Annotated in this window: 46 protein-coding genes, 1 pseudogene and 2 riboswitches (1 of these 49 running past the window's edge); of the genes and pseudogenes, 19 read left to right on the forward strand and 28 right to left on the reverse strand. The window is 69.7% G+C overall.

Features of this window, described 5'->3' with window-relative positions; translation table 11 throughout:
- From RMP09_RS00160 to RMP09_RS00180, 5 genes are all read left to right on the forward strand, one after another.
- On the forward strand, positions 1-887 hold an 887-nt coding region (locus tag RMP09_RS00160; RefSeq protein ID WP_310563981.1), incomplete at its 5' end, for a 1-phosphofructokinase family hexose kinase.
- A gap of 163 nt (positions 888-1,050) precedes the next feature.
- A complete protein-coding gene (locus tag RMP09_RS00165; RefSeq protein WP_310563982.1) occupies positions 1,051-2,232 on the forward strand; it encodes an imelysin family protein in 1,182 nt (393 codons plus the stop codon).
- A 136-nt stretch (positions 2,233-2,368) separates the two neighbouring features.
- Entirely contained in the window at positions 2,369-3,874 is a 1,506-nt protein-coding gene (locus tag RMP09_RS00170; protein ID WP_310563983.1) for a di-heme oxidoredictase family protein, read from the forward strand.
- 10 nt (positions 3,875-3,884) lie between these two features.
- Positions 3,885-4,952, forward strand: coding sequence for an imelysin family protein (locus tag RMP09_RS00175; RefSeq protein ID WP_310563984.1), 1,068 nt, complete (start codon positions 3,885-3,887; stop codon positions 4,950-4,952).
- Between the two features lies 1 nt (position 4,953).
- Positions 4,954-6,075, forward strand: coding sequence for a DUF1513 domain-containing protein (locus RMP09_RS00180; RefSeq protein WP_310563985.1), 1,122 nt, complete (start codon positions 4,954-4,956; stop codon positions 6,073-6,075).
- Between the two features lie 142 nt (positions 6,076-6,217).
- Here RMP09_RS00180 and RMP09_RS00185 read toward each other — a convergent pair whose 3' ends face one another.
- Positions 6,218-6,637 carry a hypothetical protein gene (locus RMP09_RS00185; protein WP_310563986.1) on the reverse strand — a complete coding sequence of 140 codons (420 nt, stop codon included), beginning with the start codon at positions 6,635-6,637 and terminating at the stop codon, positions 6,218-6,220.
- A 229-nt stretch (positions 6,638-6,866) separates the two neighbouring features.
- The gene (locus RMP09_RS00190) at positions 6,867-7,178 is read right to left on the reverse strand and encodes a hypothetical protein (RefSeq protein WP_310563987.1); all 312 of its coding nucleotides are present in this window, start codon (positions 7,176-7,178) and stop codon (positions 6,867-6,869) included.
- Between the two features lie 334 nt (positions 7,179-7,512).
- Between RMP09_RS00190 and bfr the strand changes: the two genes are divergently transcribed.
- The 5 genes and pseudogenes from bfr to RMP09_RS00215 form a co-directional block, all read left to right on the forward strand.
- Positions 7,513-7,989 (forward strand): bacterioferritin, encoded by a 477-nt coding sequence (gene bfr / locus RMP09_RS00195; RefSeq protein ID WP_310563988.1) that lies wholly within the window; start codon positions 7,513-7,515, stop codon positions 7,987-7,989.
- Positions 7,990-8,108: 119 nt separating this feature from the next.
- Positions 8,109-8,336: a bacterioferritin-associated ferredoxin gene (locus RMP09_RS00200; RefSeq protein ID WP_310563989.1), complete on the forward strand. Its 228-nt coding sequence runs from the start codon at positions 8,109-8,111 to the stop codon at positions 8,334-8,336.
- A gap of 204 nt (positions 8,337-8,540) precedes the next feature.
- A complete protein-coding gene (locus RMP09_RS00205; RefSeq protein WP_310563990.1) occupies positions 8,541-10,844 on the forward strand; it encodes an NADP-dependent malic enzyme in 2,304 nt (767 codons plus the stop codon).
- Between the two features lie 197 nt (positions 10,845-11,041).
- Entirely contained in the window at positions 11,042-11,476 is a 435-nt protein-coding gene (locus RMP09_RS00210; RefSeq protein WP_310563991.1) for a ribonuclease domain-containing protein, read from the forward strand.
- A gap of 51 nt (positions 11,477-11,527) precedes the next feature.
- Positions 11,528-11,923 (forward strand): annotated as a pseudogene (locus RMP09_RS00215) (barstar family protein); the annotation flags it as partial.
- Between the two features lie 294 nt (positions 11,924-12,217).
- Here RMP09_RS00215 and rsmA read toward each other — a convergent pair.
- Genes rsmA through RMP09_RS00230 form a run of 3 tightly spaced genes read right to left on the reverse strand, consistent with a single transcriptional unit; the run spans position 12,218 to position 16,893 of the window.
- The gene (rsmA, locus tag RMP09_RS00220; RefSeq protein WP_310563992.1) at positions 12,218-13,024 is read right to left on the reverse strand and encodes a 16S rRNA (adenine(1518)-N(6)/adenine(1519)-N(6))-dimethyltransferase RsmA; all 807 of its coding nucleotides are present in this window, start codon (positions 13,022-13,024) and stop codon (positions 12,218-12,220) included.
- Positions 13,025-13,052: 28 nt separating this feature from the next.
- Positions 13,053-14,435 carry a peptidylprolyl isomerase gene (locus RMP09_RS00225; protein WP_310563993.1) on the reverse strand — a complete coding sequence of 461 codons (1,383 nt, stop codon included), beginning with the start codon at positions 14,433-14,435 and terminating at the stop codon, positions 13,053-13,055.
- Complete coding sequence (locus RMP09_RS00230) at positions 14,428-16,893, reverse strand: LPS-assembly protein LptD (protein WP_310563994.1); 2,466 nt, start codon at positions 16,891-16,893, stop codon at positions 14,428-14,430. The genes RMP09_RS00225 and RMP09_RS00230 overlap by 8 nt, the downstream gene beginning before the upstream one ends.
- A gap of 168 nt (positions 16,894-17,061) precedes the next feature.
- On the opposite strand from RMP09_RS00230, the gene RMP09_RS00235 reads away from it, so the two are divergent.
- Together RMP09_RS00235 and RMP09_RS00240 are read left to right on the forward strand one after the other, a co-directional pair.
- Entirely contained in the window at positions 17,062-18,153 is a 1,092-nt protein-coding gene (locus RMP09_RS00235) for a phosphotransferase (RefSeq protein WP_310563995.1), read from the forward strand.
- A gap of 10 nt (positions 18,154-18,163) precedes the next feature.
- Positions 18,164-18,886, forward strand: a complete 723-nt coding sequence (locus RMP09_RS00240) for a 16S rRNA (uracil(1498)-N(3))-methyltransferase (protein ID WP_310563996.1) — start codon at positions 18,164-18,166, stop codon at positions 18,884-18,886.
- 9 nt (positions 18,887-18,895) lie between these two features.
- On the opposite strand, the gene RMP09_RS00245 is transcribed toward RMP09_RS00240, so the two are convergent.
- Positions 18,896-19,825 carry an alpha/beta hydrolase family esterase gene (locus tag RMP09_RS00245; RefSeq protein WP_310563997.1) on the reverse strand — a complete coding sequence of 310 codons (930 nt, stop codon included), beginning with the start codon at positions 19,823-19,825 and terminating at the stop codon, positions 18,896-18,898.
- 76 nt (positions 19,826-19,901) lie between these two features.
- Positions 19,902-21,458: a methyl-accepting chemotaxis protein gene (locus RMP09_RS00250; protein ID WP_310563998.1), complete on the reverse strand. Its 1,557-nt coding sequence runs from the start codon at positions 21,456-21,458 to the stop codon at positions 19,902-19,904.
- A gap of 236 nt (positions 21,459-21,694) precedes the next feature.
- On the opposite strand from RMP09_RS00250, the gene RMP09_RS00255 reads away from it, so the two are divergent.
- The gene (locus RMP09_RS00255; protein WP_310563999.1) at positions 21,695-22,870 is read left to right on the forward strand and encodes an MFS transporter; all 1,176 of its coding nucleotides are present in this window, start codon (positions 21,695-21,697) and stop codon (positions 22,868-22,870) included.
- 12 nt (positions 22,871-22,882) lie between these two features.
- On the forward strand, positions 22,883-23,398 hold the full coding sequence (locus RMP09_RS00260) for a YidB family protein (protein WP_409559662.1): 516 nt from the start codon (positions 22,883-22,885) through the stop codon (positions 23,396-23,398).
- An 88-nt stretch (positions 23,399-23,486) separates the two neighbouring features.
- Here RMP09_RS00260 and RMP09_RS00265 read toward each other — a convergent pair whose 3' ends face one another.
- The 17 genes from RMP09_RS00265 to RMP09_RS00345 form a co-directional block, all read right to left on the reverse strand.
- Positions 23,487-24,341, reverse strand: coding sequence for an alpha/beta hydrolase (locus tag RMP09_RS00265; protein ID WP_310564001.1), 855 nt, complete (start codon positions 24,339-24,341; stop codon positions 23,487-23,489).
- Positions 24,342-24,346: 5 nt separating this feature from the next.
- Entirely contained in the window at positions 24,347-25,849 is a 1,503-nt protein-coding gene (locus tag RMP09_RS00270) for a M20 family metallopeptidase (RefSeq protein WP_310564002.1), read from the reverse strand.
- 239 nt (positions 25,850-26,088) lie between these two features.
- Complete coding sequence (locus RMP09_RS00275; protein ID WP_310564003.1) at positions 26,089-27,657, reverse strand: methyl-accepting chemotaxis protein; 1,569 nt, start codon at positions 27,655-27,657, stop codon at positions 26,089-26,091.
- A gap of 37 nt (positions 27,658-27,694) precedes the next feature.
- A complete protein-coding gene (locus RMP09_RS00280; protein WP_310564004.1) occupies positions 27,695-29,128 on the reverse strand; it encodes a methyl-accepting chemotaxis protein in 1,434 nt (477 codons plus the stop codon).
- A 29-nt stretch (positions 29,129-29,157) separates the two neighbouring features.
- A complete protein-coding gene (locus RMP09_RS00285) occupies positions 29,158-30,996 on the reverse strand; it encodes a methyl-accepting chemotaxis protein (protein ID WP_310564005.1) in 1,839 nt (612 codons plus the stop codon).
- 97 nt (positions 30,997-31,093) lie between these two features.
- Positions 31,094-33,319: a Cache 3/Cache 2 fusion domain-containing protein gene (locus tag RMP09_RS00290; RefSeq protein WP_310564006.1), complete on the reverse strand. Its 2,226-nt coding sequence runs from the start codon at positions 33,317-33,319 to the stop codon at positions 31,094-31,096.
- 65 nt (positions 33,320-33,384) lie between these two features.
- Positions 33,385-33,900, reverse strand: coding sequence for a chemotaxis protein CheW (locus tag RMP09_RS00295; protein WP_310564135.1), 516 nt, complete (start codon positions 33,898-33,900; stop codon positions 33,385-33,387).
- A 267-nt stretch (positions 33,901-34,167) separates the two neighbouring features.
- Complete coding sequence (locus RMP09_RS00300) at positions 34,168-35,697, reverse strand: methyl-accepting chemotaxis protein (protein WP_310564007.1); 1,530 nt, start codon at positions 35,695-35,697, stop codon at positions 34,168-34,170.
- A gap of 76 nt (positions 35,698-35,773) precedes the next feature.
- Complete coding sequence (locus RMP09_RS00305) at positions 35,774-36,232, reverse strand: cache domain-containing protein (protein ID WP_310564008.1); 459 nt, start codon at positions 36,230-36,232, stop codon at positions 35,774-35,776.
- 67 nt (positions 36,233-36,299) lie between these two features.
- Entirely contained in the window at positions 36,300-37,862 is a 1,563-nt protein-coding gene (locus RMP09_RS00310) for a methyl-accepting chemotaxis protein (protein ID WP_310564009.1), read from the reverse strand.
- A gap of 194 nt (positions 37,863-38,056) precedes the next feature.
- Positions 38,057-39,988, reverse strand: coding sequence for a methyl-accepting chemotaxis protein (locus tag RMP09_RS00315; protein ID WP_310564010.1), 1,932 nt, complete (start codon positions 39,986-39,988; stop codon positions 38,057-38,059).
- 69 nt (positions 39,989-40,057) lie between these two features.
- Complete coding sequence (locus tag RMP09_RS00320; RefSeq protein ID WP_310564136.1) at positions 40,058-40,573, reverse strand: chemotaxis protein CheW; 516 nt, start codon at positions 40,571-40,573, stop codon at positions 40,058-40,060.
- A 52-nt stretch (positions 40,574-40,625) separates the two neighbouring features.
- Positions 40,626-42,401: a methyl-accepting chemotaxis protein gene (locus RMP09_RS00325; RefSeq protein WP_310564011.1), complete on the reverse strand. Its 1,776-nt coding sequence runs from the start codon at positions 42,399-42,401 to the stop codon at positions 40,626-40,628.
- A gap of 47 nt (positions 42,402-42,448) precedes the next feature.
- Positions 42,449-44,014: a methyl-accepting chemotaxis protein gene (locus tag RMP09_RS00330; RefSeq protein WP_310564012.1), complete on the reverse strand. Its 1,566-nt coding sequence runs from the start codon at positions 44,012-44,014 to the stop codon at positions 42,449-42,451.
- A gap of 280 nt (positions 44,015-44,294) precedes the next feature.
- Positions 44,295-44,870 carry a TMEM165/GDT1 family protein gene (locus tag RMP09_RS00335; protein ID WP_310564013.1) on the reverse strand — a complete coding sequence of 192 codons (576 nt, stop codon included), beginning with the start codon at positions 44,868-44,870 and terminating at the stop codon, positions 44,295-44,297.
- Positions 44,871-44,883: 13 nt separating this feature from the next.
- Positions 44,884-45,066, reverse strand: a riboswitch (yybP-ykoY riboswitch).
- A gap of 53 nt (positions 45,067-45,119) precedes the next feature.
- The gene (gene metW, locus RMP09_RS00340) at positions 45,120-45,701 is read right to left on the reverse strand and encodes a methionine biosynthesis protein MetW (protein ID WP_310564014.1); all 582 of its coding nucleotides are present in this window, start codon (positions 45,699-45,701) and stop codon (positions 45,120-45,122) included.
- Positions 45,694-46,881: a homoserine O-acetyltransferase gene (locus RMP09_RS00345; protein ID WP_310564015.1), complete on the reverse strand. Its 1,188-nt coding sequence runs from the start codon at positions 46,879-46,881 to the stop codon at positions 45,694-45,696. Before RMP09_RS00345 ends, metW begins: the two co-directional genes overlap by 8 nt.
- Positions 46,882-46,933: 52 nt before the next feature.
- Positions 46,934-47,009: riboswitch (SAM riboswitch) on the reverse strand.
- A gap of 193 nt (positions 47,010-47,202) precedes the next feature.
- On the opposite strand from RMP09_RS00345, the gene RMP09_RS00350 reads away from it, so the two are divergent.
- The 3 genes from RMP09_RS00350 (at position 47,203) to RMP09_RS00360 (ending at position 51,800) form a co-directional block, all read left to right on the forward strand.
- On the forward strand, positions 47,203-48,024 hold the full coding sequence (locus RMP09_RS00350; protein WP_310564016.1) for a formate/nitrite transporter family protein: 822 nt from the start codon (positions 47,203-47,205) through the stop codon (positions 48,022-48,024).
- Between the two features lie 108 nt (positions 48,025-48,132).
- Positions 48,133-51,096: a hypothetical protein gene (locus tag RMP09_RS00355; RefSeq protein ID WP_310564017.1), complete on the forward strand. Its 2,964-nt coding sequence runs from the start codon at positions 48,133-48,135 to the stop codon at positions 51,094-51,096.
- 305 nt (positions 51,097-51,401) lie between these two features.
- Positions 51,402-51,800, forward strand: coding sequence for an RNA-binding protein (locus RMP09_RS00360; RefSeq protein ID WP_310564018.1), 399 nt, complete (start codon positions 51,402-51,404; stop codon positions 51,798-51,800).
- 174 nt (positions 51,801-51,974) lie between these two features.
- Here RMP09_RS00360 and RMP09_RS00365 read toward each other — a convergent pair whose 3' ends face one another.
- The 4 genes from RMP09_RS00365 to RMP09_RS00380 form a co-directional block, all read right to left on the reverse strand.
- Entirely contained in the window at positions 51,975-52,769 is a 795-nt protein-coding gene (locus tag RMP09_RS00365) for an SDR family oxidoreductase (RefSeq protein ID WP_310564019.1), read from the reverse strand.
- Positions 52,770-52,780: 11 nt separating this feature from the next.
- The gene (lptC, locus tag RMP09_RS00370; RefSeq protein ID WP_310564020.1) at positions 52,781-53,440 is read right to left on the reverse strand and encodes an LPS export ABC transporter periplasmic protein LptC; all 660 of its coding nucleotides are present in this window, start codon (positions 53,438-53,440) and stop codon (positions 52,781-52,783) included.
- Complete coding sequence (locus RMP09_RS00375; RefSeq protein ID WP_310564021.1) at positions 53,437-54,015, reverse strand: HAD hydrolase family protein; 579 nt, start codon at positions 54,013-54,015, stop codon at positions 53,437-53,439. The genes lptC and RMP09_RS00375 overlap by 4 nt, the downstream gene beginning before the upstream one ends.
- A gap of 113 nt (positions 54,016-54,128) precedes the next feature.
- Positions 54,129-55,127, reverse strand: a complete 999-nt coding sequence (locus tag RMP09_RS00380; RefSeq protein WP_310564022.1) for a KpsF/GutQ family sugar-phosphate isomerase — start codon at positions 55,125-55,127, stop codon at positions 54,129-54,131.
- Between the two features lie 71 nt (positions 55,128-55,198).
- On the opposite strand from RMP09_RS00380, the gene RMP09_RS00385 reads away from it, so the two are divergent.
- Together RMP09_RS00385 and RMP09_RS00390 are read left to right on the forward strand one after the other, a co-directional pair.
- Positions 55,199-57,190 (forward strand): cation:proton antiporter, encoded by a 1,992-nt coding sequence (locus RMP09_RS00385; protein ID WP_310564023.1) that lies wholly within the window; start codon positions 55,199-55,201, stop codon positions 57,188-57,190.
- Positions 57,191-57,296: 106 nt separating this feature from the next.
- Positions 57,297-57,671, forward strand: partial view of an adenine phosphoribosyltransferase gene (locus tag RMP09_RS00390; RefSeq protein ID WP_310564024.1) — the 5' portion only. The gene runs 171 nt beyond the window's last position; 375 of the gene's 546 nt are visible here — the first part of the coding sequence; it begins with the start codon at positions 57,297-57,299; the stop codon falls past the right edge of the window.

The raw sequence follows: 57,671 nt of genomic DNA on the forward strand, positions 1-57,671 counted from the left end.
CCGAGCGCGTGGTGCCCACGCACAAGCTGCGCTGCGGCGACACGCTGCACGACGCCGGCGGCGGCGGCGTGAACGTGGCGCGGGTGCTGACCCGGCTGGGCGGCCGCTGCACCGCCGTCTGCCCCACCGGTGGCCCCTCGGGCCACTGGCTGGAGCAGCGCATGCGCGACGAGGGGCTGGACAGCGTGTTCCTGCCGATCGCCGACGAAACCCGCGTGAGCTTCACCGTGCACGAACACAGCAGCGGCGCCGAATTCCGCTTCGTGATGCCCGGGCCGCACCTGAGCGAGGCCGAGTGGACCGGCTGCCTGGCCCACCTCGAAGGCCTGGCCGATTTCCCCGAACTGGTGGTCGCCAGCGGCAGCCTGCCGCCGGGCGTGCCGACCGACTTTTATGCGCGCGTGGCCCGGCTGTGCCGCCAGCGCGGCGCCAAACTGGTGGTCGACGCCTCGGGGCCGGCGCTCTCGGCCGCCCTGGTCGAGGGCGTGTTCCTGTTCAAGCCCAACCTCAAGGAGCTGGGGGAGCTGACGGGCGAGACGCTGGAAACGCCCGCGCAGTGGCAGGCCGGCGCGCGGCGCCTGGTGAACGAAGGCAAGGCCGAGATCGTTGCCCTGACCCTGGGCCACCAGGGCGCGCTGCTGGTGACGCGCGACGCGATGTGGTTCGCGCCGCCGCTGGACATGCCGGTGGCCAGCGCGGTCGGCGCGGGCGACAGCTTCGTGGGTGGACTGGTCTGGGCCTGGCAGCAGGGCCTGGCGCTGGACCAGGCCTTCGCCTGGGGCGTGGCGGCCGGCTCGGCCGCGCTGCTGAACGCCGGCACCGGCCTGGCCCACCCGCAGGACATGCAGCGCCTGTTCGCCCAGGTGCAGGTGCGGCCCGTGGCCTGAAGCGCCGGCCAGCGGTGCACGGCGCCGCGGCGCGCCTTCTCTGCCCCCCATCCGGTCCGGGCGGCCGGCTGGAACCGGGACGGCACAGCCCGCTTGGGCCCTCGACACATCGCCGTATAGAATTGGAATCGTTCTCATTTGTCTTTTTAGGAACGCATCCACCATGAAACTGCACCCCGTCGCCGCCGCCGTGCTGGCCCTCGCTTCCCTGACCGCCGCCTGCCTGCCGGCCCATGCCCAGACGGCGGCCACCGCAGCGGTCGCCGCCGTGGACCACAAGGCCGTGGCCCAGCACTACGCCGCCCTGGTGCACGCCAGCTACGCCGACACCCTGGCCGCCGCCCAGGACCTGCAGGCGGCCATCGCCGCGTTCACCAAAGCCCCGTCGGCCGACGGCCTGAACAAGGCCCGCCAGGCCTGGCTGGACGCCCGCGAGTTCTACGGCCAGACCGAGGCCTTCCGCTTCTACGGCGGCCCGATCGACGACGCCAAGGGCCCCGAAGGCCAAATCAACGCCTGGCCGCTGGACGAGGCCTATGTGGACTACGTGACCGGCAAGCCCAAGGCCGGCATGGTCAACAACGCCAAGTTCAAGATCACCAAGGCCGCCCTGACCAAGGCCAACGAGCGCGGCGGCGAAGAGAACATCAGCGCCGGCTGGCACGCGGTCGAGTTCCTGCTCTGGGGCCAGGACCAGAGCGAGACCGGCCCGGGCAACCGCTCGTTTGAGGACTACGTGGTGGGCAAAGGCGCCAACGCCGAGCGCCGCGCCCAGTACCTGACCGTGGCCACCGGGCTGCTGGTGGACGATCTGTCGGCCATGGTCGCCGCCTGGGAACCCGGCAAGAAGAACTACCGCGCCAAATTCGAGCAGGGCGGCAAGGAGTCGGTGCGCAAGATCATCGTCGGCCTGGGTTCGCTCTCGCGCGGCGAACTCTCGGGCGAGCGCATGGAAGTGGCCCTGAACTCGCAGGACCAGGAAGACGAACATTCCTGCTTCTCGGACAACACGCACCGCGATGTGGCGACCAACGCCAAGGGCATCCAGAACGTCTGGCTGGGCGAATTCAAGCGCCGCGACGGCAGCCTGCTCAAGGGCCCGGGCCTGCGCGACCTGGTCGCCGTGAAGAACCCGGCCCTGGCCGAGAAGACCACCGCCCAGATCGCCGCTTCGGTGCAGGGCGCCGAAGCGATCCCCGCACCCTTCGATCGCGCCATCGTCAAGGGCTCGGCCGGCCGGCCGGTGATCGAGAAGACGGTCGCCAGCCTGGTGTCGCAGTCCAAGCTGCTGGTGGAATCCGCGTCCGCCGTCGGCATCGCCAAGCTCACGCTCGTCGAGCCCTGAGACAAGGCCCACGCCTGCGCCGCGCCGCACGTGCGGCGCGTCACCCCCTCAAGGGGGCGATGCCTGTGGCCCGGCCAAGCCGGTTCCACGGCATCCCCGACCGAGTCCGCCTCTCTTCCCAAACCGGCCTTTCACCATGTTCACTCGTCCCACAGCCACGCGCCTCGCGCCAGCCATGGGGGCCGTCGCCTTCGGGGTGGCGGCGCTCCTGCTGATCGGCCACGCCGCCGCCGACACCGACCCGGACCCGCTGGGTGAGAAGACCGGCGGCAGCACCACCGTCTACGCCACCGGCCGCAACGCCTTCTCGTTCCCGCTGGCCAACCTGGACGACGCTGAGCGCACGCGCTTTGCCATCGGCAACTCCTTCTTCAAACGCAACTGGGTCGAAGCCCCCGCCTCGACCACCGCGCGCGACGGCCTGGGGCCGCACTTCATAGCCCGCTCCTGCGCCGGCTGCCATGTGATGGACGGCCGCGGCGCACCGCCCGACTGGCGGCGCACGCTCGGCCCCGAGCCCGACAACACGGTCGCGCTGCTGTTCCGCCTCTCGGTGCCCGGCACGCCCGCGCCGCACGACGGCGTGGTGCCCGAACCGACCTATGGCGACCAGTTCAACAACGCCGGCATCCAGGGCGTGAAGGCCGAAGGCACGGTGCGCATCCGCAGCACGCCGGTGCACGGCCGCTTCGCCGACGGCACGCGTTTCGTGCTGAACAAGCCCGGGTACACATTCACCAACCTCGGCTACGGCCCCATAGCCAAGGACGTCATGGTCAGCCCGCGCATCGCGCCGCACATGGCCGGCCTGGGCCTGATCGAAGCCATCCCCGAGGCCGAGATCCTGGCCAACGCGCGCGACCAGGCGGCCGCGCCCGGCCCGATCAAGGGCCAGCCCAACCGGGTCTGGGACGCCTTCGCGCAGCAGCAGGTGATCGGCCGCTTCGGCTGGAAGGCCAACACCGGCAGCCTGGCGCACCAGAGCGCGGGCGCCTTCAACGGCGACATGGGCATCACCAGCAGCGTGAACGGGCGCGAGGGCTGCACGCCGGTGCAGACCGACTGCCTGGCCGCGCCGCACGGCGGTGGCCAGCGCAGCGGCCACGACGGGCTGATGCCCTCGTCGCAGGCCAGCGCGCAGGTGCCCGAGATCGACGACCAGACCCTGGGCGATGTGGTGTTCTACGCCGCCACCCTGGCCCCGGCCGCACGCCGCCAGCCCGACGACCCGCAGGTGCTTCGCGGCCAGGCGCTGTTTGCGCAGGCCCAGTGCGCCGCCTGCCACCGCCCGGCCTACCTGACGGGCGAGCCGCGCTTCCCGCGCCTGACCAGCCACCAGGTGGTCGGTCAGCGCATCTGGCCCTACACCGACCTGCTGCTGCACGACATGGGCGAGGGCCTGGCCGACGGCCGGCCCGACTTCCTGGCCAGCGGCCGGCAGTGGAAGACGCCGCCGCTGTGGGGCGTGGGCCTGTTCCAGGACGTGAACGGCCACCAGCGCCTGCTGCACGACGGCCGCGCCAACGGCGTGCTCGAAGCCGTGCTGTGGCACGGTGGCGAAGCACAGGGCGCGAAAGACCAGGTGCTGAAGTTCTCGAAGCAGGACCGCGACGCGCTGGTCGCCTTCGTCAACTCCTTGTGAGGACCGGGACATGATCACCCGCCGACACACCCTGGCCGGCCTGCTGGCCGTCGCGGCCCTGCCCGCCACGGGTCTGCACGCGCAGACCGGTGGCGCGCTCGCCTTCCCCTACTACAGCGGCGAGGACGCGCTGCAGGGCCTGTACGCCCAACACCTGCCGCCGCTGGCGCGCGACTTCGAGGCCCAGGCCCAGGCCCTGACGGCCGCGGCGCGGCAGCACTGCGCGTCGTCCACCGCAACGTCTACCGCATTGAAAGACGCCTGGCGCCGGGCCCTGCTGTCCTGGCAGGCGCTGTCCAGCCCCGCGCTGGGACCGGTGATCGAACGCCGTTCGCAACGCCAGATCGACTTCTGGCCCACACGACCGGCGCTGCTGGTCAAGGCGCTGGCGCGCGCGCCCCAGACGCTGGCCGACATGGAATCCATCGGCACGCCGGCCAAGGGATTTCCGGCCTTCGAGCAGCTGCAGGCCGCGAAGCCGTCGCCCGCCCACTGCCCCTACCTGGTGCTGCTGGCCGAAGGCATCGCGGCCGAGGCCACGGCCTTGCGCACCGGCTTCGACGCGCTCGCCGCACGCGACTGGACCAGCGATGAAGACGCCGCCCGCGCCGCCTTCGCCGAATGGATCAACCAGTGGCTCGGCGGCCTGGAGCGCCTGCGCTGGGCCCACATCGAGCAGCCGGTGCAGAAGGCCCGCACCGCCGGCCCGGGCCACGCGCCCGCGTTCGCGCGCCGGTCCCCGGCCGACAACGCGGCCGAATGGCGCGCGCAGTGGAAGGCCCTGCTGGTGCAGGCGCGCCTGAGCCCCGCGCAGCGCACCCAGCCGCCACAGCCCGGCCAGGGCCTGATCCCCATCGAAGCGCTGCTCATGGGCAAGGGCCAGATCGCGCTGGCACAGCGCTGGGGCCAGGCGCTGGACCGCGCCGACGCCGCCATCGCGGCCCTGCCCGCGAAGGCGGGCGACCAGGACCTGATGGCGCTGTCGAAAACGCTCAAGGGCGTGACCACGCTGTTCCAGACCGAGGTGGCCGCCGCACTCGACGTGCCGCTGGGCTTCTCCGACGCCGACGGGGACTGACGTGACGCCACTCAGCCGCCGCCAACTGCTGGCACTGCTCGCGTCGGGCGCAGCCCTCCCGCCCAGCGCCTGGGCCGGCACCGACCACCGCGCGACGCTGCTGGCCGCCTGGCAGAACGGGGCGGAGCAGCACATCGGCCTGCTGTCGGTCGGCGGCGCGCAGTGGTCGGTGCAGCGCGCGCTCGCGGTGCCCACACGGGCGCATGGGCTGTGGGCCGAATCGGGCGGATCGGTGCTCGCCGTGGCGCGCCGGCCCGGCGACTGGCTGCTGCGCTGGCACCCGGCCCGCGGCCTCACGCAGTGGCACTGGATCGGCGAGGACCGGCGCTTCAACGGCCATGTGATCGCCCACGGCGACGGCGCCACGCTCTGGACCACCGAAACCGATCTCGACACCGCACAGGGCCGCATCGGCGTGCGCGAGGCGAAGTCGCTGGAGAAGACCACCGAGTGGGCGACCCACGGCATGGACCCGCACCAGCTGCTGGCGCTGCCGCAGGCGGTGGGCGCGCTGCCCGCGGGCACGCTGATGGTGGCCAACGGCGGCATCCCGACCCTGCCCGAGACCGGGCGCAGCAAACGCGCGCTGGGGCACATGGACGCGTCGCTGGTGGCGCTGGACCCGGGCAGCGGAGCGCTGCGGGGCCAGTGGCGGCTGGACGACCCGTACCTGAGCATCCGCCACCTGGCCTTCGACCCCGTGTCGGGCACGCTGGGCATCGCGCTGCAGGCCGAACACCCGGCCCCCGCGGACAGGTCAGCGGCGCCGGTGCTCGCGCTGTGGGACGGCCGTGCCCTGCGCGCCGCCGACGACCAGCCGCCGCTGGCCGGCTACGGCGGCGACATCTGCGCCCTGCCCGGAGGGGGTTTCGCGGTCAGCTGCCCGCGCGTGAACCGGCTGGCGCTGTTCCGCGCGTCGGGGCGTTGGCAGGGCGCCATCGAACATCCCGAGGCCTGCGCCCTCGCCGCCGGCCGCGCGCAGTGGTGGCTGGCCAGCACCCGCGCACAGATTGGGCTGCTGCACGGCGACGCCAAGCCCTACACGCCCCAGGCTGTGCGGGCAGCCGACCACAACGCGCTGGCTCTGCAGCTCGACAACCACTGGCTGCTGCTCGAGGGTTGAGGGGGCGGGGTGGCCTCGGGCCCGCTCATCCCGGCGCATAGCACCGCCATCGCTCGGGCGTTCGCGCGCATGTGCAACGAACAGGGGCGTGTCCTTCGCGCCAGACGCGGGCGTGTCGGGTGTCGGGTGGGTGTACCCCTGCTCAGCGCACCGCCGCGCCCGGGTCCACCCGCTCGCAGGCCTGGCCACTGCGCCGGCACTGGCCGTCGGCCTCCAGCCAGGGGTGGGCGTGGCCCACGCAGCCGGTCTGGCAGATCACGGCCTGGGCCTCCCGCGCGCCGGCGTCCACCGCTGGTGGGCGGGCGGCGACAGGGCGGCGCAGCACCGTGGCCGCGCCCAGGCCCCAGAACACGCTGGTGCGCAGCAGCACCAGCTCGGCGCGCAGCCGCAGGTTCTCGGCCACCAGTGCGGTCTCGCGGGCGCTGGAAGCCCGCAGGAGTTCGCTGCTGCGCCGTTGCAGGCCACCGATCTGGCGCATCAGCACGCCGTGTTCGGCCACCAGTTCGTGGGAGGGCGCCGCCGCGCGGGGCTGGAGGGTTCGGGTGGTGGGTCGGGTGTGCATCGGGGCTCCCTTAAGCGGTGTGTGAACGGTCGGTGGCGCCGGTCCGGCGCGCCGGTGGGTGCGGCCGGCCGCCGCCAGCGGCTTGCGCTGGTGGGGACAGGCCCGGTGACGAGCGGGACCCACGCCGTCGACCGCAGGCCGCCGGGACACGCCGGTGCGGGCGGCGATGGGGTGGGCTTCGCCGGCGCGCAGACCGCAGGCGCCCGGCGTTCGCGTGCGTCGACCGCGCTCATTGCACGGCCTCTGGTGCCCCGTGCCACAACGCCCGCGGCGCGCTGGCGTGCAACGCGGGCCCGTCCTTCTCCACCTCCAGCTGCCAGCGCGTGCGCAGGTTGCCGAGCAGGGTCTGCATGGGCGCCGAAAGTTGCGGATGGGCCGCGAGGAAGAAGAGGTTGGACACCACCTTCCTGGCCATCAGCGGCCGGTGCGCGCAGTCGGGCGCCGACTGTGCATAGCCCGTGAGCAGGGCCAGGGTGCCGGCCATCAGGGCTTCCACCGACGGCAGGGTGTATTCCTCATCGGCGCAGGGGGCGGTGTGCATGGGGGTTCTCCGGTGGATGACGGGCGCGGCGGCCTCGGACACGAGGGCCAGCGCCATGCGATGGCGACAGGAAGGCGGCAGCCCCAGAGGCAACGCCGCGGCCCGGACAACGGGGCACGGGTTCGGGCCTGGCCACCACCCAGGGTGGATCGGATCGGCTGGCGGGGCACAGGCGCCGCGCGAGGCGGACCGGTGCTGGCTGGCGGTGAAAACGGTGTCGACCTCATCATATGCGAATGATTCGCATTTGTGAAGGATGGAGCAAACACCCCGCAAATCCGCGGGTGATCGCTGCACAATGCCGGCATCACCAACACCCAGGAAGGAGCCTCCCATGAAAGGCGACCCGCAAGCCATTGCCCACCTGCAGGCCCAGCTCAAGAACGAGCTCACGGCCATCAACCAGTACTTCGTGCACTACCGCATGCTCAAGCACTGGGGCCTGGACAAGCTGGCCAAGAAGGAATACGAGGAATCCATCGGCGAGATGAAACACGCCGACTGGCTGATGGACCGCATCTTCATGCTCGACGGCCTGCCCAACCTGCAGGACCTGGGCAAGCTGAACATCGCCGAGGACGTGCCCGAGATGCTGCAGAGCGACCTGGCGCTGGAGCGCGCTGCGCAGGCCACCATCAAGGACGGCGTGGCGTACTGCGAAGCGGTGCGCGACTTCGTCTCGCGCGACCTGCTGATGAAGATCCTGGACGACACCGAGGAACACATCGACTTCCTCGAAACCCAGCTCGAACTGCTGGACAAGGTGGGCCTGCAGAACTACCTGCAGAGCCAGATGGCCGACGAACACTGATCGACGCGGGGATTAGGCCGACCTTTCGTCGGCCCAATCCCCTGACCGGTGTACGGCCTTTGGGTTTTATGAATGAGATCAATTATCATTTGATCCAACAACCCACATTCCGTACCGCCATGATCGTCTGTGTTTGCCGCCGCGTGAACGACAAAGCCATTGCCCAGGCCGCCCGCTGCGGCGCGAGCTTTGACGACATCCAGATCGACATGGGCGTGGCCACACAGTGCGGCCAGTGCGAATCCAGCGCCCGGGCGGTCTGGGCCCAGTGCCGCCCCCTTCAGCCCCTGGCCCTGCTGCAGAAACAGGGCACCGAACCGGCCGGTCGCGCACCCGCGCTGGTTTAAATCCACACGCTCCGCCCCAAAGCCGCCCCCGAGGCGGCTTTTTTTGCTGTGGAAAACCGAGCTTGTCAGGCGCCGATTGCGGCTCAAAATGTCATGAGCCTTCGCACCTTTCTTCAGAAAAAAACGATGGGCACGGAAACTCTCAACATCTAGAATGCGCAATTGCATTCCACATTGCAGAATTAGCGACCAGGAGACCGCCACATGAGCACCCCCCAAGCCCAGGACAACAAACGCGCCGAACTGCGCCTTGCCGCGCTCGAATACCACGAGTTCCCCACCCCCGGGAAGGTGGCGATCGCGGCCACCAAGCAGCTGGTGAACCAGCGCGATCTGGCGCTGGCCTACTCGCCCGGTGTGGCGGCTCCCTGCGAAGAAATCGTCGCCGACCCCAACAACGCCTTCAAGTACACCAGCCGCGGCAACCTGGTGGCCGTCATCACCAACGGCACCGCCGTGCTCGGCCTGGGCGACATCGGCCCGCTGGCCGCCAAGCCGGTGATGGAAGGCAAGGGCGTGCTGTTCAAGAAGTTCTCGGGCATCGATGTGTTCGACATCGAGATCAACGAGAAGGACCCGGACAAGCTGGTCGAGATCATCGCCTCGCTCGAACCCACCTTCGGCGGCATCAACCTCGAAGACATCAAGGCGCCCGACTGCTTCTACGTCGAGCGCAAGCTGCGCGAACGCATGAAGATCCCGGTCTTCCACGACGACCAGCACGGCACCGCCATCGTGGTCGGCGCGGCCATCTTCAACGGTCTGAAAGTGGCCGGCAAAGATCCGAAAAAGATCAAGCTCGTGACCTCGGGCGCCGGCGCCGCAGCCCTGGCCTGCCTGGGCCTGCTGGTCAAGCTGGGCATCCCGCGCGAAAACATCTGGGTGACCGACCTGGCCGGCGTGGTCTACGAGGGCCGCACCGAGCTGATGGACGAAGACAAGATCCAGTTCGCGCAGAAGACCGACCAGCGCACGCTGAGTGAGGCGATCGCTGGTGCCGACGTGTTCCTGGGGCTTTCGGCCGGTGGCGTGCTCAAGAAAGACATGGTGGCCAAGATGGCGGCCAAGCCACTGGTCTTCGCGCTGGCGAACCCGAACCCCGAGATCACGCCCGAAGACGTGAAAGCGGTGCGCGACGACGCCATCATGGCGACAGGCCGCTCCGACTACCCGAACCAGGTCAACAACGTCCTGTGTTTCCCCTATATCTTCCGTGGCGCGCTGGACGCCGGCGCATCGACCATCACCGACGAGATGGAGATCGCCGCGGTGCACGCCATCGCCGAGCTGGCCCAGGCCGAGCAAAGCGATGTCGTCGCGGCGGCCTATGCGGGTGAAAAGCTGGCCTTCGGCCCCGAATACCTGATTCCGAAACCGTTCGACCCGCGCCTGATGATGAAGATCGCGCCGGCCGTGGCCCAGGCCGCCGCCGACAGCGGCGTGGCGCTGCGCCCGATCACCGACATGGACGCCTACAAGCAGCGCTTGCAGAGCTTCGTGTTCGCTTCCGGCACGATCATGAAACCGATCTACGCCGCCGCCAAGATGGCGCTGAAAAAGCGTGTGGCCTACGCCGAGGGCGAAGAAGAGCGCGTGCTGCGCGCCGCCCAGATCGTGGTGGACGAAGGTCTGGCGCGCCCGACGCTGATCGGCCGCCCGACCGTCATCGCCGAGCGCATCGAGAAGTTCGGCCTGCGCCTGAAGGAAGAGCTGGATTACGACGTGGTCAACGTCGAGCAGGACGCGCGCTACCGCGAACTCTGGACCACCTACCACCAGCTCATGGAGCGCCGCGGCGTGACCGAGCAGCTGGCCAAGATCGAGATGCGCCGGCGCCTGACCCTCATCAGCTCCATGCTGCTGCGCCGCGGCGACGTGGACGGCCTGATCTGCGGCACCTGGGGCAACACCCAGCTGCACCTGGACTACATCGACCAGGTGATCGGCAAGCGCGAGGGCGCCACCTGCTACGCCGCCATGAACGCGCTGATGCTGCCGGGCCGCCAAGTGTTCCTGGTGGACACCCACATCAACTACGACCCGACCGCGCAGCAGCTGGCCGAGATCACCAAGATGGCCGCGCGCAAGATGCTGCGCTTTGGCATCACGCCCAAAGCCGCGCTGCTCTCGCACAGCAACTTCGGTTCCAGCAACCAGCCCAGCGCACTCAAGATGCGCGAGACCCTGGCCATTCTGCAAACGAATGCACCATGGCTGGAGGTGGACGGCGAGATGCACGGCGATGTGGCACTGGACGCCGATGCACGCCAATCGATCATGCCGCGCTCGGCCCTCAAGGGCGACGCCAACCTGCTGGTGTGCCCCAACATCGACGCCGCCAACATCGCCTACAACCTGCTCAAGACGGCCGCCGGCGGCAACATCGCCATCGGCCCCATGCTGCTGGGCGTGGCCAAACCGGCCCACATCCTCACCGCCAGCGCCACCGTGCGCCGCATCGTCAACATGACAGCCCTGACGGTGGCCGAAGCCAACGTGCAGCGCTGAGCGCTTCAGAAAAAGCAAGCACTAACTTTTTGTCACCCTTGCCCCCAAGGTAATTGCCTATTTATTCAGCAATCGCTTGCTTTTTTGCAACACCTGGGGCACACTCTGCGGCTTGAAACACAGGGTTAACCCGCTCAAAACACCCCCCTCATCCGGGGTCTTGAAAGCGGGTTGATGTATCAGGAGCAGGGATTTTCATGGGTCTGAAGCGGATCCGGGTGGGTCGATGGGGCATACACAGATCCGGTGCTGCGGCGCTGGTGGTGGCCCTGACAGCAACGGTTGGCACCTTTTTGGTGCAAGCCCGCACCCCCGCTCCCACACCGTTGCCGGGTTCGGCGGTCGCCTCCGTGGCGTACACCGGTTTGCCTGTGCAAGGTCGGGAGGTGATGGAGCAGATTCGCCAGGGCGGCCCTTACCGCTACGAGAAAGACGGCACGGTGTTTGGCAACCGCGAGCGCGTGTTGCCGGCGCAGAAACGAGGGTATTACCGTGAGTACACGGTGCCCACCCCGGGACTGAGCCACCGGGGTGCGCGCCGGATCGTGTGTGGTGGCCAGAAGCCCCGTGTCCCGGATGCCTGTTATTACACCGAAGACCACTACAGCAGCTTCCGGCTGATCGTGCAGTGACCCGGTGAGCGCGACGGATTTTTAACTTTGACCTTCGAAAGAGACGCGGAGATGGACACGCCACTTCGTAACGTACGTACCAACATCGTTCAGTCGATCCGCGCCTATGGCGTGAAAGACCTCGAGGCCGCTGCCGAGCAGTTGGGCCACCATTTCCTGTACGCCAACCTGGCCAAGGCCCAGAGCAAGCAGGACGTGCTGGACCTGATCGCCGCGCAGTACACGCTGCCCGCCCACTTCGGCAAGAACTTCGATGCGCTCTACGACTGCATGACCGACCTGGTGCACAAGTCGGGCCCGCAGACCGGCTTCATCGTCGTGCTCGAGCACATCCCGGCCAACAGCAAGTTCGACAAGGAAGCGCGCGAGCAACTGCTGGACATCTTCCGCGACGTGGCCGACTACTGGTCCGACCGCAAGATCCCGTTCCGCTGCTTCTATTCGTTCTCGGTCGCCCGCGCGCCCAAGGGTGAAGAGGCTGCTGAAGCCGAAAACGAAGAGCCCATGCCCACCGACAAGCTCCTGGACGTGAGCCCGATGGCGCTGCGCATGAGCAGCCCGTTCAACGCCGGCTACTGGTTGACTGCGGCCTGAACTGGACCACCCCCGCGCCGCCTGCGGCGTCACCCCCTCAAGGGGGCGGCACTGGTGGCCCGGCGAAGCCGGTTCCGCGGTGCCCTTGGAAAGAAAAAAGCCGCTGCACTTGCAGCGGCTTTTTTGTTGCGTGCGCGTGGGCTATGACTAAACGGCCTGCGCGAGCGCCACGTATTCGGCCACGGGCACTTCTTCGGCGCGGCGCTGCAGGTCGAAGTCGCCAGTGAAGCCCCGCGCTTCCAGCCATTTGCCCAGCGTGTTGCGCAGGATCTTGCGGCGCTGGCTGAAGGCGGTCTGCACCAGCTCGCCGTACAGCCGCAGGTCGATCTGCGGCGGCTGCGCCAGCGGCACCATGCGCACCACGGCGCTGTCCACACGCGGCGGCGGATCGAAGCTCTCGGGCGGCACGAACAGCACGTTCTCCATCGCGTAGCGCCACTGCAGCATGACGGACAGGCGGCTGTAATCGCCCGAACCGGGCGCAGCCACCATGCGGTCGATCACTTCCTTCTGCAGCATGAAGTGCTGGTCCTGCACCACCGCCACGTGGTCGAGCAGGTGGAACAGGATGGGGCTGGAGATGTTGTAGGGCAGGTTGCCCACGACACGGAGCCTGGTCCCCACGCCCCGCCGCGGCCCGGCGGCGATGTCGGGTTCGGGGGCAGCTGGGCACAGGCGCCCGGCCAGCGCGGTGAAGTCCACCTTGAGCACGTCGGACTCGACCACGTCCAGCTGCCCGTGGCCACGCAGGCGGGCGGCGAGGTCGCGGTCGAGTTCCACCACCGTCAGGTGGCCCAGTCGCTCGACCAGCGGCTGCGTGAGCGCGGCCAGGCCTGGGCCGATTTCCACCATGGGATCGCCCGGCTGCGGCGCGATGGCGGCCACGATGGCGTCGATGATGCCGTGGTCGCTCAGGAAGTGCTGGCCGAAGCGTTTGCGCGCGATGTGTTTCATGCGCGGGGACCCCGTTGCTGGCCCGCCCTCATGGCTGCGGCGCTTCGCGGTATTCCACGTAGGCGCGCGACCGCAGGTCCTGCGCCCAGCTTTCGAGTGCGTCCGCGGCTTTCTTCTCGCGCACCAGACCGCGCACGATCTCGCGCTGCTCCCGGTCGCTGAGTTTCATCTGCCGGCGCTCGTCCACACGGATCAGGTGCACGCCGAAACGCGACACCACCGGGAAGGACATCGCCCCCGGGCGCAGGCCGTTCATGGCTTCTTCGAACTCGGGCACGAACTGGCCCGGGCTGGCCCAGCCCAGGTCGCCGCCGGCGCTGGCCGAACCGTCCTGGCTGTGCTCGCGGGCCAGGGCCTCGAAGGTCGCTTTGCCGCCGACGATCTGCTCGCGGTACTGCGTCAGGCGCGTCACGGCGTCGTTCTGGCTCAGCTGCGGGCCCGGGCGCAGCAGGATGTGGCGCGCATGGGTCTGGGTGACGTTGACGTCGGGCAGGCCGGCCTGGCGCTTTTCCACCAGCTTGAGCACGTGAAAGCCCGCCGGGCTGCGCACCGGGCCGACGATCTCGCCTGCGCGCAGCTCGCGCGTGGCCGTGACGAAGACCTCGGGCAGCCGATCGGCCGAGCGCATGCCGAACTGGCCCCCGTTGGCGCCCTCGGGCGCGTCGGAATACTCGCGCGCCAGCGTGCCGAAGTCATCGCCCTTGCGGGCGCGGTCGGCGGCGCGCTGGGCACGCGCTTCCAACCCCTTGACCTGCTCGGGCGTGGCGCTTTCGGGCACCCGCACCAGGATGTGCGAGAGGTTGAGCTCCAGGCTGCCGAGGTCGTTGCTGGTCTTCTGTTCGCGCACGAAGTCGTCGATGTCGTTTTCGCTCACGCGCACGCGGGCCTCGACCTCGCGCTCGCGCAGTTGCTGCAGCAGGATCTGGTTGCGCAGTTCGTTGCGCAGGAAGTTGATGTCCATGCCGTCGGCGGCCACGCGGCGGCGGAACTCCTCCACGCTCAGCTGGTTCTGCGAGGCGATGGACTGCTCGGCACGGGCCAGCGTGGCTTCGTCCACGCGCAGGCCTTGTTCGCTGGCCTGCTGCAGCTGGGCACGCTCGTTGACCAGCTGCTCCATCACCTGGCGCGCCAGTTCGGCCCGCGCGGGCAGCGCCGCGCCCTGCTGGGTCAGCTGTTGCTCCACGCGCAGCAGCCGCGCACGCACCTCGTTGTTGGTCACGGGTTCGGAATTGACCAGGGCGACGATGTAGTCCACCGTGCGCGGGCCTTGCGCGGCCGGCAGGCCCCGCAGCGGGCTGAGCTGGGTCGAAGGGCGCAGCGATTGCGCCTGGGCCGCGCCAGCGCAAGCCAGGCAGGCACTCAGCGCCAGAGCCGTCCAGCGGCGGGAAACGAGGGAACGGCGATCAGTCATATTGTTGGAACCGGCTCGGCGGGTTGATGTCTTCACGCAGGTATTGGTAGCGGGGCACATTGTCTTTGAGCGTCTGCAGCGGGTTGGAGCCAATGCGCGAGAAGCCGGAGAATTCGATCTGGAACAGCACGCGTTGGTTCGCGCTGGTGGTGCCAGTCGTCAGGCGCTCGACCACCACACGGCCGATCCAGCAGCCGGCATCGTACTCAAAGCCCGCCACCAGATCGACGATCTTGCGGTCGGGCACGCTGTAGTTGATGCGGCCCACGCTGTACCACTGGCCCGGCCCCAGGCCGCGACCGGCGCTGGGGGTGGCGGGCTTGTCGGCCCACAGGTCCGACAGCGGCCACTGCCAGCCGATGTCCAGCTGCTCGCTGCTGCCGCGCTGCAGGCGGTAGGCGGCGCTGAGCACGCGGTAGTTGCTGGGCGTGTAGCGGCCGCTGAGCGTGGTGCGCACCGACTCGCGCTCCTGCGGGCTGTACTGCACATTGGCGTCGGTGGACCAGCGCGGGCTCCATTGCACGCGCGCGCCCAGCAGCACGTCGCTCAGGCGGTTGGTCACCGGCGTGCAGCCGGACGCGTCGCTGCTGCCGCAGCTCTGAGGGGGCAGCACCACGCGCTGGTCGCGCAGCAGGTAGCGCTGGGCCAGGCCCAGGCGCACCACCTCGGCGCCGGTGGCCGGGTCCAGCAGGCGCGAGCTGGCGCCCACGGTGAGCGCACGCAGGTCGGCAAGGCGGTCGTTGCCGCCGAAGGTGTTCTCGGCGTAGATCGACGCGAAATTGAAGTCGTTGGCGGCCGAGTCGTAATTGGGCAGGGCGCTCTGGTCGCGGTAGGGCGTCCAGGTGAAGAAGGCGCGCGGCTCCAGCGTCTGGTTGAAGCGGCGGCCAAAGTAGCTGGTCTCGCGCTCGAACACCAGACCGCTGTCGACGCTGAAGGTGGGCACGCTGCGGCTGGCGCTGCGCGCGCCACTGACCACGCCATCGAAACGGTAGCTGGCGTGGTGCAGTTGCAGGCTGGGGGCCAGGTAGCCGCCGGCCTTGTCCCAGCGGTGGCCGATGCGTGCGATGGCCAGCGACCGCGAGCCGTTGACCTGCCCGGTGAGCGACGGGTCGGAATGGAAGCGCGTGTAGTCGGTCTGCAGCGACCATTCCCAGCCGCTCAGGCCGGCCCAGCGCTGGTGGTCCTGCGCGAACCGCAGCGCCACCGACGGCAGCCGGTCGTAGGGGGGGATGATCTTCGCGTCGACATCGTCCGTCGCCTGAAGGGTCTGCCAGCGGTAGGCGCCAGCGCTCAGCGCCCAGGGCCCCTGGTTCCAGTTGAGCACCGCTTCGTTGGCCAGCAGGCGCGAGGTCAGCGAGGTGCTGCTGCGCGGAAAGTCGCGCCAGTAGTTGTCGTCGCTCACGCGGTTGAGGTTCAGGCGCAGGCCCAGCGGGCTGTGCAGGCCGAGCCCGCCCAGCGTGGCGCCGGGGGACACGCTGTGCTGGTGCTGCAGGGCGTAGCCCCAGCGGTCGCTGTTGCGCAGCGTGTCGTTGGGCATGTAGGCCGCGCGCAACCGGCCGTTGTAGCCGGGCTGCAGATAGCGGAACTCGCCGCCCAGGTCCAGGCCGCGCCGGCTCATGAGCGTCGGGTAGAGCGTGGCGTCGAACTCGGGCGCGAGGTTCAGGTAGTAGGGCAGCGTCAGTTCGAGCCCGCTGACGTTGTCGAGGTTGATGGTCGGCGGCAGCACGCCGCTCTTGCGCTTGTCGGTCAGCGGAAAGCTCAGGTAGGGCGCTCCCAGGATGGGCACGCCCTTGAACTCCATCACGCCGCCGTGGGCCGTGCCCACTTCTTCGGCGTTGTCCAGCTCGATGCGGTCGGCGCGCACCAGCCAGTCGGGCATCCATTTCGCCCCCGGCGTGCGCGGACAGGTGGAATAGCGCGCGTCGGTCGCCTCGACCTTGTCCTGCCCCAGAAAGTCCACCCGCTTCGCGTCGCCGTGCCCGTCGCTCTGCAGCAGCGAAAACGCCGGCTGCTCGAAGTGACCGCGGCTGGTGTCCACGTTGAGTTGCAGCGCCGGGCCTTCGAAACGGTTGCCGCCGCGGTTGATGAGCACGTGGCCCTCGGCCTTGGCCTCGCTGCTGGTCTGGTCGTATTCGAGCCGGTCGGCCTTGATCACCGTGCCGTGGCGGCGCAGCTCGGCGGCGCCTTCGATCACCACCACGCCGTCGGTCTGGCCGTGCAGACGCTCGCCCGACACGAAGCTGGGCACGCTGCCCTGCACCGCTTCGGGCAGGGTCTCCAGCAGGGTGGCGCTGGGCTGCAAGACCACAGGGGCCGCGGCCCCACTGGCCTGCGCGAACGCCAGCCCGGGCGCCCCGAAGGCGATCAGCGCCAGCAGCGCACGCACGCCGCGCCCCACGGGCGAAGGCGTGAACAGGGGCCGGGCAGCGGTCGGCGGACAGACGGGGCGACGGTTCAAGGTGTGACGGGAGTGGAGGCGGTCCGCTGCCCCGGGTGGGCACAGGGCGCGTGCACCGGCCAGGCGCCGGACACGCGGGTTCTAAAATCTCAGGCGATTATCCACTGCCCACCACCCGGTCGCGCCCCTGCCGGGCGTGCCTTCTGCGGCCTCCAGGGCCCTGCTCCCATGACCCCGAACACCCCAGCCGTCACCTGGTCCGACGCCGCGCGCGAAGCCGCCTTCCACACCTGGCTGCACGGCCTGGCCGCCGCCCAGGGCCTGCGCCCCGAGACGCTGCGCCCGGCCTCGGCCGACGCGAGCTTCCGCCGCTACCTGCGCGTGGACACCACCGACGGCGCCAGCCGCATCGTCATGGACGCGCCGCCCGAGAAGGAAAACTGCCAGCCCTTCGTGCATGTGGCCGGCCTGATGAAAGCCGCCGGCCTGCTGGTGCCCGACATCCTGGCCTGGGACGAGCCGCAGGGTTTCATGTTGTTGCCCGATCTGGGCACGCAGACCATGATGGAGCAGATCGACGCCACGAACCCGCAGGCCAACCACGCGCGTTACCTGCAGGCGGTGGACACGCTGCTGGCCTGGCAACTGTCGTCAAAGCCCGGCGTGCTGCCGGCCTACGACGAGCCGCTGCTGCGCCGCGAGCTGCAGCTCTTCCCCGACTGGTACCTGGCCCAGCACCGCCAGACCACGCTGGAAGGCAAGGACGCCGAGACCCTGAGCAAGGCCTTCGACAGCATCGTCAAACGCTGCCTGGCCGCGCCCACGGTCTACGTGCACCGCGACTTCATGCCGCGCAACCTGATGATTCCCGGCCAGCCCGGCACTACGCCCGCGCAGCAGCTGGGCGTGCTCGACTTCCAGGACGCGGTGCACGGCCCCATCACCTACGACGTGGCCAGCCTGATGCGCGACGCCTTCCTCACCTGGGACGAGGATTTCGTCATCGATATCACCATCCGTTACTGGGAAAAGGCGCGCAAGGCCGGGTTGATGGATTTCGAGGACTGGCACAGCGACTTCGGCGCCTTCTACCGTGCCGTCGAATGGATGGGCCTGCAGCGCCACCTGAAGGTGGCCGGCATCTTCGCGCGCCTCACGCTGCGCGACGGCAAGCCCAAATACCTGGCCGACACGCCGCGCTTCATCGCCTACATCCGGGCCACCACCCACCGCTACCGCGAGCTGGGCCCGCTGCTGCAGCTCATCGACAAGGTCGAAGGCCTGGAAGCCGCGTCGGGCTACGCCTTCGGCCGCGTCTGAACGTCATCACATGCCGCGCTTTCACTGCCCCGTTCCCCTGACCGCCGGCGCCGAGCTGGACCTGCCCCCCGCCGCCGCGCGCCATGTGCAGGTGCTGCGCCACCAGCCGGGCGACGCCATCACGCTGTTCAACGGCGAGGGCGGGCAGTGGCAGGCCACCGTGCTGCGCATGGGCCGCAGCGACGTCGCTGTGCGCGTGGACACGTTCGAAGCGGTCGAGCGCGAGCCGCAACGCCGCGTGCACCTGGCCCTGGGCATGCCGGCCAACGAGCGCATGGACTGGCTGGTGGAAAAGGCCGCCGAACTCGGCGTGGCCAGCGTGCAGCCGCTGCACACCGCGCACAGCGTGCTGCGCCTCACCGGCGAACGCGCGACCAAGAAACAGGCGCACTGGCAGCAGGTGGCCGTGGCCGCCTGCGAACAGTGCGGCGGCAACCGCGTGCCGCTGGTGCAGCCCGTGGCCGACTTCCCGGCCTGGCTGCGCGAGAGCGCGGGCACGGCCCCGCTGCGCTGCGTGCTCTCGCTGGCCGACGGCTCGCGGCCGCTGGCCGAGGTGCTGCGCGCTCAACCGGCCGATGCGCCGGTGCTCTTTCTCAGCGGTCCGGAGGGCGGCCTCTCCCCCAGCGAAGACGCCCACGCCCGCGCCGCCGGCTTCGTGCCCGTCACCCTCGGCCCGCGCGTGCTGCGCGCCGAAACCGCGGCGCTGGCCGCGCTGGTGCAGGCCCTGGCCTGATCGCCGGATTCACTGGCGCGCGAAGAAGGCCCAGATCTCGGCCGTCGCGTCCAGCGCCGTCGACCCCTGTCCCCCCAGGGGCTTGCGCCCGCCGGGCCAGGCGTGGCCCCCGGTGTCGGTGACGCACAGACGCACTTCGGCGCCATCCGCGCAGCCGCTGCGCACTTCGCACACCACACCGGGCCGCTCCAGCACGCGCTGCGCCGGGCCGGGGCAGGCGTTGAGCCGCGCCCAGCGGTCCACCGTCGCGGGGACCGAAACGAAGTCGGCGTGCGTGTCCGACGCGCTGCCCGAGCCGCCGTTGAACAGCACCCGGTCGTCGTCCTTCGCATGGATGTGAAACACCGGCACCGGCCGCCCGGGCCGGCAGTCCGCCATGCCGTCGGTGCCGGCCACCGCGGCCACGGCGCGGAACACGTCGGACGCTTCGCAGGCCAGGCGGTAACCCATCATCCCGCCGTTGGACATGCCGGTGGCGAAGACGCGCTGCGGGTCGATGGCCAGGCGCTGCTGCACCTGCGCCACCACGGCGCGCAGGAAGCCCACGTCGTCGCTGCCGCTGTCGCGCGCGGCGCCGCAGCAAAGGCCGGCGTTCCAGGTCGCGAGCTTGCCGCCCAGGCGGCTGAACCCGTTGGGAAACACCACGATCCAGCCACTGGCCTCCGACTGCGACACCAGGCCATACAGCCGGTCGCGTGCCATCACCTGCATGCTGCCGCCACCGCCGTGCAGGGCCAGCACCAGCGGCACCGGCCGGTCGGCCCGGTACGCCTGGGGCACATGCACGATGAAGCCGCGCTCGCGGCCCGCATGGCGCAGCGACAGTTCGTGTGAACCGGCGGCCAGCGGCGCGCCCGCGGCATGGACGGATGAGGCCAGCAGCAGCCAGCCCGCCAGCCGCGCGCACAGGCCGAGCAGGAAATGCAAGCAAGGTGTCATGCCCCGCATTGCAACACCGCGGTGCGCCGCGCTGGCCGCGCGGCCGACGAATGGACGGCCGCCCCGGGACAGCGGTTCAGGCCGGCAGGCGGAACACCGCGACCGCCTGGCCCAGGCGCTGCGCGCTGTCGCGCAGCGTGCCGGCGGCCGCGGCGCTTTCTTCCACCAGCGCGGCGTTCTGCTGCGTCATCTGGTCCAGCCGCGTGACCGCCGCGTTGACCTGGCCGAGGCCGCTGGCCTGCTCGCCACTGGCCGCGGTGATCTCGCCAATGATGTCGGCCACGCGCTGCGCGTTGGCCACCACCTCGCCGATGGTGCTGCCCGCCTCGGCCACCAGGCGCGTGCCGGCTTCCACCTTGTCCACGCTGGTGCCGATCAGGCCCTTGATCTCTTTGGCCGCCTCGGCGCTGCGCTGCGCCAGGTTGCGCACTTCGCTGGCCACCACCGCAAAGCCCCGGCCCTGCTCGCCGGCGCGCGCGGCTTCCACCGCGGCGTTGAGCGCCAGGATGTTGGTCTGGAACGCGATGCCGTCGATCACGCCGATGATGTCGTTGATCTTTTTGCTGCTGTGGTGGATCTCGTCCATGGTGCTCACCACCTGCTGCACCACCGCGCCACCGCGTGCGGCGGCTTCGGCATTGGCCATGGCCAGCCGGCTGGCGTTGCGCGCCGCCTCGGCGCCGTGTTGCAGGGTGCCGTGTATCGCCTCCATGCTCGCGGCCGTCTGCTGCAGGTTCGAGGCCGCTGCCTCGGTGCGGCTGGACAGGTCCTGGTTGCCGGCCGCGATTTCCTGGCTGGCGTGCACCACGGTGGCCACGCTCTGGTGGATCTGCCCGACCACCCGCACCAGCGCGGCCTGCATGACATCGATGCCCTGCATCACGCGTGCGATCTCGTCGCGCCCCAGGACCTGGACGCGCCCGGTCAGGTCGCCCTGCGCCACCCGTTCGACGGCGCGCGCCGCCTGCTGCAGCGGCCCCGTGACCGCGCGCGCGATGCGCCAGCCGAGCCAGACGACGCCGCCCAGCATGCCCAGCGCCACCAACAGCGTGCGCTGCACCACCTGGTGTTCCAGCGCGGCCAGGGCCTGCGCGGTGCCGTCCACGCGCTGCCCGATCGACCGGCCGATCGCGCTCAGCGCCTGGTCGGCCGCGCGGATTTCGCCCTTGGCTGGCTCCAGCGCCTTGTTGGCGGCCCAGGGGTCGTTGATCTCGCCGATCTCGATGCGCCGCACGATGGCCTGCACCGCCTGCTGGTAACGCCCCAGCGCCGCCGTCATCTCGCGCGCCGCCGCCCGCTGCGGCCCATCGAGCAGGGGTTCCATCTTGGCCAGGGTCGCGCGCAGCTGGTCGAGCTCCGCGACCCAGGCCTTGTGGTAGTCCGCGAGCCTGTCCTCTTCGGCCAGGTTCAGGAACATGTCTTTTTCGAAACGGCGCGCATGGCCCACCGCCGAACGCGTGTCGCCCAGCCACTGCACGACCCGCAACTCCCGGTCCACCATCGAACGGCTGGCCGACACCGCCTGGTTCAGGCCCCAGAAACTCAGACCGACCACCAGCGCCATGCCGATGGAAAACACAGCGACCAGCAGGCCCAGCTTGGCGTGCACGGACAGACGGGAAAGCCAGGACATGGCGGCACCTCGAAAAAGGGGTTGGGACGGCGGCAAACCGCCACGGCCTGCCCTGAGGAAGTTTTCGGTCGGAACCGCCCGCCCTTGAGTACAGCAATGGTTCCAGACAGCATGCAATCTTGCTGTGCAGCTACTGATTTAGGAGCATTTGTGTCAGAGCCATGACAGCCAAAAGGCCCCAACACCCCCCTGACCGGGCAGCGGCGCCGGCCAGACCCCGGTATAAACAACGACTTATGAACAAAAACCTCTGGCTGCTGGCCGCCGCGCAAGGCCTGTTTCTGACCAACAACGTGGTCTTCATCGCCATCAACGGCCTGGTGGGTCTGTCGCTCGCGCCGCTGGGCTGGATGGCGACGCTGCCGGTGATGGGTTATGTGGTGGGGGGCGCGCTGTCCACGCCGCTGGTGGCGCGCACGCAAAGCGCGTTCGGCCGCAAAGGCTCTTTCCAGATCGGCCTGCTGGTCGCGCTCGGCTCGGCCCTGCTGTGCTACTGGGCGGCCATGCAGCACAACTTCTGGCTGCTGGTGAGCGCCACGGTGATCGCCGGTTACTACAGCGCCAATGGCCAGCTCTACCGCTTCGCCGCGGCCGAGCTGGCGGCGCCGGAGTTCCGCGAGAAAGCCGTGTCGCTGGTGCTGGCCGGCGGCCTGGTGGGCGCGGTGCTCGGCCCCAACCTGGCCAGCCGCACCCGCAACCTGCTGGACGTGCCGTTCGCCGGCGCCTACCTGTCGCTGGCGGTGGTGGCGCTGCTGTCCATGGCCATCATGGCGTTCATGAAGTTCCCGCCGCTGCCGCCCAGGAAGGCCGGCGCCGACACCGGGCGGCCGCTGTCGGTGATCGTGCGCCAGCCGGTGTTCATGGTCGCGGCCATCGGCGCCGCGCTGGGCTACGGTGTGATGAACCTGCTGATGGCCGCCACGCCGCTGGCCATGCAGGTCTGCGGCTTCGAGTTCAGCGACGCCGCCCTGGTGCTGGAATGGCACGTGATCGGCATGTTCGCGCCGGGCTTCTTCACCGGCCACCTGATCAAGCGCTTTGGCGTGCTGCCCATCATGGGCGTGGGCGTGGCGCTGAACGCGCTGTGCATCGCCATTGCCCTGACGGGTGTGGAGCTGCAGCAGTTCCTGGTCGCCCTGTTCCTGCTGGGCGTGGGCTGGAACTTCCTGTTCACCGGCAGCACCACACTGTCGCTGCAGGCCTACAGACCTGAGGAAAAAGACCGCGCACAGGCGGCCATCAATTTCTTTGTGTTCGCCACCATGGCGGTGACCTCGTTCGCCTCTGGCGCCCTCGTGACCACCCAGGGCTGGGCCCTGCTGAACCTGGGCTCCCTGTTGCCCGTGGCCCTCACCGGCCTGGCCCTGCTGTGGCTTGCCGCCGTCCGCCGGCACGCCCACAATCCGGCCTGAACCGGCGCCGCCGTGGCGCCGGGCACCGCAACCTCACACGGGAGAAATCACATGGGTCTATTGGATTCGGTACTGGGCGCAGCCCTCGGTGGCCAGCAAGGCGGTCAGGCGCAGGGTGGCGCGGGCGGCATCGACCCGCAGATGCTCGTGGGCATCGTCGGCGCGCTGATGAACAACGCCGGCGGCCTCTCGGGCATTCTGGGCAAGCTGCAGCAGGGTGGCCTGGGTGACGCGGCCGCCTCGTGGGTGGGCACGGGTGCGAACCAGCCGGTCTCGGCCGACGCCCTGGGCGGCGCCCTGGGCCCGGACCTGATGGGCATGATCGCCAAGCAGCTGGGCGGCAATCAGCAACAGGCCGCCGGCACCATGGCCGATCTGCTGCCCGGTCTGATCGACAAGCTCACGCCGCAAGGCCAGGTGCCGGCCGACAACGGCATGGGCGCGCTGGGTTCGCTGCTGGGTGGTGGCGACGGCCAGCTGGACGCCGGCGATCTGGTGGGCATGCTGGGCGGCTTGATGAAGCGATGACCGGCCCGGGCCCCTGACAAGGCCCAAACACCAAAAAGCCGCTGCGCGATGGCTTCGCGCAGCGGCTTTTCTTTTGTGCGCCGGCGGTTCAGGCCGGTGCGAGCTGGTCCAGCCAGACCCTGAGCGCCGCGTACGACAACGACGGATCGGCCTCGTTGAAGATTTCGTGGAACTGGCCTTCCAGGCACTGGCTGGTGACCACCTCGCGCGGCGCCACGGCGGCAAAGGCGCGGCTGCCATCGGGCCGCACCAGGCGGTCGGCGCCGGCGTACAGCAGCAGGGTCGGCACGGTCCAGCCGGGGGCGGCCGCCACCACGGCCGGGCCGTTGGCGTCGATGAAGCGCGCCAGCCGCGCCGAGATGCGGTCGTGCACCCGCTTGTCCTTCTGGTAAGCGGCCACCACGGCCGGGTCGTGCGAGAGCTGGCGCGGGTCCAGCCCGTTGGACAGGGTGAGGTTGGGGACCCAGCGGAGCAGCAGCGCGATCAGGCGCTTGTGCAGGGGGCCGATGCCCGCGTCCAGCGCGGGCGAGGACAGCACCAGCGCGTCCACCGGCAGGGACCCGCGCAGCACCCAGGTGGCCGCCACCAGACCGCCCATGCTGTGGCCCATCAGGATCAGCGGGCAGGCCCAGGGCTCGGCGATGTGGCGCCGCGTGTCTTCCAGCACCTCGCACAGGTCGTCGAGCAGGGCGTCGTCGTCGGGCAGCACACCGCGCTGCCCGCCCGAATCGCCGTGGCCGCGCTGGTCGTAGGCGCGCACCGCAAAACCCCATTCGTTCAGACGCTGCGCCAGCGGGTCGTAGCGCCAGGCGTGTTCGCCCAGGCCGTGCACGATCAGCACCACCCCGCGCGGGCGGCGGCGGCTGGGCAGCGGCCAGTCGAACAGCGCGATGTTCAGACCATCGCGCAGCGTGAACGGGGCTTCGGTGGTGTCGTCGCCCATGGCGGTCAGGGCATGCGGGCGATGACCTGCGCGACCGACGCGGTCAGGCGGCGCGCGTAGTCCAGGTGCAGGAATTCGTTGGGGCCGTGCGCGTTGCTGCGCGGGCCCAGCACGCCGCAGACCATCATCTGCGCGGTCGGGAAGCCCTGGCTGAGCATGTTCATCAGCGGGATGGTGCCCCCCTGGCCGATGGTGGCGCAGGCGGCGCCGTAGTGGGCCTGCGAGGCCGCCTGCAGCGCCGACTCGAACCAGGGCGCGGTGCTCGGCGCGTTCCAGCCGGTGGCCGAACTCAGGCCTTCGAAGGTGACCCTGGCCTGGTAGGGCGCGTTGTCTTCCAGCAGCGTCTTGAGCTGCTGCACCGCGCCGGCCGCGTCCACCAGGGGTGGCAGGCGCAGGCTGAGCTTGAACGCCGTGTAGGGCCGCAGCACGTTGCCGGCGTTGGCGATGTCGGGGAAGCCTTCGGCGCCGGTGACCGAGAGGGTGGGCCGCCAGGTGCGGGCCAGCAGGGCTTCGACCGGGTCGGTGGTGGTCGGCAGGGCCGAGACGGTGGCGCCGCCGCAGTCGTGGTGGGCCCAGGGGAAGCGTTTGAACAGCTCGTCGCCCAGGATGGCGGCCGTGGCTTGCGCCTGCGCCAGCCGCTCGCCCGGCACCTGGCAATGGAACGCCGCGGGCAGCAGGTGGCCGGTGCCGCTGTCTTCCAGCCGGTCCAGCACCTGCCGCATGATGCGAAAGCTCGACGGCACCAGGCCCGAGGCGTCGCCCGAGTGGATGCCCTCGGTGAGGATCTCGACCTTGAGCACGCCGCTGGCCATGCCGCGCAGGCTGGTGGTCAGCCAGAGCTGGTCGTAGTTGCCGGCGCCGCTGTCCAGGCAGACCACCAGGCCCACATCGCCCAGGCGGGGGCGCAGCGCGTCCACATAGGGCAGCAGGTCGGCCGAGCCGCTTTCTTCGCAGGTTTCGATCAGGCCGACGATGCGCGGGTGCGCCACGCCCTGCGCCTGCAGCGCCTGGATGGCCGTGATGCTGGCGTAGATGGCGTAACCGTCGTCGGCGCCGCCGCGGCCGTAGAGCTTGCCGTCGTCGATCACCGGGGTCCACGGCCCCAGGTCGCTGCGCCAGCCGTTGAATTCGGGTTGTTTGTCCAGGTGGCCGTACATCAGCACGGTCTGGGCACTGGCCGGGGCCGGTGTGCCGTCTTTTCCGGCGCTGGCCGGCAGTTCAAAAAACAGCACCGGCGTGCGTGATCGGCCCTGGGCGTCGTTCAGGCGAACGATCTCCAACCGCAAGCCCGGCACCTGCTGGGCGCGCACCCAGTCGGCGGCGTTCTGCAACACCCGTTCGAGCAGGCCGTGCGCCGCCCAGTCGGGGTCGAACATGGGCGACTTGGCCGGCACCGCGATGTAGCGTTGCAGCTCGGGCACGATGGTGGAGCGCCAGGCGGCGTCCACCTGGGTTTGCAGGGTCTGGGCGTCCAGCGGGACGGCGGCGGCGGGCAGTCGGGCATTCATGGCGGGCCTTTCCGGTCGGTCGGCAACGAGGCGGCCAGTATAGGCAGGCCAGCGTGCGCGCGCACACCCTTGCGCAACCGGCCACCCGGGCACCGGGCGTGGCCGGTCGGCAGGCGTCGGCGAACGCCGGACCCCCGTGCAGCACGGCGCTCGACGCCCTCACGGTCCCGCAACCACAGCGGCAACGCGTGCGGCGGACAGGAGCGCGCGGTCACACGGATGGCGGACGGGTGTGCCGCTCAGGCGCGGCTGAGCTGGAAGGTGGCCACCACGGCGGCCAGCCTGCCCGCCTGGTCGCGCAGGTTCTCGGCGGCGGCCGCGCTCTGTTCCACCAGCGCCGCGTTCTGCTGCGTCATCTGGTCGAGCTGGCCGACCGCGCTGTTGACCTGGCCGATGCCCTGGCTCTGGTCGTTGGCAGCGGTGGTGATGTCGTTGATGAAGACCGAGATCTTCTGCGCGTGCGTGACGATCTCGCCGATCGTCTGGCCCGCCTCGGCCACCAGGTGGGTGCCGGCCTCGACCTTGTCCACGCTGGCCCCGATCAGCAGCTTGATCTCCTGCGCCGCCTCGGCGCTGCGGCGCGCGAGGTTGCGCACCTCGCCGGCCACCACCGCGAACCCGCGCCCGGAATCACCGGCGCGTGCGGCTTCCACCGCCGCGTTGAGCGCCAGGATGTTGGTCTGGAACGCGATGCCGTCGATCACGCCGATGATGTCGCTGATCTTCTTGCTGCTGTGGTTGATCTCGTCCATCGTGGCCACCACCTGGCTGACCACCTGGCCGCCGCGCGCGGCCACGTCGGCGTTGGTCGCGGCCATGGCGCTGGCCTGGCGCGCGCTCTCCACGCTGTGGCTCACCATGCCGTTGATCTGTTCCAGGCTGCTGGCGGCCTGCTGCAGGCTGCTGGCGGCCAGTTCGGTGCGGTTGGACAGGTCCTGGTTGCCCGAGGCGATTTCCACACTCGCGCTGCCGATGCTGTCGGTGCTGTTGCGCACCTCGCCCACGATGCGCGCCAGCGACGCCTGCATCATGCCCAGCGCGTGCATCAGCGCGGTCAGCTCGTCCTTGCCCTGGGTCTGCACCGGCTGCGTCAGGTCGCCCTTGGCAATGGACGCCGCCAGGTTCTGCGCCACGTTCAGCGGCTGGCAGATGCTCTGCATGTTGGCCAGCGTGGTCGGCACCACCACGAACATGGCCAGGCCCACGGCCACGGCAAAGCCGATCAGGGTGGTGCGCGCCGTCGCGGCCTCCTGGGCCTGCAGGGCCGAGGCCTCGGCGGTGATGAGGGCCTCGATCTTCTTCATGTCCGCCTCCAGCGCCGCATAGCTCTGGTGCGCACGTTCGAGCATGCGGTTGGCCACGGTGGCGCTGTCGTAGCCGCCGCTCTGCATGTTGTTGACCACCGGGTCCACGGCGGCCTCGTAGGCGGCCAGGTTTTTCTCCAGGCTGTGCAGCACCACGTTGTCTTTGTCGGCCGCGCCTTGCTGCATGTGCTGGATCTGCTCGCGCACCACCTTGCGGGCCTTGCCCCAGTTCAGGTTCGCCAGCGACAGCTGCTCGGGCGACTCGTACTGGATCACCATCTCTTTTTCGTACCGGCCCAGGTCGGCCAGCCCCAGGCGCAAGCGCGACAGCGCCTTGGTTTCCTCGAATGCGTGGTCCACGAACTCCTGGCTGATCGACTGCAGGTTCTGCATGCCCCACACCCCCGCGCCCCCCACGCCCAGCAGCAGCACCAGCACGACGCCGATGGCGCCCACCATGCGCACCCGGATGGAAAACAGCCGCATCATTGATTGCAGGCCCATGTCATGAACTCCTTGAACACATCGAACCGTGGCGCGCTCAGGCGCGCGCCTTCTTGAAAACCTGCACCGCCTGTGCCAGCTGCTCGGCCTGCGAGCGCATGCTCTCGGCCGCCGCACTGCTCTGCTCCACCAGCGCGGCGTTCTGCTGCGTCATCTGGTCGAGCTGCGTGACCGCCGTGTTGACCTGACCGATGCCGCTGGCCTGCTCGCCGCTGGCCGCGGTGATCTCGCCAATGATGTCGGCCACCCGCTGCGCGTTGGCCACCACCTCGCCGATGGTGTTGCCCGCCTCGGCCACCAGGCGCGTGCCGGCTTCCACCTTGTCCACGCTGGTGCCGATCAGGCCCTTGATCTCTTTGGCCGCCTCGGCGCTGCGCTGCGCCAGGTTGCGCACTTCGCTGGCCACCACCGCAAAGCCCCGGCCCTGCTCGCCGGCGCGCGCGGCTTCCACCGCCGCGTTGAGCGCCAGGATGTTGGTCTGGAACGCGATGCCGTCGATCACGCCGATGATGTCGTTGATCTTCTTGCTGCTGTGGTTGATCTCGTCCATGGTGGCGACCACCTGGCCCACCACCTGGCCGCCCCGCGCGGCCACTTCCGCGTTGGCCACCGCCATCTGGCTGGCCTGGCGTGCCGCGTCGGCGCTCTGGCGCATGGTGCTGTTGAGCTCTTCCATGCTCGCCGCCGTCTGCTGCAGGCTGCTGGCCGCCTGCTCGGTGCGCGCGCTCAGGTCGCTGTTGCCGTGCGCGATCTCGCGGCTGGCGGCGTCGATGTGCATGGCCGAGGTCTGCACCGAGACCACCACCGCCTGCATGCGCTGCAGCGCGCCCTGCAGCGCACGCGCGACCGGCGTGCCCACGGTCTGGCCGCTCACGTCCAGCGCAATGCCGTCGGCCTGGTCCACCGCGGCCACCAGGGCCGAGAGTTCTTCGCCCTCACGCGCCGTGCGCCCCATGCCCAGCACCAGCACCACCTCCAGCGCGGTCTGGATCACCACGTAGGCGGCGTGCAGCACGATGCGGCCGAAGTTCGCTTCGGACAGGCAATAAAAGCCCAGGCCGACCGCCTGCAGCCGGTCGAACAGCACGTGGTGCACGGCGAACAGCACCGCGGCCAGCAGGATGGGGCGCCAGTCCAGGTACACCAGCAGCGCCGCCAGCGTGACGAAGACACCGAAGTGGTATTCCAGCTCGCCGTGCGCGAGCTGGATGTGCAGCGCCACCAGCGCCACCAGGGACGTGGTCAGCACCAGGCGCGAGAACAGGGTGCCCCGCGCCATGGCGTAGCCCACCACGCCCAGACCGGCCAGCGCCAGAGCGCCGACCACGCCCAGCGTGGGCTCGTGGTACAGAAAACCGATGACGGCGGCGGCCACCGCGCTGAGCGCGATCGCCCCCAGCATCACCTGGTCACCCAACAAGGCGCGGCTGTTGGCCGGCGCGGACGCGCGGGCCGAATGGGCGGTGTGCATGAGGTTCTCCTACGGTGTGCCGGGGGTGGTCAAAAGCTCTCCCAGTCGCCTTCGGCGCTGGCGGGCACGGGGATGTTTTTGGGTGCGGCGGGCACCGGTGTGGATGCGGGTGCAGGTGCCGGCGCAGACGCCACCGAGGCCACCGCAGGCGCGGCCGGGTTGGTCGCCGCCGGCCGGGGCAGGGCAGCGGCCTTGGGCTTGTGGGCCGGCGCGCTCAGCGCCTTGGCCGGAGCGGGCCGCAACGGTGCAGCGTGGGTGGCGCGGGCGCTCAGGGCGCGGCTGGCCGGGGCCGACACCGATACCACCGGGGTCGATGCCGAGGCGTGCGCATCGAGCCGGAACACCGCCACCACCTGGGCCAGGCGCGCGGCCTGGTCTTTGAGGCTTTGCGCGGCCGCCGCGCTCTCTTCCACCAGCGCCGCGTTCTGCTGCGTCATCTGGTCGAGCTGGCTCACTGCCACGTTGACCTGGCCGATGCCGTCGCTCTGCTCACCGGCCGCGGCCGTGATCTCGCCCACGATGTCGCTCACGCGCTGGATCGAGCCCACGATCTCGCTCATGGTCTGGCCCGCATCGGCCACCAGGCGCGTGCCCACGTCCACCTTGTCCACGCTGGTGCCGATCAGGCCCTTGATCTCTTTGGCCGCCTCGGCGCTGCGCTGCGCCAGGTTGCGCACTTCGCTGGCCACCACCGCAAAGCCCCGGCCCTGCTCGCCGGCGCGCGCGGCTTCCACCGCCGCGTTGAGCGCCAGGATGTTGGTCTGGAACGCGATGCCGTCGATGGTGCCGATGATGTCGTTGATCTTCTGGCTGCTGTGGTGGATCTCCTGCATGGTGGCCACCACCTGGTTGACCACTTCACCGCCGCGCACCGCGATCTCGCTGGCGCTGGCGGCCAGCTGGTTGGCCTGGCGCGCCGAGTCCGCGCTGGTGCGCACCGTGGCGGTGAGTTCTTCCATGCTGGCGGCCGTCTGCTGCAGGCTGCTGGCCGTCTGTTCGGTGCGCGCGCTCAGGTCGTGGTTGCCGCTGGCGATCTCGCTGGACGCCACGCCGATGTTGTCGCTGGCCTGGCGCACCTGGGCCACGGTGGACAGCAGCGAGGCCTTCATGTCGGCCAGCGCCTGCTGCAGCTGGCCCAGTTCGTCGCGGCGGTCCACCTGCACGGTCTGCGTCAGGTCACCGTCGGCCACGGCCCGCGCGGCGCGCACCGCGCCGGCCACCGGCACCGTGACCGAGCGCGCCACGCGCCAGGCCACCAGCACACCGACCAGCAGCGCCACCAGCGCGACGACCCCGATCAAGGCCAGCTGGCGAACCTGGGTCGCCTCGGCTTGTTGCAGCTTGTCGTCCACCCGCTGGTGTTCGTATTGCTGCAGCGCCTGCATGCTGCTCACGTAGCGCTGCACCGCCGGCAGCAACTGGCTGTCCAGCAGCTCGGCGGCCTGCGGGTCGGCGGCCTTGAGCGTGTCGAAGTAGGTCTTGCGCTCGGCGATGTACGCTTTGCGACGCGCCGCGATGTCGGTCAGCAGGGCCTTGCCCTGATCGGCCTCGATCGACGCCTCCAGCGCCTTCTGCAGCTCGTTGATGCGTTCGGTGGTCTGGGCGATCAGGGGCTTGAAATAGGCCTCGACCTCGGGGTTGTTGCCGGACTTGGCCAGCGCCATCACGCGGTTGATGTTCAGCTGCGTGCTGGCCACCCATTCGTCGGCCAGCGCCACCTGGCGGTTCATCTCCACCAGCTGTTGCTGGTCGCGGGTGGCCTCGTTCATGCCGCTGTAGACCATGCCGGTCTGCACCAGCAACAGCAGCAGCACGACACCGAAGCCCAGGCCCAGTCGCTGGCCGATGGTGAGTTGGTTGAAGTTCATGAAAGTCTCCAGGGCATCGGGCCGGGCTCAGGCCGCGTGCGGGATGGGAATGTGGTCGGTGCACAAGGTCCGCACCACGTCGGGGTTCAGTCGGTGGTCAGAAGCTCTCCCAGTCGCCTTCGGCGCTGGCGGGCACGGGGATGTTTTTGGGTGCGGCGGGCACCGGTGTGGATGCGGGTGCAGGTGCCGGCGCAGACGCCACCGAGGCCACCGCAGGCGCGGCCGGGTTGGTCGCCGCCGGCCGGGGCAGGGCAGCGGCCTTGGGCTTGTGGGCCGGCGCGCTCAGCGCCTTGGCCGGAGCGGGCCGCAACGGTGCAGCGTGGATGGCGCGGGCGCTCAGGGCACGGCTGGCCGGGGCCGACACCGACACCACCGGGGCCGATGCCGAGGCGTGCGCATCGAGCCGGAACACCGACATCACCTGGGCCAGGCGCGCGGCCTGGTCCTTGAGGCTTTGCGCGGCCGCCGCGCTCTCTTCCACCAGCGCCGCGTTCTGCTGCGTCATCTGGTCGAGCTGGCTCACTGCCACGTTGACCTGGCCGATGCCGTCGCTCTGCTCACCGGCCGCGGCCGTGATCTCGCCCACGATGTCGCTCACGCGCTGGATCGAGCCCACGATCTCGCTCATGGTCTGGCCCGCATCGGCCACCAGGCGCGTGCCCACGTCCACCTTGTCCACGCTGGTGCCGATCAGGCCCTTGATCTCTTTGGCCGCCTCGGCGCTGCGCTGCGCCAGGTTGCGCACTTCGCTGGCCACCACCGCAAAGCCCCGGCCCTGCTCGCCGGCGCGCGCGGCTTCCACCGCGGCGTTCAGCGCCAGGATGTTGGTCTGGAAGGCGATGCCGTCGATGGTGCCGATGATGTCGTTGATCTTCTGGCTGCTGTGGTGGATCTCCTGCATGGTGGCCACCACCTGGTTGACCACTTCACCGCCGCGCACCGCGATCTCGCTGGCGCTGGCGGCCAGCTGGTTGGCCTGGCGCGCCGAGTCCGCGCTGGTGCGCACCGTGGCGGTGAGTTCTTCCATGCTGGCGGCCGTCTGCTGCAGGCTGCTGGCCGTCTGTTCGGTGCGCGCGCTCAGGTCGTGGTTGCCGCTGGCGATCTCGCTGGACGCCACACCGATGTTGTCGGCCGCGGTGCGCAGCTCGCGCATCATGTCCACGAAGCGCTGGCGCATGCCCTCGACCTCGCGCACCAGGCGCCCGATCTCGTCGCGGCGTTCGGTGGCGAAGGCGTGTGAGAGATCGCCCTGCGCCACCGCGGTGACCGTGCGCGAGAGCTCCCCCAGCGGAGCGCTGACGTTGCGGCGGATCAGCACATACAGGCCGAACGCCACCACGGCGGTGGCCACGCCGAGCAGCCCCCAGAAAGCGTAGATGGTGGCCCAGTGGGTGGCCATGGCTTCGTCGTCCGAGACCTGGGCCACCACCCACCAGCCGCCGGCTTTGGCGCTGCGCTTGGCCAGCCACGGGTCGGCGCCCATGGCCTCGCCGCTCAGGGCCGGGCCACCCGGGTGGAACACCTGGGCGTTGGCACGCATCGCGTCCAGCGCGGGGCCGGCGTCGGGGTAGACCTCCAGCACCTTCTTGCCCACGGCCTTGGGGTGCACGACGAAGACGGCGTCGGCGTTCTGCTTGCGCGGGTCGATCACCAGCGTGCGGCCGGTGTCGAAGAAATGCGCCTCGTTGACCAGTTTGACCATCGCGGACTGGAAGGCCGAGACGTCAAAGCCGATGAACAGGATGCCCACCACCTGGCCGGCGGCGTTCTTCACCGCTTCGTAGTGGGTCATGTAGGGGGTGCCGAACAGCACGGCGCGACCGGTGTAGGTCTGGCCTTGCAGCATCAGCGGATAGGCCGGGTGGTCGCGCGCCAGCAGGGTGCCCATGGCGCGCTCACCGTTTTCCTTTTTCAGCGAGGTGGTGACACGTTCGAAGTCGTCCCCCTTGCGCATGAAGATGGTGGCGACCCCGCCGTTGGTTTTGGCAAACGCGTCGACGCTGGAGAAGTCGTCGTTGAGCAGCATGCCCCAGCTCTTGAGGTGCCCGGACGACGCATCGAGATCGAACTGCTCGGCGAACTGCTGGCGAAAGGGCTTGTAGGCCCGTTCGGTCATCATGCGCGCCGTGGCGTCGGAGGCGTCGATCGCGTCGGCCACCGACTGTGCCTTGTCACCGACCCACTGCACGATGCGCTCGCGTGAGCGCTCTTCTGCGACGGTGGAAATCAGCACGCTGGACCCCAGCAGCACGACCGACAGCAACCCGACGGCCTGCAGCGTGAGGGTGCGGGCCAGGGAGCGCGTGTTCGTGGAGGAGGTCATGGCGGGTTCCGGATCGGTTGTGGGCGGCGGGGACGGGCGGGCGCGCTCAGGGCGCCCGGCTCAGGTCACTGCAATTGCTGCGTGGAGGCGTCCATCAGCCCCATGTCGGCGCTGCTCATGAGGGCGGAGATGTCCATCAGGATCAGCATGCGTTCGCCCACGCTGGCGATGCCGGTGATGAAGCTGGTGTCCACCGTGGTGTTCATCTCCGGCGCCGGCTTGATCAGGTCCTGGCTGAGTTCCAGCACGTCCGAGACCGAGTCCACCACCGCACCGACCACCCGGCCGTGCACGTTGAGCACCACCACCACCGTGAAGCCGTTGTATTCCACCTTCTCGCAGTTGAGCTTGATGCGCAGGTCCACCACCGGCACGATCACCCCGCGCAGGTTCACCACGCCCTTGATGAAGTGCGGTGCGTTCGCAATCCGCGTGGGCTCTTCGTAGGAACGGATCTCCTGCACCCGCAGGATGTCGATGCCGTATTCCTCGGCCCCCAGGCGGAAGGTCAGAAATTCGGCGTGCGCGCCTTGCTGCGCGCCCACGTGGCGGCCGCTGGCCGCGCTGGTGTTGGGGTTCATGTCCATGGTGGTCGGTCCTTGAAAGACGGATAGGGTCCATGGACTATCGACCGCTGCGGCGCGCTCTGAAGGTGGGAAAAACGCCGCAAAGCCGGCCCAAACCCCTGCCCGATCGGAAAAGGCGGTCAAAGGTCTTCAGTTCGCACCCCACGGCCCCTGCCCGCCCGACGGGTCGGGCCGGCCATTCGACCAGCGGTTGCCCCAAAGACCCGAGGGTGTGACGGCCGTCTGGCCGTCACACCCTCGGGGTGCACCGGGGGGCCGGACTCAGCCGTGCACGCGGAACACCGCCACCGCCTGCGCCAGGCGCGCCGCCTGGTCTTTCAGGCTCTCGGCCGCCGCCGCGCTTTCTTCCACCAGCGCCGCGTTCTGCTGCGTCATCTGGTCGAGCTGCGTGACCGCGACGTTGACCTGGCCGATGCCCTCGCCCTGCTCGCCGGCCGAGGCCGAGATCTCGGCAATGATGTCGGTCACGCGCTGCACGCTGGCCACGATCTCGCCCATGGTCTGGCCCGCCTCGGCCACCAGGCGTGTGCCCACGTCCACCTTGTCCACGCTGGTGCCGATCAGGCCCTTGATTTCCTTGGCCGCCTCGGCGCTGCGCTGCGCGAGGTTGCGCACCTCGGCCGCCACCACCGCAAAGCCCCGGCCCTGCTCACCGGCGCGCGCTGCTTCCACCGCGGCGTTGAGCGCCAGGATGTTGGTCTGGAACGCGATGCCGTCGATCACGCCGATGATGTCGTTGATCTTTTTGCTGCTGTGGTTGATCTCGTCCATGGTGGTGACCACCTGGCCCACCACCTGCCCGCCACGCACCGCGATCTCACTGGCGCTGGCGGCCAGCTGGTTGGCCTGGCGCGCGGCGTCGGCGCTGCTCTGCACCGTGCCGGTCAGCTGCTCCATGCTGGCGGCGGTCTCTTCCAGGCTGCTCGCGGCCTGCTCGGTGCGGCTCGACAGGTCCTGGTTGCCCGCCGCGATCTCGGCGCTGGCGGTGCCGATGCTGTCGGCCGCCGAGCGCACCTGCACCACGGTGTTGAGCAGGGACGCCCTCATCGCGGCCAGGGCGCGGAGCAGTTCGCCCAGTTCGTCGTTGCGGTCGGTCTCCACCGTCTGGGTCAGGTCGCCGTCGGCCACGGAGCGGGCCACGCGCGAGGCCTGGTCCAGCGCGCGCGCCACCTGCCGCAGCATGAGCCAGGCCACCGTCACCACCGCCGCCGCCACCACCAGCGACAACAGGCTGAGCAGCCAGTGCGTGCCCGCCGCGGCGGCGGCCTGGTCTTCGGCGTCCTGTGTGGCGCGCTCCACCATCTTGGCCTGGACCGCGCCGAGCGAGCGCCCCAGGGCGCCGTAGGCCTCGTCCGCGCCTTGCATGGCCGCCACGCCGGTGTTGGGGTCCACCGAGGCGAGATCGATCGCGGCGTCCGCTTTCTTGAAGTAGTCGGCCACCTGCTGGCGCGCCGTGTCGGCGTCGGCACGCAGTGCGCTGCCGGGGGGCATCTGCTGATCCAGCCGGGCGCTGGTCGTCGCCGAGCGCTCGGCCAGCGCCTTGCGCCGGGCCTGGATCGTGGGTTCGTCGAGCGAGCCGATGATGGTCATCATGCGGTAGACCTCGACGTGGGCCTGGTTCACGTCGGCCTGCAGGCTGCTCAGGGCCTGCACCTCCCCGATGTGCTCGCTGAAGGAGGCGACCGCCTGTGCATTGGAGCGGCTGAGCAACCAGGAATCCACCTGGCCGGCCAGCAGCACGACCGCAGCCGTCACCACCGGTGCCAGCAAGAGTTTCTGACCCAGTTTCATGGGGTGTCCTTATCGTTGTCGACCTGCTGCATTCGCACGCGGCGCACCCACACGGGCGCGCCGGCGTGGGTGGGCCTTATTTGTAGATGCCGCCGCAGACCACGGTGGTGTCCAACTTCTCGCAGTACATGGCCTTGGGCTCGATCTTCTTGGTCTCGGGGTTGGTGAACTTGTAGTCCTGCCAGAAGCTGGCCTTGGTCTTGGCCATTTCGACGCGCTCGCGCACGAAGGGCTTGCCGTCGATGTCCTTGAGGTCGATCAGGTTCTTGCCGATCATTTTTTCGTTGGCCCCGTGGGCGTGGACCGTGCCGTCCAGACCGTAGACCACCAGGTACAGGTCTTCCTTCTTGAACTGGCTGGTCTTGCTGCTGATCTCGGCGTAGCCCTTGTCCTTGCCGCTGGCGGTGATGAAGGCCACGCCTTTTTTGACCATGGCGATGGCGTCATCGGGTTTGGCGTCGGCGTGCGCCGTCAGGCTGGCGCCGGCCAGGGCGAGGGTGGCGACAGAGGCCAGGAAGGTGCGAGCGAAGGTCATGTGAAGTCTCCTGTGGATGGTTGGGAGGGGTGAGGGAACCGATAGGGGTGCGGAGAAAGATCCGGGGTCAGGCGGTGGTGCGGAACACCGCCACCACCTGGGCCAGGCGCGCGGCCTGGTCTTTGAGGCTTTGCGCGGCCGCCGCGCTCTCTTCCACCAGCGCCGCGTTCTGCTGCGTCATCTGGTCGAGCTGGCTCACTGCCACGTTGACCTGGCCGATGCCGTCGCTCTGCTCACCGGCCGCGGCCGTGATCTCGCCCACGATGTCGCTCACGCGCTGGATCGAGCCCACGATCTCGCTCATGGTCTGGCCCGCATCGGCCACCAGGCGCGTGCCCACGTCCACCTTGTCCACGCTGGTGCCGATCAGGCCCTTGATCTCTTTGGCCGCCTCGGCGCTGCGCTGCGCCAGGTTGCGCACTTCGCTGGCCACCACCGCAAAGCCCCGGCCCTGCTCGCCGGCGCGCGCGGCTTCCACCGCCGCGTTGAGCGCCAGGATGTTGGTCTGGAACGCGATGCCGTCGATGGTGCCGATGATGTCGTTGATCTTCTGGCTGCTGTGGTGGATCTCCTGCATGGTGGCCACCACCTGGTTGACCACTTCACCGCCGCGCACCGCGATCTCGCTGGCGCTGGCGGCCAGCTGGTTGGCCTGGCGCGCCGAGTCCGCGCTGGTGCGCACCGTGGCGGTGAGTTCTTCCATGCTGGCGGCCGTCTGCTGCAGGCTGCTGGCCGTCTGTTCGGTGCGCGCGCTCAGGTCGTGGTTGCCGCTGGCGATCTCGCTGGACGCCACGCCGATGTTGTCGCTGGCGCCGCGCACCTGCGTCACCAGCTTCTGCAGCGCCTCGACCATCTCGCCCAGGGCCGCGAGCACGCTGCCCGGCGGCACGCCCTGCAGGCGCACGGCCAGGTTGCCCCGGGCCACGTCCTGCATGACGGCCACAGCCTCGCCGGGCTCGCCGCCGATCTGGCGCACCACGCCGCGCAGCACGATCCAGCCGAAGCCCGCCATGGCCAGCAAGGCCACCCCGCCGACCACCAGGTTGCCCAGCACGGCGCGCATCACCAGCGCGTTCAGGTCGTCGGTGTACAGGCCCGAGCCCACCATCCAGTTCCAGCCCTCGACCTGGATCACGTACTGCAGCTTGGGCACCGGGGTCTTTTCGCCCGGGCGCGGGAAATTGGTCATGACGAAGGCGCGCCCGTCGCGGCTGGCGCGCAGGCCGTCGATCAGGGCGACGATGATGTCCACGCCCTGGCCGTCCTTGATCTGGCCGACCATGTTGCGGCCGCTCCACTCGGGCTTGATGGGGTGCATCACCCCCACGCCCTGGAGGGTCCAGATGTAGAAGTAGTCCTTGCCGTCGGCGCCGTAGCGCGCGTGGCGCAGCGCGGCCTGGGCGGCCTTCTGGGCGTCGGCCTCGCTCAGCTGGCCGGCCGCGGCCTGCTGGCGGAAACCGTCCACGATGGCGTGGGCCGACTGCACGGCCGCCACCAGCTGGCCTTCGCGGCCTTCGATGAGCTGCTGGCGCACCTGCCAGACCGAGAGCCCGCCCAGCAGGGCCATGCCGACGACGGCGACGGCCACGAGGGCCAGGATTTTGCTGCGAAAGCTCAGAAGGTGTGGCATGGCAGTGGCGGCGGGCGCCCCCGTGGGCCGGATCGTTCCGCGTGTGGCCGATCCGGTCGGGTTGGACAGCGCTTGGGCGGTGCGCCTGGGCGCACGGTCGAAGCAGGTCCATGGACTATCGACCGGCCGGGGCCGGACTGAAGCCGCGATAAGCGCCACCGGACAGGAGGTATTCCCGCACCGGCGCGTGCCGTTCAGCCCCCCGCCAGCCGGAAGCGGCCCACCAGCGCCGCCAGTTGCCGGGCCTGCGCTTGCAGGCTGTCGGCCGCGGCCGCGCTTTCTTCCACCAGCGCCGCGTTCTGCTGCGTCACCTGGTCCAGCTGAGCCACCGCGTTGCCCACCTGGGCAATGCCGCTGGCCTGCTCGGCACTCGACGCGGCTATGGCCTCGATCAGCTGGTTCACCTGCGCCACGCGGTCCACGATGCGGCCCACGCTGGCGCCCGCATCGGCCACCAGGGCCGTGCCGGCTTCCACCCGGTCCACACTTTCGCTGATCAGCTGCTTGATCTGCTTGGCCGCCTCGGCGCTGCGCTGCGCGAGGTTGCGCACCTCGGCCGCCACCACCGCAAAACCGCGACCCTGCTCGCCGGCCCGCGCGGCTTCCACCGCGGCGTTCAGGGCCAGGATGTTGGTCTGGAAGGCGATGCCGTCGATCACGCCGATGATGTCGTGGATGCGGCGGCTGCTCTGGCTGATCGCTTCCATGGTGGTCACGACCTGGCCCACCGTCTGGCCGCCCTCGCGGGCCGCGTCGGTAGCGCCGCGCACGATGGCGCTGGCCTGGCGCGCCGTGTCGGCGTTCTGCTGCACGGTGCTGGTCAGCTGCTCCATGCTGGCGGCCGTCTGCTGCAGGTTGCTGGCCTGCTCTTCGGTGCGCTGCGAGAGGTCGGCGTTGCCGGTCGCGATCTGGCTGCTGCCGGTGGCGATGTGGTCGCTGCCCTGGCGCACCTGTGACACCACCTGGGCCAGCCCGTCGTTCATGGTCTTGAGGGCCTGCAGCAGCTGTGCCGTTTCGTCGCGGCCGCGCACCTCGATGTGCGAGGTCAGGTCGCCGGCGGCCACGGTCTGGGCCACCTGCACGGCCTGGGCAATGGCGGTCGTGGTGCTGCGCGCGATGGCCCACATGAACGCTGCGCCCAGCGCCATGAGCGCGGCCAGGCCGCCGACCATGACCATCAGCCCGGTGCTGGCGCTGCGTTCGCGCTCGTGCAGCGTGGCCGAGAGCTGGTCGAACCCGGCGGTGATGAGCGCGAACTGCGCGTCGATCTGGCGCGTGAGGATGCCGAAATAGTCGGAGGCCGCCATGCTGGGCACCTCGGCCTGCACGATGGCCTGCCCGGTCAGGGCGAACGCGGCCTCGGCCTGCTGCCAGGCCTGCTGGGCGGGGGTGTTCAGTTGCTGGCCATAGGCCGGCTCGGCGGCCACGGCCTTTTCAAGGCTGCGACGCGCCTGGCGCAGGTGCGCCCGCGAAAGGTCGGTCAGGGCGGCCAGCTGCGCACGCTGCGCGGTGCCCACTTCGCCGCGCGCCAGCGCGAGCGAACCTTGTGCACGGGTCTGGCCCAGGGTCTCGGTCAGGCGCGGCAGGTGCATCAGCACCGACTGGATCAGGAAGTAGCTGTGGCCGTGCGGGTCCAGGCTCATGCCCGACGCGTCGGTGACCGACTCCAGCAGGTTGAGCTGGCGTTCGATGAGCGCGGTGTGGCGCGCAAAACTCTGCGGGCCGGTGACGCCGCGGCTGGCCACGGCGCGCGACAGCTCGGCCCATTCGGTTTCGATGGCCTGCAACTCGGTGCCCAGCGCCGGGGTGTTCAGCGCACCCAGGCTTGCGCGCACCTGCGGCAGAAGCTGGCCGATCGCAGCCTGGCGCTTCTCGCGCTCGCCCTGCAGCGCCTCGTTGCCGCCCAGCACATTGGCCGAGAGGCCGCGGTGCTGCTGGCTCAGCTGCACCAGCTGCAGGATGTGGCCGGCCGGGGCAATGCCCGCGGCCTCTGCGCGTGCCGCCTCCCAGACGGTCAGCTCGCCGCGCACCGCAAAGGTGACGGGCAGGGACACCATGAGCAGGGCGATCAGGCCCAGGACCAGGAATTTGTGGGCCAGCCGGAGCTGGGCAATGAAACGGAACATGGGAACTCCCTGGAATCGCTCGGCGCTGAACCGGTCCCCGCGTCGCGCGGGACAGGTCCGGCGCGGCCTTTACTGCAAGTTTTGAGACGAGGCGTCCATGAGGCCCATGTCGGCGCTGCTCATGAGCGCGGCGATGTCCATCAGGATCAGCATGCGTTCGCCCACGCTGGCAATGCCGGTGATGAAGCTGGTGTCCACCGTCGTGTTCATCTCCGGTGCCGGCTTGATCAGCTCCTGGCTGAGCTCCAGCACGTCGGACACCGAGTCCACCACCGCACCGACCACCCGCCCGTGCACGTTCAGCACGATCACCACCGTGAAACCGTTGTATTCCACCTTCTCGCAGTTGAGCTTGATGCGCAGGTCCACCACCGGCACGATCACCCCGCGCAGGTTCACCACGCCCTTGATGAAGTGCGGTGCGTTCGCAATCCGCGTGGGCTCTTCGTAGGAACGGATCTCCTGCACCCGCAGGATGTCGATGCCGTATTCCTCGGCCCCCAGGCGGAAGGTCAGGAATTCGGCGTGCGCGCCTTGCTGCGCGGTCACGGAGCGGCCGGAGGCCGGAGCGGCGTGGGTGTTCATGTCCATGGTGGGTCCTGGTGTTCGGTGGTCGGGTGGGTGGGGGAGTTCAGGCTCAGAAGCTTTCCCAGTCGTCGCTGGCACCCGCGCTGACGGGGGTGGACTTGGCTGCGGCCTTGGGCGCAGCTGGTGCGGGCGTGTGGGCCGCTGCGGCGGGCTTGGGCAGGGCCTTGGGCGACGCCGGGCGGGCCAGCGGCTTGGCTGCTGCCGGCGCGGCACGCGAGACGGGGGCCGCCATCAGCTGCGACACCGCCGCCACCGGCGAGGCGCTGGCGCTGTGGTTGCCGGCGGTGCGGAACAGGCTGACGGCGTGCACCAGCTGCTCGGCCTGGCCGCGCAGGCTGGACGCGGCAGCGGCGCTTTCTTCCACCAGCGCGGCGTTCTGCTGCGTGGTCTGGTCCATGCTGGTCACGGCCTCGGCGACCTGGTTCACACCAGCGTTCTGTTCCTGGCTGGCGCTGCTGATCTCGCCCACGATGTCGGTCACGCGCTGGATCGACTGCACCACTTCCTGCATGGTCGTGCCGGCCTGGTCCACCAGGGCGGTGCCTTGCTCCACGCGTTCCACGCTGGCGTTGATCAGGCCCTTGATTTCCTTGGCCGCTTCGGCGCTGCGCTGCGCCAGGTTGCGCACCTCGGCCGCCACCACCGCAAAGCCGCGCCCCTGCTCGCCCGCCCGCGCCGCTTCCACCGCGGCGTTCAGGGCCAGGATGTTGGTCTGGAACGCGATGCCGTCGATCACGCCGATGATGTCGCTGATCTTGCGGCTGCTGTCGTTGATGTCGCGCATGGTCTGCACCACCTGGTTGACCACCTCGCCACCCTGCACCGCGACGCTGCTGGCGCTGGCGGCCAGCTGGCTGGCCTGGCGCGCGTTGTCGGCGTTCTGCTGTGCGGTCGAGCCCATTTCTTCCATGGAGGCGCTGGTCTCTTCCAGCGCGCTGGCCTGCTGCTCGGTGCGGCTGGACAGGTCGGAGTTGCCCTGGGCGATCTGCGCGCTGGCGGTGGCCACGCCCTCGGCGTTCTGGCGCACGCTGTTGACCAGGGTGCTCAGCGCGTTCTGCATCTTTTGCATGGCCTGCAGCAGCAAGCCTGTTTCATCGGAGCGGTTCACAACGATCTGCTGGGTCAGGTCGCCGCCCGCAATGTGATCGGCAATCTGCACAGCCTCGTTGATCGGGCGGGTGATCGAGCGCGAGAGCAACCAGGCAAACAGGCTGCCCAGAGCCACAACAAAGGCGAGCCCCGCGCTAATCATCCAGATCGACTGTTGGAACAACTCGCTCCCACGGTGTGTGGCGTCCTGCGATCCCTTGGAATTGAGCTCGACCAGTTCGCCCAACACCTGGTTCATCTCGAAATACTGCTTGCGCGAGTCGCCCATCATGACGGCGCGCGCCTCCTCGTTGCGGTTGGCTCTGGAATGGTCGATGGCCTTCTGATGCTCAACCGTGTACGGCTGCCACAAGGCTTCAAACTTTTGCTGCAGCGCACGCTCTTCTGGCGAAGAAACCAGCTTGTCGTATGCAGCGCGTTCCGCGTCGATGGACTTGCGCAACTCGGCCAGCCGGCCCTCTACCACTTGCCTGTCTTTCTCGTCGTTGGAGAGAATGTGCACGAACTCCTGCACGCGAAACGCCGCCACATCGCCGTCCAGCTGAGCGGTCATTTCCACGCTGGGCAGCCAGTTGTCGTCGATCTCGTTGGACACAGCGTTGACGGCCTGCATCCGGATCAGGCCGAACGCGCCGAACAGCACGGTCAGCACCAAGACCGCCCCAAATCCCAGGGCAAGGCGCGCACCCAGGCGCAGATTGTTCAAAAAGTTCATGGTCTTCTCTCAGGTGGGATGGATAGGAGGCGCGTTGTAAGGCCCTCTCAGCGCGCGCCAGCGCCAGAGAGTTTGAAAACGGAAACGGCTTGCACCATCTGCTCGGCCTGCTGGCGCAGGCCGGCCGCGGCGGCGGCGCTCTCTTCGACCAGTGCGGCGTTCTGCTGCGTGGCCTGGTCCATCTGGCGCACGGCTTCGCTCACGCGGGCCACGCCAGCGCTCTGCTCGGTGCTGGCGCTGCTGATCTCGCCCACGATGTCGGTCACGCGCTGGATCGACTGCACGATCTCCTGCATGGTGCTGCCGGCCTGGTCCACCAGGGCGGTGCCCTGCTCGACGCGTTCCACGCTGGCGTTGATCAGGCCCTTGATTTCTTTGGCCGCTTCGGCGCTGCGCTGCGCGAGGTTGCGCACCTCGCCGGCCACCACGGCAAAGCCCCGGCCCTGCTCGCCCGCGCGGGCGGCTTCCACCGCGGCGTTGAGCGCCAGGATGTTGGTCTGGAACGCGATGCCGTCGATCACGCCGATGATGTCGTTGATCTTGCGGCTGCTGTCGTTGATGTCTTTCATGGTCTGCACGACCTGACTCACCACGTCACCGCCCTGGATGGCCACACTGCTGGCGCTGGCGGCCAGCTGGCTGGCCTGGCGCGCGCTGTCGGCGTTCTGCTGCGCGGTGTGGCCCAGCGTGGTGGTGGTGGAGTTGGTTTCTTCCAGCGCGGCGGCCTGCTGTTCGGTGCGGCCCGAGAGGTCTTCGTTGCCCTGGGCGATCTGGGTGCTGGCGGTGGCCACGCTTTCGGCGCTGCCGCGCACGTCGGCCACCACGCGCGAGAGCGAACCCTGCATCTCGCCCAGCGCGGCCAGCAGGGGTGAGAACTCGTCGTGTCCGTCGTCCCGCACGGCGGTGCTCAGGTCACCGTCGCGCACGCGCTCAGCCGTGCCCTGGGCAAGGGCCACCCGGCGGTGCAACTGACCCGCCACCCAGGCCGAGAAGGCCAGCAGGCCCACTGCGATCACGGCCACCAGCGCCACCAGGGCCGACGAGGTCGTGCCGATGGTGCTCTGGATGCTCTGGATGTCGGCGGCCAGGGCTTCTTGCTGGTAGGTCACGCCTTCGTCCAGCACCTTGAGCACTTTGTTGCGCGCGGGAATGGTTTCGTCCACCAGGAAGGCAAAGGCGTACGTGGTGTCACCGGCCATGATCAAGGTCACGTTTTTCTCGGCGATGCCCCAGAAGGTGTTCATCAGGGGTGGCAGCTGGGCGAACTGGGCCTTGCCCTTGTCGGTGTACAGGCCTTGCTCGTACCGGGCCATGGTCTCGGCAATGAGCTTGCGTTTGGCACCAATGTCGGCCAGCGCCGCGTCGCGCTCTTCGGGCGTGCGGGCCAGCATGGCGTGCCGCAACTGCAGCGACGACCGCGTGACCGCCAGCTCCAGGTCGGACATGGCGGTCAGCTGCGGGGCGCGGACCTTCTGGGTGGTTTCGGCCTTGTCACTGGCGTCGTGCAGGCTGACATAGGCGTAGACCGCCAATGCCACCAGCGCCAGCGAAACGGCGATGCTCAGCGTGTACAGGCGCTTCGCAATGCCAAAACCGATCGAATGCTTGTTCATGGGTGTTCCCTGCGGATGGGGGCGTCGTGGCAACCACACCCGCAGGGACGCCCGCCCATGGATGCGCCGATCGGTACACACATGTCCCCAGGAATTGCGTGGACTTGTGATCGTCAAAACAACTATCGGCGGACCCCGGCGCATCTGAAGTGCGAAAAAAGGGTGCATTTGCACCCTTGATGTCGGTGATGGCGGGGGTTTTGACCTGGATCAACGCCACGGCCGGCCCCGAAACCGGGTGCGGCGTGCGGTCTGTCACGCACGCCGCCCGGCACCGTGGTCAGAACAGGTGGCCGACGTTGAGCAGGGTGAGCACGCCCAGCACCGCAAAAATGAGCGCCGAGATGCCGTGCACCAGCGTCATCGACACCTTTTGGGCGATCTGGTCGCCCAGGAAGACCGCCGGCACGTTGGCCAGCATCATGCCCAGCGTGGTGCCGGCGACCACGGCCACCACCGCGTCGTAGCGCGCGGCCAGGGCGACAGTGGCGATCTGCGTCTTGTCGCCCATCTCGGCCAGGAAAAAGGCCACCACGGTGGTGCCGAACACCCCCAGGCGCAGGCCCTTGGCGTCGGTCTCGTCCTCGTCGATCTTGTCGGGGATCATCATCCACACCGCCATGGCCAGGAACGAGCCGCCGATGATCCAGCGCAGCCAGACCGGGCCGATCGCGTCGGCCACCCACTGGCCGACGGCACCGGCCAGCGCGTGGTTGGCCAGCGTGGCCACCAGGATGCCCAGCACGATGGGCAGGGGTTTGCGAAAGCGCGCGGCCAGCAGCATGGCCAGCAGCTGCGTCTTGTCGCCCATTTCACCGAGCGCGACGATGCCGATGGAGACCAGAAATGCTTCCAAGATGGTGTTCCTCAGGGCCAGACCAACGAGATGACCACAACGCGTCCCCGGCCCGACCGGAGGCGTTGTGGTCACAGGTCTTGCCAGGCCAGGTGGTTCCTGGGCTGCCCGCGCCATGGTCGTGAGGACCAAGTGTGTTGACGCGGGCCCTTGCAGTGTTTGCCCTGCAAGGCGGCTACTCCCCCATGACGGGTGAGCGGCGATTCTAGCCGCAGCGACCTGCGCAGCGGCGGCGCGTGGGCCCGATGTTCAGTTGTTGAACTTGAAGACCGCCGTGCTCGCCAGCAGGTTCGGGAAACGGCGCACTTCCTGCCCCTCGTGCAGGCCGAAGCTGTCGGTGATGCTCAGGCCGCAGCTGCGCGCCAGCACTTCAAAATCGGCAAAGGTGCCGACGCGGATGTTGGGCGTGTCGTACCACTGGTAGGGCAGGCGCTTGGTCACCGGCATGCGGCCCTGCAGCACGGCCAGCCGGTTGGGCCAGTGGGCAAAGTTGGGAAAGGCCACCACGCCGCTGCGGCCCACGCGTGCGGTCTCGCGCAGCATGGTTTCGGCGTTGCGCAGGTGCTGCAGGGTATCGATCTGCAGCACCACGTCGAAGGCGTCGTCGCCGAACATGTTCAGCCCGTCTTCCAGGTTGAGCTGCAGCACGTTGACGCCGCGCTTGAGGCAGGCGTGCACCTTGGCGTCGTCGATTTCCACGCCGTAGCCGGTGCACTGGCGCGTGGCCTGCAGGTGGGCCATGAGGGCGCCGTCGCCGCAGCCCAGGTCGAGCACGCGCGAGCCCGGCGGCACCAGGCGGGCGATGCTGTGCAGGATGGTCGGGTCAGCCATGGGCCACCTCCGTGGTCACGCCCTGGGAAACGGTCTGTTCGAAGTAGCTGCGCACGGCCGCGTGGTAACGCGGGTCGTCGAGCAAGAAGGCGTCGTGGCCGTGCGGCGCATCGATCTCGGCGTAGCTCACGTCGCGCTTGTTCTCCAGCAGGGCCTTGACGATTTCTCGGCTGCGCCCGGGCGAGAAGCGCCAGTCGGTGGTGAAGCTGACCAGCAGGAACTTGGCCGTGGCGCGCGCCAGCGCGGCGCTGAGGTTGCCGTCGTACTCGCGCGCGGGGTCGAAGTAATCGAGCGCGCGGGTGATGAGCAAATAGGTGTTGGCGTCGAAGTACTCGCTGAACTTGTCGCCCTGGTAGCGCAGGTAGCTCTCGATCTGGAACTCCACGTCCTGCGTGGTGTAGCGGTAGGCCAGCTCGGCGGTGTCGGCCGGGTCTTCCCCGTTGGCGGTGCGCAGCGAACGACCAAATTTTTCGTTCATCACGTCGTCGCTCAGGTACGTGATGTGGCCGATCATGCGGGCGATGCGCAGGCCACGGCGCGGCAGCGTGCCTTCGCGCAGGTAGTGGCCACCACAGAAGTCCGGGTCGGTCACGATGGCGCGGCGCGCCACCTCGTTGAAGGCGATGTTTTCGGCCGTGAGGTTGGGCGCGCTGGCCACCACCACCGCGTGGCGCACCCGCTCGGGGTACTGCAGGGTCCAGCTCAGGGTCTGCATGCCGCCCAGGCTGCCGCCCATGACGGCCGCCAGTTGCTGGATGCCCAGCACGTCGAGCAGGCGGGCCTGGGCGTCGACCCAGTCTTCCACCGTGACCACCGGGAAGTCGGCGCCCCAGGGCTGGCCGGTGGCGGGGTTGGTGTGGGTCGGGCCGGTGCTGCCGAAGCACGACCCGATGTTGTTGACGCCGATGACGAACCAGCGGTTCGTGTCCAGCGCCTTGGCCGGCCCGATCATGTTGTGCCACCAGCCTTCGCTGCGCGGCAGCGGCTGGCCGTGTTCGTCGGCGTGAAAGCCGGCCACGTGGTGGCTGGCGTTGAGGGCGTGGCAGATCAGCACCGCGTTGGAGCGGTCGGCGTTGAGCGTGCCGTAGGTCTCGACTTTGAGTTCGTAGGCCGGCAGCACGGCGCCGCTTTTGAGCGGCAGCGGCGTGTCGAACCGGAACGTTTGGGGTGTGACGATCACTGGGTTCTCCTGCGAGGCAGGTCCGAAAAGAGAAAAGCCCGGAACACCAAGAGGCAGACCGGGCATCTCCCCTTTAGCGGCATTTTTAGAGCGCCCGCAATCCGGATCAAATCGGCGCTGTGCGGCAGTATAAAGGCTGAGGCAACGCTGATGAAGTCTCTCGCGGGGCGCTCATCTCGCTCTCGGGCGGTCTGCCGCGTTTCAAAGCCTCGCCGGGCCGCCCGGCCCGTCTGCGTTTTGCGCCTTGCAGCCCATCCCGACAGCGAGTGATCGCATCCGCGGGGACCTCATCAGCGTCGCCCTGATCTCAAAGGAAAGCCCATGTCCGAACTGTTTGGCTCCGACGCCTACGCCCCGCGCGAGGTGGCCCAGCGCATCGAGACCGTGGGCGTGGCCAAGGCCCGCATGGCCACCCTGCCGCTGCTGATGCTGGGCGTGCTGGCGGGGGCATTCATCGGCCTGGGTTCGCTGTTTTTCAACCTGGTGCGATCGGACCCCACGCTGGGCTTTGCCACCGGCCAGGTGCTGGGCGGCGGGGTGTTCGCGCTCGGCCTGCTGCTGGTGGTGGTGGCCGGGGCCGAACTGTTCACCGGCAACAACCTGATCGTCATGGCCTGGGCGGATGGCCGCATCGGCAGCGCCGAGGTGCTGCGCAACTGGGTGCTGGTGTGCGCGGCCAATTTCGTCGGCGCGGCCGGGCTGGCCCTGCTGGTGTACCTGAGCGGGCACACCGCGCAGGCTGGCGGCGCGATCGGCGCCCAGGTCGTCAAGATCGCGCTGGCCAAGCAGTCGCTGCCCTGGCACGAGGCCTTCTTTCGCGGCGTGCTGTGCAACGTGCTGGTGTGCCTGGCGGTGTGGATGGCCATGGCCGGACGCAGCGTGGTGGACAAGGCGGTGGCGGTGGTGCCGCCGGTGGCGGCGTTCGTGGCCGCGGGCTTTGAGCACAGCATCGCCAACATGTATTTCTTTCCCCTGGCCATGCTGGTGCAGGCGGGCGACCCGGCGCTGGCCGCGCCGCCCGTGACCTGGAGCGGCCTGGGCGGGAACCTGCTGCCGGTGATCGCCGGCAACCTGCTGGGCGGCAGCGTGCTGGTGGGGCTGAGCTACCACCTGATTTACCGGCCGGGCCCGCCCCCCAACTGACCGCGTGGCCGCACGATCGGCGCCGTTCGTGCGTTTGTGCCCGCTCCCGCGGGGCGGACCTGATGGACAATCTCACCCTGTTTTTACAGCACAAAGTATTCAATCCCGATGGTGAGACGCTTCATTCCGCACGCACAAAGCTGGCTGCTGGGCTTGGCCGCCTTGATGGCGCTGCCCCACGCCCTGGCCCAGACCTGCGCCATGCCCGGCCGTGACGGCAGCACCGCCAGCAGCGGCACCATCAACACCTATTACCCGCCCGCCGCCGGCAGCTACAGCGCCGCCAGCACGAGCATCGCCCTGGGCACATCACGCGGCGCGGCCACGGCCGTGGCACCCGGCGACCTGGTGATGTTGGTGCAGATGCAGTGCGCCAGCCTGAACACGACCAACACCAGCAACTACGGCGCCGGCAATGGCACGGGCCGCGGCTACACCGACCCGGTGGGCAGCTGCCTGGCCGGACGCTACGAATATGTGCGCGCCGGTGCGGGCACCACCGCCGCTTCGCTGGACCTGCGCGGCGCGCCGCTGGCGGCGACCTACGTGCAGGACGCCAGCACCGCCACCAACCGCCGGACCTTCCAGGTGATCCGGGTGCCGCAGCACGCGGCCCTGACCCTGACCGGCGCCGTCAACGCCGCCTACTGGGACGGCAGCACCGGCGGCGTGGTGGCGCTGGACGTGGCCGGCGCCCTCAACTGGAACGGGCAAACCATCGACGTGAGCGAGCGCGGCTTTCGCGGCGCCGCGGCCGTGCAATGGCTCGGCGTCGCCGACGCCGACGCCACCCCCGACTACGTGGCCACGCTGGCCAGCGACCAGCACTCCACCAAGGGCGAAGGCATCGCGGGCACCCCACGCTGGGTGTTCAACCCCGCCACCAGCCTGCGCCTGGACAACGGCGCCACCTGGGGCGGCTATGCCAACGGCGACCAGGGCCGTGGCGCCCCCGGCAACGCCGGCGGCGGTGGCGACAACCGCGACGCCGCACGCGACAACGGCGGCGGCGGCGGCGGCGGCAACGGCGGCATCGGCGGCTTGGGCGCCTACGGCTGGAAAAGCGGCGGCTGGGGCGGCACCTTCACCGTGGCCGATTTCGATTTGCGCGGCATCGGCGGCGCCGCGTTCGCCTCGGCCGCGCCCAACCGCGTGGTCATGGGCGGCGGCGGCGGCGCCGGTGGCACCAACAACAGCGGCGCCGACCCCATCAACTCCAGCGGCGGGGCGGGCGGCGGCATCGTCATCGTGCGCGCCGGCAGCATGAGCGGCAGCGGCACGGTCAACGCCAACGGCGCCAACGGCCGCACCCAGCCGGTCAACGACGGGGCCGGCGGCGGCGGCGCCGGGGGTTCGGTGGTGCTGATGAGCGTGGCCGGCGGCCTGGGCGCGGTCACGGTCAACGTGCGAGGCGGCACGGGTGGCGACTCCCACATCGGCGGCGCCGACGCCCATGCCGGCGGCGGCGGCGGCGCTGGCGGGGTGGTCATCCGCTCCGGCGCCGCCACGGCCAGCAACACGGGTTCGGCCAACGGCATCACCAACATCGGCGGCAACCCGGTGGGCGGTGCGGCCCACGGCGCCACGGCCGGCACCGGCGGCAGCAACACCGCCCCGGCCGACAGCAGCTTCACCAGCACCCGCCCCAGCGCGCAGTGCCTGCCGCAGCTCAGCGTGGTCAAGGCCACGCTCACGCCCACCGTCACCACCGCTGCCGCAACCTCGGTCAGCTACACCATCGTGGTCAGCAACAGCGGCGGCTCGGCCATCGGCGCCGATCTGGTGGACAACACCCTGCCCCCGGGCTGGACCTTTTCGCAGACCAGCGGCCTGGGCTTCGCGCCCGCGCTCTCGGCCAGCGCCTGGGGCGGCTTCGTCGAGGGCGCCACGCCCGGCCAGCCGGCGGTGGCGGGCAGCCCGGGCACGGTGGCCAACCTGAGCGTCAACGGCGTGCCCAACACCGCGCCGGTCTGGAGCAACCTGACCATCCCCGGCCTGACCAGCGGCACGCCCGGCCGGGTCACGCTCAGCTTCGTGGTCAGCGTGCCGGCCAGCGCGCCGGTGGGGTGCTTCCACAACCCGGCGGGCGTGAAATACCTGGACCCGACGCGCAGCACCGCCGGCCGCGAGGTGGCCCCTGCGACGAACAACACCGCCAACCGGGCCGGCGCCCAGGTCGGCGGCACGGTCAACACGGCTTACGAAACCAACCCCGGCCCGGGCACCACGGTGGGCGGCAGCCAGCACTCGGGCCTGGTCGCCGGCCCGGCCAGCGACGACGTCTGCCTGCAGGGCGACCTGTCGATCACCAAGTCGGCCCCGGCCAGCGTGACCGCCGGCCAGACCCTGACCTACACCCTCACGCCGCGCAACAACGGCCGCACCATCCGCGACCTGAGCTACAGCACCGACCAGGCCGCCGACGCCACCAACACCAACGCCAGCACCCGGGTGCTGGCCAACGGGGTGGTGCGCGTCACCGACACGCTGCCCGCGGGCGCGGTCATCACCGGCGCCATCGCCCCCACCGGCTGGACCTGCGGCCAGAGCGGCCAGACCGTGAGCTGCGACAGCACGGTCGCCCTGCCCATCGCGGCCAGCACCACCCTCGACGCCATCACCGGCACGGTGCGGGTGAGCAACAGCGCCTGCCCCGGCCCGCTGGTCAACACCGCCGCCGTCGCCGGCTTCCAGGCGCCCTACGCCGACAGCACGCTGGCCAACGGCAGCAGCACGGTCAGCACCACGCTGGTGTGCAGCGGCACGCTGACCGTGGCCAAGGACAACGGCAGCAGCACGGTCACCACCGGCACCACCACCACCTACACCGTCACGGTCGCCAACCAGGGGCCGGCCAGTGCCGACGGTGCGGTGGTCAGCGACACGCCCGATGCCGGGCTGTCCAGCTGCAGCGTGGTCTCGTGCAGCGCCAGCGGCGGCGACCCGGTGGCCAGTTGCCCAGCCACCTCCGCCAACCTGCTGACCCCGGGCGGCGTGGTCCTGCCCAGTCTGCCCTCGGGGGGCTCGGTGGTGTTCGGGGTGCGCTGCAGCGTCACGGCCAGCGGGGTGTAAGCCCAAGCCCCGGTGCTCCGCCGCAGGGGGCTGGAGCGGCCCAGCGGCGGGCCCGTTGCACCCCATGGCGCGGCGGCGCGAGGCGCCCGTTCTGCCCCGCTGTTGTAAACGCGCACCAAGCCCGAAGGGGGCTTGCATGGGCGGAAAAAATGTCCCAACGCGCGGAACGATCGGCGCATAATCGCCCTCGCGAGCGCCTGGAGGCGCCCGTTGAACCAGTGATCGGTCGGTTTCGCGTGCTACAGGTTTTGTGTGCTAACGGGGCTCCATCGCTACTTCTTTCAGTGTTTCTAGGAGTCCCAACCATGGGCAACAAACTGTACGTCGGCAACCTGCCGTACACCGTGCGCGACGAAGATCTGCAACAAGCCTTCGGCGCTTTTGGTTCTGTGAACAGCGCCAAGGTCATGATGGAACGCGACACCGGTCGCTCCAAGGGTTTTGGTTTCGTCGAAATGGGCAACGATGCTGAAGCCCAGGCCGCGATCGAAGGCATGAACGGCCAGTCCCTGGGCGGCCGCAGCCTCGTCGTGAACGAAGCCCGCCCGATGGAAGCCCGTCCCCCGCGCACCGGTGGCTTCGGTGGCCCCCGTGGTGGTGGCGGCGGCTTCGGTGGTGGTGGCGGCGAAGGCGGCTTCCGCAGCCCCTACGGCGCTGGCCGTGGTGGCCGTGAAGGCGGCGGCGGTGGCCGCGGCGGTTACTGATCGCAACGACCCGCGCCAGACCGCTGAGGCGGTCTGAAACAAAAGCCCCGAGGCCTTGGCCCAGGGGCTTTTTTGTTGCCTGTACGAAACCTGGCCGGAGCGGTGGCGGGAGCGGCTCGACAGGGTCCGGGCCAGCGGCGTCCGGGCGAGAGGGCCGCCTGGCCACCGGCCTGGTCAGGCTTGGCCTTCACCCTTGCGGTGCTTGCGGGGCCGCCCGGCGAGCAGGCGGTCAAACCAGGGGTTGGGCAGCAGGCGCAGCAGCTTGGCGGCCACCCCCATCTGCCAGGGGATGACGCGGTAACTGGTCTGCGCGGTGATGGCGGCAAACGCCCGGTCGGCAAACGCTTCGGGGCTGAGCAGGAAGGGCATGCCGTAGCGGTTCTGGCGCGTCAGCGGCGTGTCCACATACCCCGGCAGCAGGGTCACCACTTTCACGCCGCTGGCGCGCAGTTCGCCGCGCAGGCTTTCGCAGTAGGCGACCACGCCGGCCTTGCTGGCGCAGTAGGCGCCATGCCCGGGCAGGCCACGGATGGCGGCCACGCTGGCGATGCCCACCAGCGAGCCGCTGCCGCGCGCGACCATGCCGGCCACGAACGGATGGAACGTCGCCGCCAGACCGGTGTTGTTGAGCGCCAGGGTACGGGCCAGCACGTCCAGATCGTCCCGCTCGGCGGTGTCCATGCCGATGCTGACGCCGGCGTTGGCGATCACCACGTCGGGCAGGCCCTGGGCCGCGATGCAGGCCTGGCCGGCGGCCACGATGCTGTCCACCTCGGCCACGTCGGCGCCGTAGACGCGGCAGCGCTCGGGGCCGTAACCCTGGGCGTCGGCCCAGGCCTGCATGTCGGTGGTGCGGCGCGCCACCAGCGCCAGGCGCCAGCCCGCCTGCGCGTAGCGGGCGGCCAGCGCCTGGCCGATGCCGCTGGACGCGCCGGTGATGAAGGCCAGGGGGGATGTCGGATCGGACATGGCGACGCGCCTCAGCGGGGCGCCAGGGTCGCGCGCACGCGACCGGTGAGGGTGGCCACGCGCACGTCGCCGCCCAGGTATTGGAGCGTGTCGGCCTGCAGACGGTCGTTGCCGCGCACCAGCAGCACCGGGCGGTCGGACACCACGCGCTCGGGCGCGGTGAAGACCTGGATGAATTCGCCCCGGAATTCCAGCCGCGGCACCGCATTGGCCTGGCCCGGACGCGCGGGTTCGCGGACCACGACCGCATCGCCGTCGAGCGTGAAGGCGGTCTGCTCGGCGTTGCTGACGACGCGCCGTGCGGTGGCGGTGGTCAGCTGCCCGCCCGCGCCGACCGAGCGGATGCGGGCGTTGTCGATTTCGACGGTGTCGGTGTCGGGGTGGTGGCGCGCCTCGGCGCCGAAGACCTCGCTCCGGAGGGCGCCGCTGGCGTCGAACACCTTGACCGAGAAGCGCTGCATGAAATAGTCGGGCTCGTGCGTGACGGGGCGCTCGGGTGGGGGTTCCAGGGCTTCTGGCGTGGCGCGCAACAGCCAGTAGGACGCCGCCGCCAGCAGGGCCATGAGCAGCACCGGCAGGTAGATGGAGACCTGGTCCCACAGGCGCTGGCGCGAGCGGGGACGCGCGCGCGCCGTCGGCGGGGTGCTGGGGGACAGGGTCGCCGCGTTCACCGGGCCGCCATGTCGAGTTCGTGTGCGTAGGCGCCGCAGGCGACCAGCAGCAGGTCGCACAGCTCGCGCGCCGCGCCGGCGCCGGCCGCGTGCCGCGTGACGTGGTGGGCCAGCGCCAGCACCTCGTCGTGGGCCGTGGGTGGGCAGCAGGCCAGGGCCACGCGGCGCAGCACGGCCAGGTCGGGCCAGTCGTCGCCCATGGCGGCGGCCTGCGACCAGTCCAGGCCCAGGCCGGCCAGGATCTCGGCCGCTGCGGGCGCTTTGTCTTCGGTGCCGTAGCGCACGTGCTGCACGCCCAGGGCCTGCAGGCGCAGGCGCAGCGCGGGCGAGTCGCGCCCGGTCACCACCGCGGGGGTGATGCCCGCGCGCTGCAGCAGCTTGATGCCGTGGCCATCGAGCGAATGGAACCGCTTGAGCGTCTCGCCCGCCTCGGAAATGAACAGCCCGCCGTCGGTCAGCACACCGTCGATGTCAAAAAACACCACCCGCACCGGCTGCGCCCGCAGCAGCAGCGCGGGATCGAAGTTCAGCACAGGGCGCAGGGGCGGCAGCGGAGGCAATTCGGAAGCGGACATAGGGTGATCGTACCGGCGCGAAGGGTGGGTGGTCGAGAGCGCCGCGGAACTGGCTTTGCCAGGCCGCCAGCGCCGCCCCCTGGGGGGTGACGCGCGCAGCGCGGCGCGGGGGGTCAAATCACCTTGGCGCGCATCAGGTCGTTGCTGTTGAGCGCGCCCACCAGGCGGTCCGCTTCGTCCACCACCAGCACGCTGGTGATGCGGCTGGCTTCCATGAGTTGGGCGGCGACGACGGCCAGCGCATCGGCCCGCACGGTGCGCGGGTGGGCGTGCATCACCTCGCGCGCGCGCAGGTTGCGCAGGTCCACGCTGCTGCCGGACTTTTCGATCAGGCGGCGCAGGTCGCCGTCGGTGAAGATGCCCAGCACGCGCTGGTCGGCATCGACGATGGCGCTCATGCCCAGGCCCTTGGCGCTGATCTCGCGCATCAGCGTCATCAGGTCGGCATCCAGCGGCACGCGCGGCAGTTCGTCGCCGCTGCGCATCACGTCGCTCACGTGCGTGAGCAGCTTGCGGCCCAGCGCGCCGCCGGGGTGCGAGCGGGCAAAGTCGTCGGCCTTGAAACCGCGCGCATCGAGCAGCGCCACGGCCAGCGCATCGCCCAGCGCCAGCTGCGCGGTGGTGCTGGCGGTGGGCGCCAGGTTGTGCGGGCAGGCTTCCTTGTCCACCGCGGCGTCGAGCACCACGTCGGCGTGGCGGCCCAGGGTGGATTGCGCGCGGCCGGTGAGCGCGATCAGAGGCACGCCCATGCGCTTGATCAGCGGCAGGATGGCGGTGAGCTCTTCGCTCTCGCCGCTGTTGCTGATGCCCAGCACCACGTCGGCGGCGGTGATCATGCCCAAGTCGCCATGGCTGGCCTCGGCCGGGTGCACGAACAGGGCCGGCGTACCGGTGGACGCCAGCGTGGCCGTGATCTTGCGGCCAATGTGGCCGCTCTTGCCCATGCCCATGACGACCAGGCGCCCCCGGCAGGCCAGCACCAGCGCGACCGCGCGGGCGAAGCGCTCGTCCAGCCGCGCGGCCATGGCCTGCACGGCCTGGGCCTCGATGTCCAGGGTTTCACGGGCCAGCGCGAGGGCGCGTTGCGGGTCGAATGCGGTGCTTGCGGTCATGGCGCGATTATCGTTGTGCACCCGGCGCCGACACCCGCGAAACGCGGAAGACCGGCCGCTACCATAGGGGCATGAATGCCCTCGACCTGACCCTGCTCTACCTGGCCGCGGCCGTGTTGGGCGTGGTGGGTTGCCGGCTGCTCAAGCTGCCGCCCATGCTGGGCTACCTGGTGGTGGGCGTGGTCATCGGGCCCAACGCCCTGGCCCTGGCGCAGAACTCGCAAGGGCTGCGCTACCTGGCCGAGTTCGGTGTCGTGTTCCTGATGTTCGTCATCGGGCTCGAATTCAGCCTGCCCAAGCTCAAGGCCATGAAGCGCCATGTGTTCGGGCTGGGCCTGTCGCAGGTGGTGCTGACGGTCACCCTGACCACACTGGGTTCGCTGGCGCTGGGCCGGCTGCTGCCCGCCTGGTGGCAGATGCAATGGCAGATGGCGCTGGCGCTGGGCGGCGTCATGGCCATGAGCAGCACGGCCATCGTGATCAAGCTGGTGGCCGAGCGGCTGGAACTCGAATCGGACCACGGCAAGCGCGTGGTCGGCATCCTGCTGTTCCAGGACCTGGCGGTGGTGCCGCTGTTGGTGCTGATCCCGGCGCTGGGTTCGCCACCGGACGAGTTGTTCAAGGCGCTGGGCGTGGCCCTGTTCAAGGCCACGGTGCTGCTGGGCATTCTGCTCACCGGCGGCCAGCGCGTGATGCGCTGGTGGCTGACCCTGGTGGCGCGGCGCAAGAGCGAAGAGCTGTTCATGCTCAACCTGCTGCTCATCACCCTGGGCCTGGCCTGGCTGACCGAACACGCCGGCCTGTCGCTGGCCCTGGGCGCCTTCGTGGCCGGCATGCTGATTTCGGAGACCGAATACAAGCACCAGGTGGAGACCGACATCCGCCCCTTCCACGACGTGCTGCTGGGCCTGTTCTTCATCACCATCGGCATGCTGCTGGACTGGCGCCTGGTGCTCGAACGCTGGCCCCTGGTGCTGCTGCTGCTCACCCTCTCGCTGGGTTTCAAGGTGGCCATGATCACCGGGCTCACGCGCGCGTTCGGCGCCCCCATGGGCACGGCGCTGCGCACCGGCCTCTACCTGTGCCAGGCGGGCGAGTTCGGCCTGGTGCTGCTGTCGCTGGCCGGGCAGCACGAACTGGTGCCGCCGGCGCTGTTCAACCCCATCCTGGCGAGCATGGTGATCTCCATGCTCGCCACGCCGTTCATCATCCAGAGCGCCAACGACGTGGTCACCCGCGTGGTGGGCAGCGACTGGCTGATGCAGTCGGTGCAGATGACCAGCATCGCGCGCAAGGCCATCAGCGCCGACAAGCACGTGATCATCTGCGGCTATGGCCGCTGCGGCCAGAACCTGGCGCGACTGCTCGAAGCCGAAGGCATTCCGTACATGGCGCTGGACCTGGACCCGGACCGGGTGCGCCAGGCGGCGGCGGCCGGCCACTCGGTGGTGTTCGGCGACGCGGCCCGCCTGCAGGCGCTGATGGCCGCCGGCCTGCACCGCGCCAGCGCGCTGGTCATCACCTACATCGAAACCGCCAGCGCCCTGAAGGTGCTGCACCACGCGCAGGAACACGCGCCCCAGGTGCCGGTGGTGGTGCGCACCGTCGACGACCTGGACCTGGACAAGCTGCGCCAGGCCGGCGCCACCGAAGTGGTGCCCGAAGCCATCGAGGCCAGCCTGATGCTGGCCAGCCACGCGCTGGCCCTGGTGGGCGTGCCCATGCGGCGCGTGATCCGCGTGGTGCAGGACCAGCGCGACGAGCGCTACAACCTGCTCAAGGGCTACTTCCACGGCGCCGACGACGACAGCGTGGAAGACGCCGACACCGAGCGCCTGAGCACGGTGACCATCCCGCCCGGTGGCCGCAAGGTCGGCCGCACGCTGGGCAGCCTGGCGCTGGACGCCATGGGCGTGCACACCGCCAGCCTGCGGCGCGCCAACGGGCGCAGCGAGGCCTTCGGTGACGACACCGTGCTCGAAGGCGGCGACACCCTGGTGCTCAGCGGCAGCACCACCGCGCTGGCACTGGCCGAAGAAAAGCTGCTGTCGGGCAAGGCCTGACGGCGGCCGGCCCCTGGGCCTCGTCCGCCCCGACCGTCGGCTGGGACCACGGCCTCCCGTGGCAGAGATCATGGCCCGCACGGCGGAGGGTCCTCATAATCCCGCCATGGACACCTCCGCCTACCTCAAGAGCCACATCCGCACCGTGCCCGACTGGCCGGCACCGGGCGTGCAGTTCCGCGACATCACGCCGCTGCTGCAAGACCCCAAGGTCTTCCGCGTGCTGATCGACACCTTCGTGCACCGCTACATGGACCGGGCGCTGCGCCCCACGGTCATCGCGGGGCTGGACGCGCGCGGCTTCATCATCGGTTCGGTGCTGGCCTACGAGCTGGGCCTGGGTTTCGTGCCCATCCGCAAGAAAGGCAAGCTGCCCTTCACCACGGTGGAAGAGACCTACGAGCTGGAATACGGCAGCGCCACGGTGGAGCTGCACACCGACGCTGTCCAGCCCGGTGACCGGGTGGTGCTGATCGACGAC

The organism is Hydrogenophaga sp., from assembly GCF_031426985.1.
GTDB lineage: Bacteria > Pseudomonadota > Gammaproteobacteria > Burkholderiales > Burkholderiaceae_C > Hydrogenophaga.

What these genes read in the sequence shown, in the direction of transcription:
- RMP09_RS00165 (WP_310563982.1), top strand. Translation starts at nt 1,051, where the DNA reads ATGAAACTGCACCCCGTCGCCGCCGCCGTGCTGGCCCTCGCTTCCCTG.
- RMP09_RS00170 (WP_310563983.1), top strand. Translation starts at nt 2,369, where the DNA reads ATGTTCACTCGTCCCACAGCCACGCGCCTCGCGCCAGCCATGGGGGCC.
- RMP09_RS00175 (WP_310563984.1), top strand. Translation starts at nt 3,885, where the DNA reads ATGATCACCCGCCGACACACCCTGGCCGGCCTGCTGGCCGTCGCGGCC.
- RMP09_RS00185 (WP_310563986.1), bottom strand. Translation starts at nt 6,637, where the DNA reads ATGCACACCCGACCCACCACCCGAACCCTCCAGCCCCGCGCGGCGGCG.
- RMP09_RS00190 (WP_310563987.1), bottom strand. Translation starts at nt 7,178, where the DNA reads ATGCACACCGCCCCCTGCGCCGATGAGGAATACACCCTGCCGTCGGTG.
- bfr (WP_310563988.1), top strand. Translation starts at nt 7,513, where the DNA reads ATGAAAGGCGACCCGCAAGCCATTGCCCACCTGCAGGCCCAGCTCAAG.
- RMP09_RS00200 (WP_310563989.1), top strand. Translation starts at nt 8,109, where the DNA reads ATGATCGTCTGTGTTTGCCGCCGCGTGAACGACAAAGCCATTGCCCAG.
- RMP09_RS00205 (WP_310563990.1), top strand. Translation starts at nt 8,541, where the DNA reads ATGAGCACCCCCCAAGCCCAGGACAACAAACGCGCCGAACTGCGCCTT.
- RMP09_RS00210 (WP_310563991.1), top strand. Translation starts at nt 11,042, where the DNA reads ATGGGTCTGAAGCGGATCCGGGTGGGTCGATGGGGCATACACAGATCC.
- rsmA (WP_310563992.1), bottom strand. Translation starts at nt 13,024, where the DNA reads ATGAAACACATCGCGCGCAAACGCTTCGGCCAGCACTTCCTGAGCGAC.
- RMP09_RS00225 (WP_310563993.1), bottom strand. Translation starts at nt 14,435, where the DNA reads ATGACTGATCGCCGTTCCCTCGTTTCCCGCCGCTGGACGGCTCTGGCG.
- RMP09_RS00235 (WP_310563995.1), top strand. Translation starts at nt 17,062, where the DNA reads ATGACCCCGAACACCCCAGCCGTCACCTGGTCCGACGCCGCGCGCGAA.
- RMP09_RS00240 (WP_310563996.1), top strand. Translation starts at nt 18,164, where the DNA reads ATGCCGCGCTTTCACTGCCCCGTTCCCCTGACCGCCGGCGCCGAGCTG.
- RMP09_RS00245 (WP_310563997.1), bottom strand. Translation starts at nt 19,825, where the DNA reads ATGACACCTTGCTTGCATTTCCTGCTCGGCCTGTGCGCGCGGCTGGCG.
- RMP09_RS00250 (WP_310563998.1), bottom strand. Translation starts at nt 21,458, where the DNA reads ATGTCCTGGCTTTCCCGTCTGTCCGTGCACGCCAAGCTGGGCCTGCTG.
- RMP09_RS00255 (WP_310563999.1), top strand. Translation starts at nt 21,695, where the DNA reads ATGAACAAAAACCTCTGGCTGCTGGCCGCCGCGCAAGGCCTGTTTCTG.
- RMP09_RS00265 (WP_310564001.1), bottom strand. Translation starts at nt 24,341, where the DNA reads ATGGGCGACGACACCACCGAAGCCCCGTTCACGCTGCGCGATGGTCTG.
- RMP09_RS00270 (WP_310564002.1), bottom strand. Translation starts at nt 25,849, where the DNA reads ATGAATGCCCGACTGCCCGCCGCCGCCGTCCCGCTGGACGCCCAGACC.
- RMP09_RS00275 (WP_310564003.1), bottom strand. Translation starts at nt 27,657, where the DNA reads ATGGGCCTGCAATCAATGATGCGGCTGTTTTCCATCCGGGTGCGCATG.
- RMP09_RS00280 (WP_310564004.1), bottom strand. Translation starts at nt 29,128, where the DNA reads ATGCACACCGCCCATTCGGCCCGCGCGTCCGCGCCGGCCAACAGCCGC.
- RMP09_RS00285 (WP_310564005.1), bottom strand. Translation starts at nt 30,996, where the DNA reads ATGAACTTCAACCAACTCACCATCGGCCAGCGACTGGGCCTGGGCTTC.
- RMP09_RS00290 (WP_310564006.1), bottom strand. Translation starts at nt 33,319, where the DNA reads ATGACCTCCTCCACGAACACGCGCTCCCTGGCCCGCACCCTCACGCTG.
- RMP09_RS00295 (WP_310564135.1), bottom strand. Translation starts at nt 33,900, where the DNA reads ATGAACCCCAACACCAGCGCGGCCAGCGGCCGCCACGTGGGCGCGCAG.
- RMP09_RS00300 (WP_310564007.1), bottom strand. Translation starts at nt 35,697, where the DNA reads ATGAAACTGGGTCAGAAACTCTTGCTGGCACCGGTGGTGACGGCTGCG.
- RMP09_RS00305 (WP_310564008.1), bottom strand. Translation starts at nt 36,232, where the DNA reads ATGACCTTCGCTCGCACCTTCCTGGCCTCTGTCGCCACCCTCGCCCTG.
- RMP09_RS00310 (WP_310564009.1), bottom strand. Translation starts at nt 37,862, where the DNA reads ATGCCACACCTTCTGAGCTTTCGCAGCAAAATCCTGGCCCTCGTGGCC.
- RMP09_RS00315 (WP_310564010.1), bottom strand. Translation starts at nt 39,988, where the DNA reads ATGTTCCGTTTCATTGCCCAGCTCCGGCTGGCCCACAAATTCCTGGTC.
- RMP09_RS00320 (WP_310564136.1), bottom strand. Translation starts at nt 40,573, where the DNA reads ATGAACACCCACGCCGCTCCGGCCTCCGGCCGCTCCGTGACCGCGCAG.
- RMP09_RS00325 (WP_310564011.1), bottom strand. Translation starts at nt 42,401, where the DNA reads ATGAACTTTTTGAACAATCTGCGCCTGGGTGCGCGCCTTGCCCTGGGA.
- RMP09_RS00330 (WP_310564012.1), bottom strand. Translation starts at nt 44,014, where the DNA reads ATGAACAAGCATTCGATCGGTTTTGGCATTGCGAAGCGCCTGTACACG.
- metW (WP_310564014.1), bottom strand. Translation starts at nt 45,701, where the DNA reads ATGGCTGACCCGACCATCCTGCACAGCATCGCCCGCCTGGTGCCGCCG.
- RMP09_RS00350 (WP_310564016.1), top strand. Translation starts at nt 47,203, where the DNA reads ATGTCCGAACTGTTTGGCTCCGACGCCTACGCCCCGCGCGAGGTGGCC.
- RMP09_RS00355 (WP_310564017.1), top strand. Translation starts at nt 48,133, where the DNA reads ATGGTGAGACGCTTCATTCCGCACGCACAAAGCTGGCTGCTGGGCTTG.
- RMP09_RS00360 (WP_310564018.1), top strand. Translation starts at nt 51,402, where the DNA reads ATGGGCAACAAACTGTACGTCGGCAACCTGCCGTACACCGTGCGCGAC.
- RMP09_RS00365 (WP_310564019.1), bottom strand. Translation starts at nt 52,769, where the DNA reads ATGTCCGATCCGACATCCCCCCTGGCCTTCATCACCGGCGCGTCCAGC.
- RMP09_RS00375 (WP_310564021.1), bottom strand. Translation starts at nt 54,015, where the DNA reads ATGTCCGCTTCCGAATTGCCTCCGCTGCCGCCCCTGCGCCCTGTGCTG.
- RMP09_RS00380 (WP_310564022.1), bottom strand. Translation starts at nt 55,127, where the DNA reads ATGACCGCAAGCACCGCATTCGACCCGCAACGCGCCCTCGCGCTGGCC.
- RMP09_RS00385 (WP_310564023.1), top strand. Translation starts at nt 55,199, where the DNA reads ATGAATGCCCTCGACCTGACCCTGCTCTACCTGGCCGCGGCCGTGTTG.